At 46.5% G+C, this 57,671-nt stretch carries 50 protein-coding genes (2 of these 50 only partly in view); 23 read left to right on the plus strand and 27 right to left on the minus strand.

Features of this window, described 5'->3' with window-relative positions; translation table 11 throughout:
• The 3 genes in view from asnB to K2Y22_03325 are tightly spaced (at most 14 nt apart) and all read left to right on the plus strand, a layout consistent with a single transcriptional unit that may run on beyond the window.
• Positions 1 to 1,185: the 3' portion of an asparagine synthase (glutamine-hydrolyzing) gene (asnB, locus tag K2Y22_03315; protein ID MBX9877463.1), read on the plus strand. Its footprint begins 720 nt before the window's first position; 1,185 of the gene's 1,905 nt are visible here — the last part of the coding sequence; its start codon lies beyond the left edge, outside the window; it ends in the stop codon at positions 1,183 to 1,185.
• Positions 1,186 to 1,199: 14 nt separating this feature from the next.
• Positions 1,200 to 3,974 (plus strand): diguanylate cyclase, encoded by a 2,775-nt coding sequence (locus K2Y22_03320; GenBank protein ID MBX9877464.1) that lies wholly within the window; start codon positions 1,200 to 1,202, stop codon positions 3,972 to 3,974.
• Positions 3,974 to 5,071, plus strand: coding sequence for a tetratricopeptide repeat protein (locus tag K2Y22_03325; GenBank protein ID MBX9877465.1), 1,098 nt, complete (start codon positions 3,974 to 3,976; stop codon positions 5,069 to 5,071). Before K2Y22_03320 ends, K2Y22_03325 begins: the two co-directional genes overlap by 1 nt.
• A gap of 4 nt (positions 5,072 to 5,075) precedes the next feature.
• Here the strand turns inward: K2Y22_03325 and K2Y22_03330 are convergent, their stop codons facing one another.
• Positions 5,076 to 5,579, minus strand: coding sequence for a BrnA antitoxin family protein (locus tag K2Y22_03330; GenBank protein MBX9877466.1), 504 nt, complete (start codon positions 5,577 to 5,579; stop codon positions 5,076 to 5,078).
• On the minus strand, positions 5,500 to 5,811 hold the full coding sequence (locus tag K2Y22_03335) for a BrnT family toxin (protein ID MBX9877467.1): 312 nt from the start codon (positions 5,809 to 5,811) through the stop codon (positions 5,500 to 5,502). The genes K2Y22_03330 and K2Y22_03335 overlap by 80 nt, the downstream gene beginning before the upstream one ends.
• 213 nt (positions 5,812 to 6,024) lie before the next feature.
• Here K2Y22_03335 and K2Y22_03340 point away from each other — a divergent pair, with 213 nt between their 5' ends.
• Positions 6,025 to 7,488: an aldehyde dehydrogenase family protein gene (locus K2Y22_03340; protein ID MBX9877468.1), complete on the plus strand. Its 1,464-nt coding sequence runs from the start codon at positions 6,025 to 6,027 to the stop codon at positions 7,486 to 7,488.
• A gap of 6 nt (positions 7,489 to 7,494) precedes the next feature.
• On the opposite strand, the gene K2Y22_03345 is transcribed toward K2Y22_03340, so the two are convergent.
• From K2Y22_03345 to K2Y22_03370, 6 genes are all read right to left on the minus strand, one after another.
• The gene (locus tag K2Y22_03345) at positions 7,495 to 8,082 is read right to left on the minus strand and encodes a hypothetical protein (GenBank protein MBX9877469.1); all 588 of its coding nucleotides are present in this window, start codon (positions 8,080 to 8,082) and stop codon (positions 7,495 to 7,497) included.
• Positions 8,083 to 8,108: 26 nt separating this feature from the next.
• Entirely contained in the window at positions 8,109 to 9,593 is a 1,485-nt protein-coding gene (gene gatA, locus K2Y22_03350) for an Asp-tRNA(Asn)/Glu-tRNA(Gln) amidotransferase subunit GatA (GenBank protein MBX9877470.1), read from the minus strand.
• 29 nt (positions 9,594 to 9,622) lie between these two features.
• Positions 9,623 to 10,876 carry a beta-ketoacyl-ACP synthase II gene (gene fabF / locus K2Y22_03355; protein MBX9877471.1) on the minus strand — a complete coding sequence of 418 codons (1,254 nt, stop codon included), beginning with the start codon at positions 10,874 to 10,876 and terminating at the stop codon, positions 9,623 to 9,625.
• Between the two features lie 150 nt (positions 10,877 to 11,026).
• A complete protein-coding gene (gene acpP, locus K2Y22_03360; GenBank protein ID MBX9877472.1) occupies positions 11,027 to 11,266 on the minus strand; it encodes an acyl carrier protein in 240 nt (79 codons plus the stop codon).
• 163 nt (positions 11,267 to 11,429) lie between these two features.
• The gene (gene fabG, locus K2Y22_03365) at positions 11,430 to 12,209 is read right to left on the minus strand and encodes a 3-oxoacyl-ACP reductase FabG (protein ID MBX9877473.1); all 780 of its coding nucleotides are present in this window, start codon (positions 12,207 to 12,209) and stop codon (positions 11,430 to 11,432) included.
• 100 nt (positions 12,210 to 12,309) lie between these two features.
• Complete coding sequence (locus K2Y22_03370; GenBank protein MBX9877474.1) at positions 12,310 to 13,293, minus strand: ADP-ribosylglycohydrolase family protein; 984 nt, start codon at positions 13,291 to 13,293, stop codon at positions 12,310 to 12,312.
• A gap of 197 nt (positions 13,294 to 13,490) precedes the next feature.
• Between K2Y22_03370 and K2Y22_03375 the strand changes: the two genes are divergently transcribed.
• The 3 genes from K2Y22_03375 (at position 13,491) to K2Y22_03385 (ending at position 18,084) form a co-directional block, all read left to right on the plus strand.
• Positions 13,491 to 16,112: a hypothetical protein gene (locus K2Y22_03375; GenBank protein MBX9877475.1), complete on the plus strand. Its 2,622-nt coding sequence runs from the start codon at positions 13,491 to 13,493 to the stop codon at positions 16,110 to 16,112.
• Positions 16,113 to 16,195: 83 nt separating this feature from the next.
• Positions 16,196 to 17,665 carry a tetratricopeptide repeat protein gene (locus tag K2Y22_03380; GenBank protein ID MBX9877476.1) on the plus strand — a complete coding sequence of 490 codons (1,470 nt, stop codon included), beginning with the start codon at positions 16,196 to 16,198 and terminating at the stop codon, positions 17,663 to 17,665.
• A 50-nt stretch (positions 17,666 to 17,715) separates the two neighbouring features.
• Positions 17,716 to 18,084, plus strand: coding sequence for a DUF962 domain-containing protein (locus tag K2Y22_03385; protein ID MBX9877477.1), 369 nt, complete (start codon positions 17,716 to 17,718; stop codon positions 18,082 to 18,084).
• Here K2Y22_03385 and K2Y22_03390 read toward each other — a convergent pair.
• A complete protein-coding gene (locus K2Y22_03390) occupies positions 18,081 to 19,343 on the minus strand; it encodes a site-2 protease family protein (GenBank protein MBX9877478.1) in 1,263 nt (420 codons plus the stop codon). The genes K2Y22_03385 and K2Y22_03390 overlap by 4 nt on opposite strands.
• A 17-nt stretch (positions 19,344 to 19,360) precedes the next feature.
• Positions 19,361 to 20,812 carry a SpoIID/LytB domain-containing protein gene (locus K2Y22_03395; protein ID MBX9877479.1) on the minus strand — a complete coding sequence of 484 codons (1,452 nt, stop codon included), beginning with the start codon at positions 20,810 to 20,812 and terminating at the stop codon, positions 19,361 to 19,363.
• Between the two features lie 256 nt (positions 20,813 to 21,068).
• On the opposite strand from K2Y22_03395, the gene K2Y22_03400 reads away from it, so the two are divergent.
• Both K2Y22_03400 and K2Y22_03405 read left to right on the plus strand, forming a co-directional pair.
• On the plus strand, positions 21,069 to 27,671 hold the full coding sequence (locus tag K2Y22_03400) for a hypothetical protein (GenBank protein ID MBX9877480.1): 6,603 nt from the start codon (positions 21,069 to 21,071) through the stop codon (positions 27,669 to 27,671).
• A 1-nt stretch (position 27,672) separates the two neighbouring features.
• Positions 27,673 to 28,197 carry a hypothetical protein gene (locus K2Y22_03405; GenBank protein MBX9877481.1) on the plus strand — a complete coding sequence of 175 codons (525 nt, stop codon included), beginning with the start codon at positions 27,673 to 27,675 and terminating at the stop codon, positions 28,195 to 28,197.
• Positions 28,198 to 28,284: 87 nt separating this feature from the next.
• Here K2Y22_03405 and atpG read toward each other — a convergent pair whose 3' ends face one another.
• From atpG to K2Y22_03450, 9 genes are all read right to left on the minus strand, one after another.
• The gene (gene atpG, locus K2Y22_03410; GenBank protein ID MBX9877482.1) at positions 28,285 to 29,166 is read right to left on the minus strand and encodes an ATP synthase F1 subunit gamma; all 882 of its coding nucleotides are present in this window, start codon (positions 29,164 to 29,166) and stop codon (positions 28,285 to 28,287) included.
• 17 nt (positions 29,167 to 29,183) lie between these two features.
• A complete protein-coding gene (atpA, locus tag K2Y22_03415) occupies positions 29,184 to 30,707 on the minus strand; it encodes a F0F1 ATP synthase subunit alpha (GenBank protein ID MBX9877483.1) in 1,524 nt (507 codons plus the stop codon).
• Between the two features lie 37 nt (positions 30,708 to 30,744).
• Positions 30,745 to 31,296 carry an ATP synthase F1 subunit delta gene (atpH, locus tag K2Y22_03420; GenBank protein MBX9877484.1) on the minus strand — a complete coding sequence of 184 codons (552 nt, stop codon included), beginning with the start codon at positions 31,294 to 31,296 and terminating at the stop codon, positions 30,745 to 30,747.
• Positions 31,297 to 31,416: 120 nt separating this feature from the next.
• Entirely contained in the window at positions 31,417 to 31,953 is a 537-nt protein-coding gene (locus K2Y22_03425) for a hypothetical protein (GenBank protein ID MBX9877485.1), read from the minus strand.
• Positions 31,954 to 32,430 carry a hypothetical protein gene (locus K2Y22_03430; protein MBX9877486.1) on the minus strand — a complete coding sequence of 159 codons (477 nt, stop codon included), beginning with the start codon at positions 32,428 to 32,430 and terminating at the stop codon, positions 31,954 to 31,956.
• Between the two features lie 76 nt (positions 32,431 to 32,506).
• On the minus strand, positions 32,507 to 32,755 hold the full coding sequence (gene atpE, locus K2Y22_03435) for an ATP synthase F0 subunit C (protein ID MBX9877487.1): 249 nt from the start codon (positions 32,753 to 32,755) through the stop codon (positions 32,507 to 32,509).
• Between the two features lie 306 nt (positions 32,756 to 33,061).
• Positions 33,062 to 33,838: a F0F1 ATP synthase subunit A gene (locus tag K2Y22_03440; protein MBX9877488.1), complete on the minus strand. Its 777-nt coding sequence runs from the start codon at positions 33,836 to 33,838 to the stop codon at positions 33,062 to 33,064.
• A gap of 238 nt (positions 33,839 to 34,076) precedes the next feature.
• Positions 34,077 to 34,583 (minus strand): fasciclin domain-containing protein, encoded by a 507-nt coding sequence (locus K2Y22_03445; protein ID MBX9877489.1) that lies wholly within the window; start codon positions 34,581 to 34,583, stop codon positions 34,077 to 34,079.
• Between the two features lie 44 nt (positions 34,584 to 34,627).
• Positions 34,628 to 34,897 (minus strand): AtpZ/AtpI family protein, encoded by a 270-nt coding sequence (locus K2Y22_03450; protein MBX9877490.1) that lies wholly within the window; start codon positions 34,895 to 34,897, stop codon positions 34,628 to 34,630.
• 147 nt (positions 34,898 to 35,044) lie between these two features.
• Between K2Y22_03450 and K2Y22_03455 the strand changes: the two genes are divergently transcribed.
• A complete protein-coding gene (locus K2Y22_03455; GenBank protein MBX9877491.1) occupies positions 35,045 to 35,800 on the plus strand; it encodes a PspA/IM30 family protein in 756 nt (251 codons plus the stop codon).
• On the opposite strand, the gene tgt is transcribed toward K2Y22_03455, so the two are convergent.
• From tgt to K2Y22_03475, 4 genes are all read right to left on the minus strand, one after another.
• Complete coding sequence (gene tgt / locus K2Y22_03460; protein ID MBX9877492.1) at positions 35,797 to 36,933, minus strand: tRNA guanosine(34) transglycosylase Tgt; 1,137 nt, start codon at positions 36,931 to 36,933, stop codon at positions 35,797 to 35,799. The two genes, K2Y22_03455 and tgt, sit on opposite strands and share 4 nt — an antisense overlap.
• Positions 36,934 to 36,977: 44 nt before the next feature.
• A complete protein-coding gene (locus K2Y22_03465) occupies positions 36,978 to 37,703 on the minus strand; it encodes a hypothetical protein (protein ID MBX9877493.1) in 726 nt (241 codons plus the stop codon).
• Between the two features lie 74 nt (positions 37,704 to 37,777).
• Positions 37,778 to 38,176: a type II toxin-antitoxin system VapC family toxin gene (locus tag K2Y22_03470; GenBank protein MBX9877494.1), complete on the minus strand. Its 399-nt coding sequence runs from the start codon at positions 38,174 to 38,176 to the stop codon at positions 37,778 to 37,780.
• A complete protein-coding gene (locus tag K2Y22_03475; GenBank protein MBX9877495.1) occupies positions 38,173 to 38,412 on the minus strand; it encodes an AbrB/MazE/SpoVT family DNA-binding domain-containing protein in 240 nt (79 codons plus the stop codon). Before K2Y22_03475 ends, K2Y22_03470 begins: the two co-directional genes overlap by 4 nt.
• A gap of 140 nt (positions 38,413 to 38,552) precedes the next feature.
• On the opposite strand from K2Y22_03475, the gene K2Y22_03480 reads away from it, so the two are divergent.
• The 13 genes from K2Y22_03480 to K2Y22_03540 all read left to right on the plus strand — a co-directional run bounded on the left by K2Y22_03480 (position 38,553) and on the right by K2Y22_03540 (position 52,717).
• Positions 38,553 to 39,233 carry an NUDIX hydrolase gene (locus tag K2Y22_03480; protein MBX9877496.1) on the plus strand — a complete coding sequence of 227 codons (681 nt, stop codon included), beginning with the start codon at positions 38,553 to 38,555 and terminating at the stop codon, positions 39,231 to 39,233.
• Positions 39,234 to 39,476: 243 nt separating this feature from the next.
• Positions 39,477 to 40,406, plus strand: a complete 930-nt coding sequence (nadC, locus tag K2Y22_03485; GenBank protein ID MBX9877497.1) for a carboxylating nicotinate-nucleotide diphosphorylase — start codon at positions 39,477 to 39,479, stop codon at positions 40,404 to 40,406.
• A 2-nt stretch (positions 40,407 to 40,408) separates the two neighbouring features.
• Positions 40,409 to 41,395 (plus strand): quinolinate synthase NadA, encoded by a 987-nt coding sequence (gene nadA / locus K2Y22_03490; GenBank protein MBX9877498.1) that lies wholly within the window; start codon positions 40,409 to 40,411, stop codon positions 41,393 to 41,395.
• A 23-nt stretch (positions 41,396 to 41,418) separates the two neighbouring features.
• Complete coding sequence (nadB, locus tag K2Y22_03495) at positions 41,419 to 43,128, plus strand: L-aspartate oxidase (protein ID MBX9877499.1); 1,710 nt, start codon at positions 41,419 to 41,421, stop codon at positions 43,126 to 43,128.
• Positions 43,129 to 43,398: 270 nt separating this feature from the next.
• Positions 43,399 to 43,641, plus strand: coding sequence for a DUF2892 domain-containing protein (locus K2Y22_03500; GenBank protein ID MBX9877500.1), 243 nt, complete (start codon positions 43,399 to 43,401; stop codon positions 43,639 to 43,641).
• 41 nt (positions 43,642 to 43,682) lie between these two features.
• Positions 43,683 to 44,402 carry a cytochrome c gene (locus K2Y22_03505; GenBank protein MBX9877501.1) on the plus strand — a complete coding sequence of 240 codons (720 nt, stop codon included), beginning with the start codon at positions 43,683 to 43,685 and terminating at the stop codon, positions 44,400 to 44,402.
• Between the two features lie 12 nt (positions 44,403 to 44,414).
• Positions 44,415 to 44,816 (plus strand): c-type cytochrome, encoded by a 402-nt coding sequence (locus K2Y22_03510; protein ID MBX9877502.1) that lies wholly within the window; start codon positions 44,415 to 44,417, stop codon positions 44,814 to 44,816.
• Complete coding sequence (locus K2Y22_03515; protein ID MBX9877503.1) at positions 44,816 to 45,580, plus strand: tetratricopeptide repeat protein; 765 nt, start codon at positions 44,816 to 44,818, stop codon at positions 45,578 to 45,580. The genes K2Y22_03510 and K2Y22_03515 overlap by 1 nt, the downstream gene beginning before the upstream one ends.
• A 238-nt stretch (positions 45,581 to 45,818) precedes the next feature.
• Positions 45,819 to 49,358 (plus strand): chromosome segregation protein SMC, encoded by a 3,540-nt coding sequence (gene smc / locus K2Y22_03520; GenBank protein ID MBX9877504.1) that lies wholly within the window; start codon positions 45,819 to 45,821, stop codon positions 49,356 to 49,358.
• A 2-nt stretch (positions 49,359 to 49,360) separates the two neighbouring features.
• Positions 49,361 to 50,266: a segregation/condensation protein A gene (locus K2Y22_03525; GenBank protein ID MBX9877505.1), complete on the plus strand. Its 906-nt coding sequence runs from the start codon at positions 49,361 to 49,363 to the stop codon at positions 50,264 to 50,266.
• Positions 50,267 to 50,276: 10 nt separating this feature from the next.
• Positions 50,277 to 51,413 (plus strand): SMC-Scp complex subunit ScpB, encoded by a 1,137-nt coding sequence (gene scpB / locus K2Y22_03530; GenBank protein ID MBX9877506.1) that lies wholly within the window; start codon positions 50,277 to 50,279, stop codon positions 51,411 to 51,413.
• Positions 51,413 to 52,114, plus strand: a complete 702-nt coding sequence (gene ispD, locus K2Y22_03535) for a 2-C-methyl-D-erythritol 4-phosphate cytidylyltransferase (protein ID MBX9877507.1) — start codon at positions 51,413 to 51,415, stop codon at positions 52,112 to 52,114. The genes scpB and ispD overlap by 1 nt, the downstream gene beginning before the upstream one ends.
• 132 nt (positions 52,115 to 52,246) lie before the next feature.
• Positions 52,247 to 52,717: a cell division protein SepF gene (locus K2Y22_03540; GenBank protein ID MBX9877508.1), complete on the plus strand. Its 471-nt coding sequence runs from the start codon at positions 52,247 to 52,249 to the stop codon at positions 52,715 to 52,717.
• Between the two features lie 701 nt (positions 52,718 to 53,418).
• Here the strand turns inward: K2Y22_03540 and mnmH are convergent.
• The 4 genes in view from mnmH to K2Y22_03560 are tightly spaced (at most 20 nt apart) and all read right to left on the minus strand, a layout consistent with a single transcriptional unit that may run on beyond the window.
• Positions 53,419 to 54,474, minus strand: coding sequence for a tRNA 2-selenouridine(34) synthase MnmH (gene mnmH / locus K2Y22_03545; protein ID MBX9877509.1), 1,056 nt, complete (start codon positions 54,472 to 54,474; stop codon positions 53,419 to 53,421).
• Positions 54,475 to 54,488: 14 nt separating this feature from the next.
• The gene (locus tag K2Y22_03550; GenBank protein MBX9877510.1) at positions 54,489 to 56,225 is read right to left on the minus strand and encodes a ribonuclease J; all 1,737 of its coding nucleotides are present in this window, start codon (positions 56,223 to 56,225) and stop codon (positions 54,489 to 54,491) included.
• The gene (gene dapA / locus K2Y22_03555; GenBank protein ID MBX9877511.1) at positions 56,212 to 57,162 is read right to left on the minus strand and encodes a 4-hydroxy-tetrahydrodipicolinate synthase; all 951 of its coding nucleotides are present in this window, start codon (positions 57,160 to 57,162) and stop codon (positions 56,212 to 56,214) included. Before dapA ends, K2Y22_03550 begins: the two co-directional genes overlap by 14 nt.
• Before the next feature lie 20 nt (positions 57,163 to 57,182).
• Positions 57,183 to 57,671 carry the 3' end of an aspartate-semialdehyde dehydrogenase gene (locus tag K2Y22_03560; protein ID MBX9877512.1) on the minus strand. 546 nt of this gene lie beyond the right edge of the window, so the window shows 489 of its 1,035 coding nt (coding positions 547-1,035); its start codon lies beyond the right edge, outside the window — the gene reads right to left on this strand; the stop codon is at positions 57,183 to 57,185.

Here is a 57,671-nt window from a genome sequence, read left to right on the forward strand (position 1 = left end):
AAACTTATTGAATTGCTGGATACTTCAGCAAAACTACGACTCATTTCCGATGTACCGCTAGGCATTTTCCTTTCAGGCGGTATCGATTCATCAGCAATTACTGCACTGGCTGCCCGCCATGTGGATCGTCTCAAAACATTTTCCATTGGCTTTGCCGATCAATCGTTTGATGAATCAAGCCATGCTGAACTTGTTGCCAAACACGTAGGCACAGATCACCACACGGCAATATTCTCCCCACAAATGGCGTTGGAGACTCTAACTGAACTCTGGCAAGTTTTAGATGAGCCGATGGCCGATGCTTCTATTTTGCCGACATTCTTCTTGTCAAAAATGACCAAGAAGTCAGTCACCGTAGCTCTGTCGGGCGAAGGCGGCGACGAATTATTCGGTGGTTACCCAACCTATCAGGCTCACCGCATGGCTGGATACTGGCAGGCAATTCCAGGCATCTTGCGCAAGGGAATTTTAGAGCCGGCAATTAACTCATTGCCTGTATCCCACAACAATCTAAGTCTCGACTTCAAAGCAAAACGCTTTATTTCCAGTGTGGACAACAAGGAAGATGTTCGTCACTATCGCTGGATGGGTTGCATGTCCATCGACAAACAACTAAACCTTCTCAAACCCGAATTTAGCCCACTGCAAACAATAGATCGCCTTTATGGCGGACTAACAGATACGCCACTTCTAAACGGCAATGGAAATAGAGATGTAGTAAGCAAGATAATGCTTATCGATCAAATCACTTATTTGCCGGATGATTTGCTTGTTAAATCAGATAGAGCATCCATGGCCGCTTCTTTGGAAGTGCGTTTGCCATTCTTGGCTTATCCGGTTGTGGAGTTTGCCCGTCAATTGCCGGTGTCATTTAAGCTAAAAGGCATGAAGACCAAATACTTGCTCAAGAAGGCACTCAAGTCCTATTTGCCGGAAAGTATTCTCAATCGCCCCAAGAAAGGTTTCGGCATTCCAACTGCCAAGTGGCTCAACAAAGAATTGGCTTCGGTTGTTGATGAGCTATTCAGTGAAAAGTTTGTCCGGCAGCAGGGCATTTTCCAATATGAACAGGTCAAGCAGCTGCTTGATGAACACCGCAGCTTGAAATTCGATCGACGTAAAGAACTGTGGACACTGATGATGTTCCAGTGGTGGTGGCAGAAGTATTTTGCCAATAAATTTTGATAAACTCAGAAGTAATGACGACGGAAACAAATACTGCAGAATTCTTTGAAGCTGTAAAGCGATATCTTTGCGGCAAGCTTCGTTTTGACTTTGGGCTCATCGATGTCGTGCGTGCGCATGAAGTAATAAACCTGACCAGTTTTATTACTGATGACAGCCACGAAGATGCCCAGACGATGGCAACAAGCCTATGTGATGAACACAAGCAGCCATTGCAGGTGTCCCATACGCTAATAGCCCAGAAGATTAAACAGACGAAGAAGCATTGGATAGGCAGAGCCTGGCGCCACGATAAACCGCCACAAGGCTATCTCTATGTAATTGTCCCAATTCTTCATGCCGACGCAAACGGCAAGAAAGCTGTTATTGGCATGTTGCGAATGGTCTCATTTGACGAAACCCGTCAAATGGACAACGAGCAGATAAATGAACTCAAACAATTTGCCGCTTCCCTTTCAGAACAAATGGTCCCCCTAGCTGCACAAGTCTCAAGTACTTCTACTGAAGTAGAAGAGAAGGAAGGTCCAACTGAAAGCGTTTTGATCATCGTATCCGATCGTCTAGCACGTAGACGCTTCGCTAGAGTACTGGAAAACAACTACAAAGTTTCAGATCTTGAAAATATTGAAAAAATTGGTCAAGCACTTGCTGAACACACATTTGATTTGGTTGTTCTGGAATCTAGATTTCTAGCCTCCAAGGAAAACCCTGTTGTTGAACTTCTACAAGAGTCGCGCGAAGGTGGTCAGCTTTCTGTGGTAGCTGTTATTCCAAGCACGGAACAACATACGTTAGCTGCGGCTTTAGAAAACGGTGCAAGCGACTGTATTTTTGACAATGCTCCGGAAGAAGAACTTCTAGCTCGTGTACGGGCAGCGTTGTCCAACATCAAATATCAAAGAGAGCTTGTCTACCACTCGGAGCTTTTGGAGAATTACGCCAAGCAACTCTCCAATACTCATGAAGAATTGGCACGCCTCAAACAAGCCAAACAACTTGAAGAGTCTTTCCTCAAGGAGACCAAAGAGAATCAAGAATTAGCACTACGTAAAGCCAATTCACAGATTGACTTACAAAGACGCGAAGCAGAAAAGCGTCATGGACAAGACCAACTGCTTCACCGCATAAGCAATTCCATTAGGAAGTCATTCGACATTAAGTCCACGAACATCGAAGAGATGCTCGACACATTAGCCGGCTACTTCAATTTGGATGCCTGCTTCTTGGTTCTTCCCTCAGATGAACATGAAGACGACACCATCCGCGCTCAGTATGTCTCTGACAAAGACTATGATGTCTTGTCTAAGAATTTGGATTTGCAAATTCTGCAGACTTTTAAAGAGCACTTTAATTGGGACACGGCTCTGTTTGTAAGCGACGTCGCTCGTGAGCGTAGACCCGAAGTTTTCATCAAGGGACCGCTGCACAATTACCCGCTTATCTCACTTTTCTATGTTCCAATCACCTATGAAGAAAAGCTTCTAGGGCTTCTCTGCGGACACCGTTGCGAAACACAAGCCCAGTGGAGCCAGGACAACGTCAGCTTCTTTAGACAAGTTGCCGACCAGATAGCTTCCGGCGTGGCCAATGCGCGTCTCTACGCCTTTGTACAACGACAAGCTACAACAGATGGTCTTACAGGTTTGTTCAATCACAGAACAGCCCAAGAGAAATTAACCGAGCAATTGCGTGTGGCAGAACGTTATCAACGCAAACTAAGCCTTATCATGCTTGACGTTGACCACTTCAAAGCAATTAACGACAATCATGGACACCAAGCAGGCGACGCTGTACTAAAATCAGTGGCAAAGCTTATTCGCACCGCATGCCGTGACGTAGACATTCCAGCGCGCTACGGCGGTGAAGAGTTTCTCCTAATCCTGCCTGAAGTAAATCAAGAAGGTGCGGCCGTACTTGCAGAGCGTATTAGAACACGCCTGGAAGATGAGCGTATCCGCTACGAAGATGTTGAAATTTCGGTAACAGCAAGCTTTGGTATTGCCAGCTTCCCGGACGATTCCAAAAACCAAGATCAACTTATTGAATTGGCCGACCGTGCACTTTATATGTCTAAGCGCATGGGACGCAATCAAGTTCATATAGCTCGCGATCTTCTATTCCAAAAATATATTCCCAAAGAAACCAAGACAACTAAAAAGCCGACGGTAGAATCTGTAGCCGAGGATATTGAGACTTCAGAAGAACATGCCTCAGAAGTTGTCGACATGATCAAGTCACTGGCGACATCACTTTATTCACGCTCTGAGTACAACAAAGTCCACCATCTTGAAACAACCCGTTTTGCCGAGCTTTTAGCAAAAGTCTACGGACTTGCAGAGCCGGAAATTGAACAAGTGCGCGTCGCCACGCTTCTGCACGATGTTGGCCTTCTGTCCGTATCAGACGAGATTATCAACAAGCAGCAACCTTTAACAGAAGAAGAATTTGCCATTCTGCGCAAACACCCGGAAATGGGAGCGGATCTTTTACGCCCCGTCAAGGCGCTCAAAGATGTCTGCGATATTCTGGAATACCACCATGAATTCTGGGACGGCACAGGTTATCCAAGAGGACTGAAAGGCGAAGAAATCCCACTTGCTGCAAGAATTGTGGCAATTGTCGATGCCTATCACGCGATGATCTCCGATCGTCCATACAGAAAAGCCTTATCGGAACAAGACGCAATAAGCGTTCTTCGCAATGGCGCCGGCAAACAATTTGATCCTTTCTTAGTCGATATGTTTGTCGCAGTACTGGAAAACCTCAGACTCGAAACACCGAGTCCCTAATGAGTTCTTTTAAGCAACTCCGAGGTAAAGTTGTCGCCTGGCAAGGCTGGTTCAAATCAACTGTCATTGAAAGCAAGTATTTCAAGATAGTCACGCGAACTACATGGATAATATCTGCCTGCTACGTCATTTACGCAGGCTATCAGAGCATTCCCTACTACACTCACATAAGCTTCGGCAAAAAGGCATTTGAAAACGGTAACTACGACATGGCCGCAAGCGAGTTTCAACTAGCCCTAGAAGAAGCCAAATCAAAGCATTTTTCCGACAACGATCCTCGTCTTGCAAACACCTATAACAATCTAGCTGAAGTCTATAGAGTCCAGGGCAGGTTCAAATTAGCTCTTTTAGCTGCGACCAAAGCTTATGAGTTATCCAGAACAAGTCTCAAGCAACAGCACCAAGGACGGGTATTTGTTACAACAAATCTCGCCAGCATCAATAAAGACATAGGTCACTACAGTGAATCCGAAAGACTCTATAACGAAGGCTTGCAAATTTGGCAGAAGGATATTCGTATAAACGAAGACTCTAACCTAGCCAGTATTTACAACGGCATGGCCAAACTAAAAATTGATCAGGGTGACTATAAAGACGCACAAGTTTGGCTTGATAAAGCATTCAATATGCGCAAGAAATTGCTTGGTGAAAACGATCACGCAATGGCTCCTTTATTTGATACACGCGGCACAATTGAAATGAAGCTGGGCAATTATGCACAAGCGGACAAAGATTTTCGCAAAGCCTGGACGCTTGATGAGGCTATCACAGGACGCAATAATGCCGAAGTTGCCGTTGACCTGGACAATATGGGTGCAATATCAACCAAATTAGGTAAGTACAGCGAAGCTGAAAAATTCCTTCTTGAAGCTGACCAAATTACAAAACCTATCAAGGGTGAAGGCAGCGTCTTTCGAGGTCGTATTCTAACGAACTTAGGTGAGACTTATATCGCCGCAGGAAGACCGGATTTGGCAATACCTGTACTCGAAAAAGCATTGACTCTTAGAGAACAATCTCTGGGCAAGTCTCATCCGTACTATGCAATTACTAAAGCTGACCTAGAAAAAGCATACTCCGATAAAGCCAAGAAATAGAATCTCACTTCCGTGGATTTTTCTTGCGTGTGGATTTCTTGCGCTTTGAGCGCGTCGGGACGAGAGTCTTGGTTTTTGCCGCAACTTTCGCTTTCTTTTTACGAGGTTTCAGCTTTACCGCGACTTTCTTACCACCAGGCATCAGCTTTCGGTCCTCTTCTGTAGGCTCGCCGAATTCCGCAATGTAAGCTTCTCGTCTCTTCAGTCGCATGTAATCGCGAAGAACCTTGTTCATCTTCGTCTGATAGCCCTTGCCTGCCATCTGAAAGAAGATCAGTACATCAACATCAACTCGAAAACTAATTTGATGTTTGACGGGGCGATAGTGCACTCTTTTCCAGTCACTAAAATCGAATACTTCCGGTATGTCGCTGTAATCAATTTCCTCGTCCGGCATTGCCTTAAGCGCCTCAAGCTCGGCAATTTCATCAGGGCTTAAGATCCATTCGCTCTCTTTCTCTTTTGTCTGCTTTCCTCGCTGAGATGAGGTGCGTGACTTCTTGACCATCTTCGTTTTTCCTCTCCGTGTACACCACAAATAGTATTAAGCCCCTTGCCAATCCAATTGTTTCCCAACGCTCCTCATCGTCGTAACTTCCGTTGAAGGCGATCGTCCTAAGTGTGTCGAAAAATACTAACGCTGCTTTCTCAAAATGGATATGGTGCTTGTTAAAATTTGACCGTCCTTTGTCGTAATCGTATTGGAAGCGCAACCCATTGAGCATGAACTGAATAATCACTACTTACATTCATTATACATGACAACCCAAAATTGTATATACAATTTTGTATACACAGCCTAAATTGCCACGCCACAATGCCTCCCTACTCTATAGACGGAATTACCCCCTAAAAAGTTCAAAGAAAGCCAATGCTGACAACCCAGGTTTAATCTAACGGTATAATTTGGGTTCTATATAGCTCGCCCATCTACTCTATTAAAGGGGTTTCAGATGTCTCTTCAGCAAACACAAGATCCGCAATTGGCACGTGGCAACAGCAAGTCTATTGCCGTTATAAACCCTGCTACAGAAGAGGTATTGGACGAGGTAGCCCGTCAGACCGCCGACGACGCTAATAAGCTTGTAGCGAAGGCTAAGGAGGCATTTAGCACTTGGCGCCGCACTCCGGCTAATGCGCGTTGCCACATGATGCACGAAGCTGCCGCCAAGATGCGTGAGCATAAGGACGAGATTATTCGGCTTTTGACTCTAGAGCAAGGCAAGCCTGTCCCGGAAAACGAAGAAGAGTTTGAGTGGCTGACAAACACATTTGACTATTACGCTGAATTGGGACGTCACGAGCGCGGGCGCGTATTGCCTTCAGGTGAATACTCCCAGCTCAACATGGTTATCAAAGAGCCATACGGTGTTGCCGCATGTATCATTCCTTGGAACTATCCTTTGCTTCTAATGGCATGGAAAGTTGCTCCTGCTCTTGCTGCAGGCAACACGGTCATTATCAAACCAAGTGAACTGACACCACTATCCAGTCTCTACATTCAAAAGCATTGCTTCGATCATTTCCCTGAAGGTGTAGTCAGCACCATAACCGGATACGGCAATGAAGTTGCTGAACCACTAGTCTTGAATCCGGATGTTCCAGTAATTGCCTTCACCGGCAGTTTACAAATTGGTCAACGCATCGCATCACTCGCTGCACCGATGATGAAGAAATTGCACTTAGAATTAGGCGGCAAAGACGCATTCATTATCGCCGAAGATGCAGATCCGGAATTGGCAGCTAAGGCACTTGCTTATGCAGCTCTTACAAACGCCGGACAAGTCTGCACATCTACTGAGCGTGTCTATCTACCAAAATCAAAAGCGCCGGCATTTACAGAAGCGCTTCTCACTCACGTAAAGAGCCTTAGACTCGGAGCCGGAATTGAATCAACAACTGATATGGGACCAATGATTGGCGCCTCTTATCGCGAAAAGGTAATGAAGCATGTTGATGAAGCTGTCGGCAAAGGCGCCAAAGTTTTGACTGGCGGCAATATTCCCAAGCACCTGTCCAAAGGCTACTTCTACGAGCCGACAGTAATTGCCAATGTCGATCATTCAATGCTCATCATGAAAGAAGAGACATTTGGACCAACTATTCCAATCATGGAATATAAAACATTCGATGAAGCTATCGCTTTAGCTAACGATTGTGTATTCGGTTTAGGCGCATGTCTATTGAGCAGCGACCCACTCAAAGCAAAACTCTTCCTCGAAGAAGTTAAAGCCGGCACAATCTGGATAAACGATCCGCTAACTGACAATTACGCCGGACCATTCGGCGGCATGAAGATGAGCGGCGGCGCTCGAGAACTTGGTCAAGAAGGGCTCGACGAATTCCGCGAGACAAAACATGTCCACTGGGAATTCAAAACCGAAGCCAAATCTTGGTGGTATCCCTACGGACAATAATGTTCGTTACTGATCGTTAGAAGTTTGAGACTCGGGCTCTGCAGGAGCTGGAGCTGATGCCTTCTTCTTGCCGAAGTGCGGCATTCCGAATCTGGATTTCTTCTCTTTCTTTTCAGCCTTTTGTTCTTTGGCTGGTTCAGGCTTGGCTGCTTCTGACGAAGTGGCATCTGCTACAGTCGCTTCTTGCGTAGTCTCCGACTTTAGCTGCTCACCTGGCAATGGGAACGGATTGTTGGCATTCAATTCACCAAATGTGCGCTCGCCAATTTGTTTAAATATCATGCCTTTCTTGAATTCTTTGTCGTTGCCTGTTTTCTTACCGTGGTCCATCATAGATGTACCCTTATCGATAAGCGCTTTGGCATGCTTGATGCTGTCGCGGTACTTATGTTGCATGCGCTTTTCGTCATCGGTAAAATCACCGGCTTTGAAATTACTGGGATCGGCTCCAGCTTGATTCAATGCGCTTTCAGCGGCACCTGTGCCTGGGATCATGCTTGGCTGACCGTTGAATATATCGCCGGGGGCTTGAGCAAATGCCGGGCTGCCGACGATAGCTGCTAACACTACAGCTGTAAGACTTACTTTGTTCATAGAACTATTTCCTCGCAAATACAAGTTCAGGATGCTGTTACTTTTGACAGCATCGGTGAAAGACGTTTGTGAAACTCAGTGGCATTTTCAAAAGCATGCGCAGCATTCAATAGCTTTGCATCGGATAGCGCCGGACCTAATAATTGAAGTCCAATCGGCAATCCGTTTTTGTCGAAACCACATGGTAAGGAAATTCCCGGAATCCCAGCCAAGTTGGCAGGAATTGTCGCAATGTCTGAAAGATACATGCTCAACGGGTCTGATGTTTTGGAACCAAATTCAAAAGCTGTAGATGGTGCAGTCGGACAAATGACAAGATCAAACTTGGCAAATGCTTTATCGAAATCTTCTTTGATGAGCCTGCGCACTTGCTGGGCTTTCTTGTAGTAGGCATCGTAATAGCCCGAGCTCAGTGCAAATGTGCCAAGCATGATGCGGCGTTTTACTTCAGCGCCTAGACCTTCTTGGCGCGTCTTGTAATACATAGAAAGAATGTCTTTTGCTTCCTTATTCCGGTGACCATATTTCACGCCATCGTAGCGAGCCAAGTTTGCTGAAGCTTCTGCTGTTGCAAGCAAGTAATAAACAGGAAGCGCATGTTTGAAATTCGGCATTGATACTTCTTCAACTTGGGCTCCGAGCTTTCTATAAGTTTCCGCAGCGGCAGCAATTGACTCTTTGACTTCAGCTTCAATTCCTTCGGCAAGAAATTCTTTGATAACGGCAATTTTCATGCCCGAAATATTGCCTGTCAGCGCAGCAACAAAATCAGGTGCTGCTTGCTGGATAGATGTCGAATCATTTGCGTCATGTCCTGCAATTGTTGAAAGAACGTGGGCAACATCTTCAACTGATCTACCAAACGGTCCTATTTGATCGAGACTGGAAGCGAATGCCACTAAACCAAATCTTGAAACCATGCCGTATGTCGGTTTCATACCGACTACGCCACAAAACGATGCCGGCTGTCTAATTGAGCCGCCGGTATCAGAACCAAGTGAGACAACTGAAAATCCAGCTGCCACTGCTGCTGCTGATCCACCTGAAGATCCACCAGGAACAGTCTTAGTATTCCATGGATTTCTCGTTAGTTTATTTGCAGAGTTTTCAGTCGATGAACCCATAGCAAATTCATCCATGTTGGTTTTGCCGACAGGCAATGCACCGGCTTGTAAAAGTTTGTTTGCGACAGTTGCATCATATGGTGGCACAAAGTCAGCCAATATTTTGCTTGAGCAAGTTGTCTTGTAGTCTTTGATGCAAATGTTGTCTTTGATAGCAATAGGAATGCCGGCCAAGGCAGGCAAACTTCCACCAGATGCCACCAGCTTATCAATTTCGTCTGCTTGCTTTTCAGCCAGCTTTTCAGTCAGGCAATTGAATGCATCAATCTCTTTTTCATGACGATCGATTTGCTCTTGGTGCGCCTTGAGAATTTCCCGAGCGGAAACCTCTTTGTTCACCAACATCTGCTTTAGCTTGCGGACCGAAGCCCCGATTAACTCAGTCATTTTTACTCTTAGCTAAACAAGTAAGTAGTTTACCCTACATACTTCTTGAATACCAGACTGGCATTGTGTCCGCCGAAGCCGAAGCTATTCGACATTGCCACATTTACAGGAGTATTCTTGCGCGCTTGGTTGGGCACGTAGTCAAGGTCACATTCAGGATCCGGATTATCCAGGTTGATAGTAGGAGGCAAAATGGAATCGTGGATAGCCATGATTGAAGCTATAGCCTCAATAGCTCCAGCGGCGCCAATTAAGTGCCCTGTCATTGACTTGGTTGAACTAACAGCCAGCTTACGGCTTGTAGCATGGTCTTCGAACACTCGCTTAATAGCAGTCGTCTCAGCACGGTCCCCAAGCGTTGTTGATGTGCCGTGCGCATTGACGTAGTTGACGTCTTGCGGCTTTAAATTGGCGTCCTTTAATGCCATTACCATGGCACGCGCTGCGCCTTCGCCATCAGCTGGCGGCTGCACAATGTCCCAGGCATCGCCCGACAGACCGAACCCAGCAATTTCCGCATAAATATGAGCACCACGCTTTTTAGCGTGACTGAGCGATTCCAGAATAATAATGGCACCACCTTCACCCATTACAAATCCATCGCGATCACGATCAAACGGACGGCTTGCTCGTGTTGGATCATCATTGCGGGTTGAAAGTGTTCTTGCTGCAGCAAATCCTGCCATACATAGAGTTGTAATCGGTGCTTCGCTGCCGCCTGCAAACATTACATCAGCTTCGCCGCGTTGAATGAATCTGACAGCATCTCCAATTGAGTTAGCTGATGTTGCACAAGCTGTGACGGTGCAAGAGTTCGGTCCTTTTGCTTTATGCAAAATAGAGATCCAACCAGCGGCCATATTCACGATAAGTGCAGGCACTGTGAATGGTGAACAGCGATCCGGTCCTTTTTGTAGCAAGACACGAAATTGATTTTCTAAAGTTTGAAAACCACCAGCACCAGAACCGACACAAACTCCAACGCGAGTAGGATCTTCTTGATCCATATCCAGCTTCGCATCAGCGACTGCAAGTTTACTTGCTGCAATAGCCATCTGAATAAAACGATCCATACGTTTCGCTTTTTTGGGATCAACCCACTGCGTTGGATCAAATTCTGTCATTTCAGCTGCAATTTTGCACGCTGATTGTTCCGCTTCCGGAACCAAGGTGACTTTCCTCACTCCGGATTTACCAGAGACAATTCCATTCCAGAATTCGTCTTTACCAACGCCTACTGCGCAGACTGGACCCAAACCTGTGACTACTACTCTTTCGTCCATAATTTTTATAACGCTCCGGTTCCGCTTCGCTACACCTTCGCTAAGCCTTCCGGCACTCCTTATTTGCTTCGCTTCTTGTGGTTCAACTACCAAACACACGGCCTCATTTTTGCGATGAGGCCGTGTGCGAATTATGGTGTCATTAACTGCCTAGATGTGGGCAGAGATGTACTTAACTGCTTCACCAACGGTGGTGATCTTTTCGGCATCTTCATCAGGAATTTCGCAACCGAATTCTTCCTCAAGAGCCATTACCAACTCTACTGTATCCAATGAGTCAGCACCCAGGTCTTGAGTGAAGCTAGCTTCCATGGTTACTTCGTCAGCATTGACGTTAAGTTGAGCAACTGTGACTTTCTTTACGCGCTCGAATGCTTCCTTCTCTTCCATTGGTTCTTAAAACCCCCTTATGTCCGTCCGAAAATTTGTTGCGGATTGCTCTATAGCAACCCTGGTTCGCTCTTTAACAGAGGCTCAATAGGATAGCATGCCCTAAGGCTCTGTAGTCACACTCTGAAACCATCGTTCACAAACCGATGAAATAGGCGCCAGCTTAGATATACAAGCCCCCATCGACCTTAATTACCTGACCTGTAACGTACTCTGCCGGTCCGGCAAAAAATGCCACGGCTCTGGCGATGTCCTCTGGAGTGCCCATTCTGCCTAGCGGAATGTGCTCTACAACTTTGCTTATTTTTTCCTCACCAAGTGCCTTAGTCATGTCAGTTGCAATAAATCCTGGAGCAACTGCATTGCAGGTTATGTTTCGTGAAGCGTATTCACGAGCAATGGTCTTGGTGAATCCGATTAAACCGGCTTTAGCTGCGGCATAGTTGGCTTGACCAGCATTGCCGTGAACACCAGTTGTTGAGGCAATATTGATGATGCGACCAAAACGCTGCTTGGACATAGCCTTGAGTACAGGCTTTGTGACTTTGAAAGCGGAGGTCAGGTTTGTATCGATGACTGCCTGCCAGTTTTCTTCGGTCATACGTATAAATAGATCGTCGCGGGTAATACCGGCGTTATTTACAAGGATGTCGATACGTCCCCAGGTGTTAAGAACCGTTTCAACCATCTTCTCAATGCTGTCCGCTTGAGTAACGTTACATGGCACGCCAATTACATCTCCGCCTTCTGCCTTAAGCTCTTGAGCAGTTGTTTTGGTTGTTTCTTCGTTAATATCGGTAATGACGATTTTGGCGCCTTGCTTCATCATCAAGGTAGCGATAGCTCTACCAATGCCGCGTCCTGAGCCGGTTACGATGGCAACCTTGTCATCCAGCATTCCCATTTTTGTGGTTCCTTCTTTTGTGGCCGTATTAGTCTGCATAAATATCCCTCTACCGCTTAAAAATGCGCGAATAGACGATTTAACTAGTTCTTGAGCGTTCTGTCTTTAAAGATTTATATAAGGACGTCAATTCGGGACGTTATTGCCACAGCGCAATTAGCCTATCTGCAGCCGCTTCCAGCTTGTTACGCTCCGGCAATTGCTTCAGCCAACGCTCGGGAATGGCAGAGGCTCCGTGATAGGCGCCCGATAATGCTCCGACAATTGCCGAGCCCGTGTCGGTGTCTCCACCGGCAGACGCGGCGGCGCATAAAGCTTCTTCCAAATTGTGACGAAATATGAGGAATATTCCGAAAGCGGTCGGTACCGCTTCCTGCACATCAGATTCAATGTTCAAGAGCGAATAAGGCAGTTCATGTGCCGGATGAATGTAGTCGAGATCTGGAGCAACGTCGTCCCAGTATTCTGCAAAGCGCGCATCAATTTTTTGCGCGGTGGCAAATTCTGCTTTTACAAAATCACGGACTTCTTGCTCATTGTCTAAACGCTTGCCACTGATAAATCCGGAAACACTTTCAGCCAATACTGCAGCAGCAGCCCAAACTCGACTGTCTGCGTGCGTCAATTTTGCTTGTTCAACAGCAATGTCCACGACCGACTTTGTATCGGGCAAACAGCCAATTAGATACGCACGCACTGCAGCAGAATCATGCAATGCTTCAGGCGAATTATCATTCACTGGTTCTTCGCCATCAGCCATGCGACGCAACGAAGCTAAACACGGAGCACCTGGTGCGCCTCTCAAAAAGGGCTCTGACTCAAGTAATCCGGTAAGACGTCCTTTGAGATCGCCGGAATCAAACTTGCCTTTGTTGGCAATTAGAGAATCTGCTATTGCCAGCGCTGAATATGTATCGGCCAAAATTGTGCCTGGCTCGTGCCCCGGCAGATGACTACGCAAAAGTCCTGGGCTCAGGTCTCTAATGCCTTGTGGTCCAAGACTAGCGACAATTTCCCTGCGAGTAAGCCCAATGCAGCTTCCTCCCATGGAATTAGCCACAGCCGAACCTAGAATTGTGCCTCTAATTCGGTCAGCTACCTTTTCATCAATCTTGTTAGGCACGAAATTTATCCTATCTCTGCAATTTCTAAATTCACACAATTTCTAAACAATTATGCCAGAGGAAGTACCCATTCCGACTAGCCAAGATAAAACCCGTTGGTCATAAGCCATGTCAGTGGGGTTTTCCCCGCGACAATAAAAGGAAAGTCGTTTAATCTTCTTGGCAACAACTTAATGCCTCTGGAGGGCTTTTCCAAATGGGTAATTCGATTGATGGAGCCAGTTTTCCTCAAGACCAATTAGAGAAGCGCAAAGCACCACACGCGACAGACTCCGGACCTGATTTATTACTCGACTATCTAACATCATCTAGCGACCAAGTCGGCAAATCCGTCAACAAAACAGTCGACAGTGCGTTGACTGACGATAGCCTAATGGGAACAGGCAGCCGTATTGCTTACGTGCTTGGATCAGGTGCAGCAAAATCAACTGTTGGTTTCGGTAAAGCAGTAGTTCACGATCTGACACCAGAACACTGGGGTGAAACAGGAGTCAAAGCGGGATCAGCTTTTTTAATTGGCGTCGGCATGCGTACCTTGCTACCAAAAGCTGGCGCAGTTAAAGCCATAGTAGGCACAGTAATGGGACTGTCATTCGTAAAAGATGCACTAACACCAGGAATTGAAGCTTGTAGCGCCGCACTAAACAAGCGTAGTCGCGCAGATCTCGATAAAGCCGCCGACAAAATGGGCGACGGTTACGGGATGTTTGCACTCGACAGTTTGGTCGGTATCAAGCTTGGCATGAAAGGCGAGCATGTTGCGGGCAAAGTAATTGACAAACATTTTCCTGGTTTAGATGTTGCTAAATCAAATTTATTGAATAGCACAAGAAATCCCCTCGGCAGAGCAGTGAAAGCATTTGCTGACCCAGTTTCTCAATCTGCAAAAAGCGTAGAGACCAAGCTCACCGAAAATCGTGATGCCATTCAAGTAAAAATCGATGAGCACAACGTCGCTAAGATCCATGAATTTAAAATGCTCCGCCGGAAAGAGCAAGAGATCAAAGACTTGTTTGCAGCAGAAAAAACAGAAACTGAGGCAGCTAAAAAGTCGGCGAAGCCCGATGCTCCAGAGCTGCCAGTCTCGGGACAAGACAAATTCACATACGACGCAGACAATTTGGCAAAGATTGGCCAAATTCGTGCCGAGGTTCAAAACGCCCGCTCACTAGAAGCAGAGGAATTTGATCACCTGCAGAACGGAATCATTATGCCCACAGAGGTATCACAGAATCCAGCGCTTAATGAAAAGGTCAATCCTGTTTATCGTCAAACAACCGATCAAATAATTGCTTTAGCCAAACGAATGACCAACAAACAAAACGCAGAAGAACTGATGGATTTTGTGAACACACACAAAATCGCTCGAGAGCAATTCATGTTTGGACTTCCCAAAGCACTAGACCACAACAACTTCTTCATCGACTTTTGGAAGATAAAGATGGGTGGACTCATCAACAAAGCAGGCGTGCCACCAGAAACAATCAAACAACACAAGCCGCCTCTTACTGCGGTATTGCCGACCAATGAAGGCCCTTACATTCAACCTTCAATTCCAAAAGTCATGGACACAGCTGTAGCCGTCGTCGAAGCTGACTCGCGTGTTCACAGAGACGGTCCAGCACAATGTCACGAAGCGGATCACGAATTTACTTTCAATCAATTCTTGCGCTTCGACGCCAAGACTCGCGAAAAGTGGTTGGGTGACATTGCCAAAGAAACACTAAAAGAACACAACATCGAAAACAAAGCGATGACCCTAAGCAACGGCAAGCCATTCCTAGATCAAAATGGCAAACCTGTAACTTACGAAGAGGCGATCAAGAACATATTGAAAGCACAGCCTAACGAAAACTCTTCCGATTGGGCCGGCACCGGCGTGAGCGGACATGCACTAGCAGTTCAGTACGGAGCGCTCGAAATGTCCTGGCAGGGACAACTGGGTAAGAATAGCTACATCTCGAAAGCCTTTGCGGACGCTGAAAATCCATTAGGATTTGAAGTTCACAATTTGGGACGTAGTCGTATTCTAGCTATGGCTGAAGTTATGAGAATGCGCGCCAACGGGCACGAAAGATCGCTCAACATAGCCAATGCTCTAACCAACTGGGCTAATAGAGCAAGCGAAGCAGGCGACACCTATCGCTGGGAAATGCTTAACTACAACGAACAAACAGGTAGACATTCAAGAACAGGCAATTTCTTAGAAATACCTCTGGCAGTTTGGGATACGGCAATCAAGAAAACAGCACAGAAACAATTGTTCCAGCCATTGGAAAGACTGAACGGAAAAACTCTGCACGAGTGCTTGCCTGACCAGGGAAAAGTAGTCGACAGATGTTTGGATCTCGCGCAGACAATATCTGATGCCGCCATAAAGAATCTGGACAAGGTTGAAGGCTTCGACAAGTACGTCGAAGAGTTCAACGCTAAATATCCGGATCCGCAACTTGGCAAAATGAATATGGTCGACGTCTTTAACTCAGGGCCAATTGCAGAAGCATTAGCATTTGCAGCAGGTCTTTCCGGCAAAGAAGTTGATGCACGAGTCGATAAAGTACACAGCTGGGTTCGTTCGCAATTCCGCGACCACCAATACGAACCGTTGCCTGTCGCTAACTCTCCAGCGGCAATAGACCCAATTCCTGTAGCCTTAAAAATGGCCAACGAAGCAATTAATTCCTGGAACCGCGCTCGCCGAATGCCGGAAGCTGCCGTAACCAACAATTTGGCTTCGGCAACAGGAGCTTTCAACCTAGATACCCTAATGCGCCAGCACAGGCTCGACAAAGACCAGGAAAGTCAACAAAAGCAATAGTCATTGGGATTCCATGACAAATTATTTGGCGGAGGCTATTATGGTTAGTAGCCTGAAGCCCCAATTTGCAGTGGAGATTAGTAATGGTGAAATTGCAGGCAGCTAAATTTGCCCTCCTGCTCGTCTTATCCATTGGTTTCATAATCTGTGACTCAAGCAACATCTGCCTTGCAGAACGTGACTCACCGTACGCTCGACAGCATTATCAGCAAGCCATGTCCCTCATTCAAAATGGTGACTATCTCGGTGCCATCGAACAGTTAAAGCGTTCTATTGGCTACGATCCGGACAACAAAAATGCCCAACAATATTTGGGACTTTGTTATATGGAAACAGGCAATAACCCGGAAGCCGAGAGATACTTTCGCACCGCCTTGAATATAGACAGCAACTTCGTTGAATGCACTTATAACTACGGAGTTTTATTGCGCAGGATGAACAGGACTCACGAAGCGCAAAATCAATTTCTTAGATCCATTGAAATCAATCCTAAGTATCCGCCTCCTTACTATCAATTGGGACAAATTCTAAAAGAGAAGGGTGATCTTGATGGCGCCATTGATAGGTTTGAAACGGCAACACGTTTGAAGCCTGATTTTTATGATGCCCAAAGAGATTTGGGGCTAGCCATATTTGAACGTGCAGGCATTGGTGATAACAACGCCGCGTTGGATAAACTCCTTACATGCGCTCGTTTAGTTCCGGACAATCCAATGGTGCATTATTACTTAGGCACCATCTACTGTGCCGACGGCAGACTGGATGATGCGGAAAAAGAATATCGCACTGTTTTGGCAATTGACCCACGCCATGCAGCAGCACATTTTGAACTTGGCAAACTACGATACTACAGAGGTGACCTTGATCGTTGCATGCTTGAAGTAAAAGAAGCTGAGAAGATAAGTCCCTCTTACGGCGATACAAAGAACTACCCAAAAATTGATCCTGTGGCAATCAAACGCATCATTGCCCGCTGCATGGAATTCAAAGGCAAGCGAATAGAATCAGTGGATGCTTGGAAGGAGGCAGCTTCTGTTACTAAGGACAATCAAGCAATTCTCAAACACATTGCCGAATTGGAAATGCAATTGCGCAAGGAAGCAAAACAGAAAAAGAGAAGCAAGAAAGATCAAATTGTTGTGTTTGATCCCGCTGAAGTTGACGCGCTAGTTGCACGAGGACTTGGACAATTCGAAGATAATAATTTGCAGGGTGCTCGCCAGAGTTTCAACAAAGCCCTTGAGTTGAACCCCGCCAGCTTTGAAGCGATGCAGAATCTAGGATTTACGCTTGAAGCAACAGGCGACCTCAATGGGGCTCTTTCGCAATACCAGACGGCAGTTACATTAAATCCACAGTTTGACGGAGCCTATTACAACATCGCTTATGTGCTGGAAAAGGTGGGTTTGCCTGCCGAAGCCGGCATGATGTATCAGCAATTTCATGAATTAGCCGGCAAATATCCTTACGATCCAAAGCACATTGTGGCGCTACAGCAGGCGGATGCTCGCGAAAGAGCGAAACAGCAGCAGACCCTCAAGCGTGGTTACTAGAAACCTGATAGGGTATATAAAATATAGGCACTCCGAAAATAGGTACCCTTATGCTCGATCACATCTTGAAGATAGATGAATTTCAAAGTCAGCTGGCTGAATATAGACGACAGCACAGCACAAAAGGGTGCCGAATTACGCATATGATAGGGGTCCCTCTCATCGCATTATCGATCCCGGTGTCATTCTTTAACAAGAGACTTGCCACAGGCATGTTTGTAATCGGTTGGATATTTCAATTCATTGGACATATTGTTTATCAACATAACCGTCCAATGTTTATGACAGAAATGCGCAGTCCCGCAACTATTTTAGCGGCGCTGACATTCGTCACCGAAGAGTGGATACAATTTCTCGACGAAGCATCCCGCAAGAGTGTTGAGCCGCTTAACGAACCAAATACTTACGACCTTGGTTAAGGTGTAGCCGGTGCCGGCACTGCCGAATCCTTGGTGGTTTCTTCTTTTGAAGCTTCTTCTGCAGGCGGAGTTTGAAGCGATGGCTTCTCATCCTTAGGAGCTTCAATTTGAGTCTTGTCTTTCTTCTTCAGGTCCAACTTGCCTGTGAGTAATGCAGTTACGTCGTTGACCATAACAACTGCCATTAAGACAAGCAGGCTGATAAAGCCCCACTTCACTATCTCTCCATGAGTAGTATCGTGCATCGGCTTTCCACGTACCGCTTCAATGAGCATGGCAAACACGTGCCAACCATCAAGTGCCGGCCACGGCAAGACGTTAATAATTGCCAGGTCGACAGAGATCATAATGGTGAACAAGAACAGTTGACTCCAGTCTTGCTGGGCAATATCTGCACCAATTTTGATAACGGCAAGAACACCGTGCAAATCCTGCACGCTAAAAGCAGGCTGCCCGTTAACACCACCGGCATGACCACCGGAGGCAACTCCAACTATCATCTGCCCCATTGCATCGAGCATACTTGCTGTTAAGACCCAAAGTCTTTCACCGGCAAGCATCATTACATTGAGAAATCCACCATCAACTTTGTGATAGCTAATGGGACCTTTTGAAACAAGCGCCATACCAACTTTGCCATCTTTGTTTGTCGTCATCGGTACAAGCATGTCTTTACCGTCACGAATAACCTTGACGCTGACTTCTTGCATTTTGCGCGCAACCAAAAGGTGCACGGCTTCATCGGTAGTGGTTACCGTATAGCCGTCGATTTCAAGTATCTGGTCACCAATTTGAATTCCGGCTTCTTTGGCAATTGGATTGCTGGCAATAAGTGAATGAACAATTGTCGGTTGCGCCGGCTCACCAAAAGAGAAAAGCATTGCAGCCATCACAAAGTAAGCAAAGATAACGTTGAATGTCACACCGGCAAGCGCCACACAAATGCGTTGCCAAATTGGGAATTTTCGGAATGGTTTTAGTTGCAGCCCGAATGTTTCTTCATGAGTACTTGATTCATCACCTAATTCAGGGATAGCAACAAAGCCACCAAGCAAGCACGCGTAAACGCGGAATTCTGTTCCCCATTTCTTTCCAAGAACTGCATATGGACCGAATGGCAATCCAAATCCAAATACAGGCGTTTGAAAACCAAAAAATCTTGCAACTGAAAAATGTCCAAATTCATGGACAAGAATAAGTATGCTGAGAATTGCCAGCATTACGAAGACTGCAAAAGTTTGCGCTAACAGATGTTCCACAATTTAATTCCTAAAGGCTAGATGTAGTCCAGCATGACATCCTTATAATAGTACTTAAGTATTTGGGGAGCATTATAACCATTTTCCGCCAACGCCTTGGCTCCCCACTGTGAAAGCCCAAGTCCATGTCCAAAGCCGCGCCCGGCAAAAACGTACCTGCCTGCCTCGACACCGACGTTAAATTTGGTACTTGGCAGAGCGAGAAATCGTCTGAATTGCTCACCAGAGACCACTCGAGCCGCTTTACTACCGGATATGAGCATCTTTTGCACTCTCATGGCATCACTGCGCGAGAGAATTTCTATGTTTAACAGTGAGCCAACATCGACTTTGTTCTTTCGCAATGTTTCTTCAAGAGCGTCAGTTGATGAGTCCTGTAGCCAGGAAAACTTCGGTGATGCGTCATCAAAGTCAGGCACAGATTGAAGATAACTTCTGGCCCCTCCCCACACTGATTCTGGCGCTTCCGTGTGTCCACCGCCGCCGCTATGAAAATATGCCGTGATTATTTTGCCGAATTGTTTGAGAACAATTCCTTGCGTTTGTGCCACTGCTAAATTTCCGGCTTCTGTTTCTTGTGCAACGCCTGTGTAAACTTGATCTTCCGTATTGGCTTTCACATCATAGCCATCTGTTGCATGCTTGCCTAAATTGGCCATCGCGTATGAGCGCGCAGCAATAGCTTGTGCTTTAAGTGCTTCCGGATGCCACTGTGACGGCATCTCCGACGGCAAAACAGAAAGAAGGTAATCTTCCAAATCAACCAAGTTGATCACGTTGAGTTTGTCGTTGCTTGAGCGATTAGGCGTAAGTAACAGTTGCCCGCGATAAAGCTTGCCGTTGACGCCAACTAAGCCATCCGGATTTTTTGGTGTCACTACATAACCATTTTGTCCGGCTAGTCCTAGCAAAACACCATGCCAGCCTTTATCTATATCTTGAGGCGCATTTGGTGTGTAACTTACCGGCTTCAGAGCGCTCGTAGTGGTGGCATCAGCTACTGAAACGGAAAGAGTTCCTCTCTTCGATGCCACAATAAACTTCTGAGATGGACCTGAACTGCCGACAATTTCGCCAGTTGCCTGATCAATAATGTCAGCTCCATCAGGCGTGTTTAGATCCAACTTGTCTGAACCTAACGACAAACCAACTTTGAGCATTTGGGAAAAACTATTTCCTTGAGCTTCCGGTATTGCTGGTCGCAACTCTTGCGAAGACACGGCGCTTACACTAAACCCAAAAATCAAAGCAATCGGCAGCAAACGGGAAGCGACATTCCAAAGACTGCCTTTGAACTTTGTCGGACGCGCACTAAGTCGAAAAGAACCTGCAGTTGACTCCAAGTAGCTAGCTTGTTTCCAATTGCTAGTAGTCGTTTTTTCAGCTTCCCGGGTCTCCATAAAAGCAAAAACCGCCGCCATACCTGCGGCTAGTTCTTCCTCAGTCGGTTGTCCTGGCTGATAATCCACCGTAGTCCTTCGAACTTTCTAGTAAGACGCTGTCTTAGGGCAACATTATAGTCCCCCTTGAACACTTAGATGTTCCATAAAACTATTTGCCTAGAGGCTTAACTTTGGCTGAAAAGGCACCCAGGGCGATTATTTCGGGTTCTGCCGGGTAAGTAGAAAGAGCACAAGTCAATTTCTAATTAAGTTAATAGGACACTTCCAGTCCAATTAACTTGCGACTCCGGCTACATAAAGCCAGAGGGTTAAGACACAGCGAATGCCCGAAAAACCAGAAGGGACCAACAATCCAGAGAAAAAGCCTCTGCCTAATCATGGGCAGGAAGCCTCTGCCGTCAAACCTCAGGACACAGACAATATAGACAAAGGCGAAAAAGCACCGCAATTCCAGGCTTCCCAGAAGTTATCGGAGACCGCCTGGGCACCTGAAAATCAGACTGTAACCGCCTTTGCGCCAACCTTGCCGGCTGGGTTTCCTCAGCCTGAACTTGTAGGCGACAGTATTGTCGAGGGCCGGGTGCTTAAGTCAGACGAAGTTAGAAAATCCTGGGACCTCGACGACCAGCAAATTGAAAGCCTGGCAAAACAAATTAGGGAGTGTATTGATAGACGATCTTTTGCCGGTATGGGCGCGCCGGATCCGGACACCAAACAAATAGCTCGACTGCTTGAAGGTCTCAAATTGAGCGACCGGCGGGCAGTGGAAATGGTGCTCAACAAGAAGCAAGATTTCCGCCAAGAACTCCAAACACTTCTTAGCCAGAGACCGGGAGACTTAAATAGTCTAATTGCCATATTGGACAGACCTGATAGACAAGACAATCTTCCTCTCGAAAATACTCAAGCAGTTCATTACGCGCACAAGATAGTTGAATCATTGCAAGGGTTCTCTAAAGAAGGCGCTGACACAACTGTAAATTTACTTGCTCCACTAAACAAAGCCGAGCGCCAACAGATTGAGGCTGAGCTGAGCAACGAATTAAAAATGCCGTTTAGAAATTGGCTACATCAAGGGGCACTCAATAACGAATCTATCGCGCAGATAGAAGCAACACTTGATCATCCGGACAGCGGCACCGACTATAAAGGCAGTATCAAAGTTTTAATGGGTGGGCTCAAAGATAATTGGTCCTCCAGCAAGGAAAATGCGATTCTGCACATAGTCTCCGGAATGGACGGCAAAGAGATACGAGACTCAGGATTATTCCAGGAACTTCGGTCTTCGCAATATCTCTCCACGACTGCTCAACAAGTGTTGGACGTGACACTTACAGGAAGAGATAAATGGACTGCTGACAAACAACAATCGCGCGAACTTGGGGAAGTTGCCTTAAAAGCAAAAAATCTAGAAGTCTTCAAAGATGCCATGCAATCTCCAGCGGCTCGTGAATACTTTAGAACGTCCGAAGGTTCGAAGAAAATCGACGATACCTATTCCGGTCCATTTGATAGTCGAGACAAACAGATTGCTCATGATTATGCAGAGCTAAATGACACCAAGTTGCTCACTGATTTGCAAATGTATCAATTTTCACTTTCACCGAGCCGTGAAGCAATCACACAACGGCTAATGTCGGCAACGGAAGATGAGAAGAAACTCTTTCAACAAGGGCGTGGTCTTGCCGATCTAAGACCAAAAGAAACCGAAGAAGAAAAAGCCGCCAACAGATATTACCTTGATGTTTTTGAAGCCTTGCGCAGCGCTTCGAAGTACGACTCAAAACAATTAAAAGAATGGACTGGCATGTTGCTGGATACTAAGTCCGCAACAAAAGAAGAAAAAACGGATCCTCGCCAACAAATTCTGGAGATGAACAAAAGTGGCGTCTCCGGATTGGATGCCGTCAGGCAACTTGAAGACATTTTGAAAACCAATCCGGAACTGGTAACCAAGTTGAACGGTGAGGACAAGGAATTACAAGCAGCCTTTTCCTCCGCGCTAAAACGAGTATCCGAAGATGCTCGCAATGCAGCTATCGCCGGCAACATGTGGAAAGACATGACGGATCCAAGTAATCTCAATCCGATTTCAGCGATGCTAAATGCGCCGGAGCGCATGCGACGACAAGGCGAGCTCGCACAAGACATCACTTCATCAGCTGAAGACAAATTATCTAAACAGCTGTTGACACAAGGACAACTATCCCTAGAGCAAAAACTCTTTGTCGCCGGCGACAAGAAATTGTCGGCAAATGATCTTCTATCCCTAAGTGCTGACGAGAAACAGCATCTTCTCAAAGGACAACTAGCACCAAAACTTCAAGAAGTCGTTTTCGGCAAGGGCAAAGAAAGCGAATTCATTCACTCCATCCTGTCCAAGCAAGACACAAAGCTAACGACACTAGATCAGATACGTGCATTTTCACTTGGGCGCGGAGCCAGCGCAGAGCAGATTGAAGCACTAATGGATCAAATGTCAGTCATCCAGCGCAAAGAACTCTCTGATCAATACTTTGCTAAGTACCAGAGTGTAATGCACGCAGATATTTTGCAACAGATCAAAGATCCGGTCGATAAGGCAAGAATATTACAAAGCTTGCGTCATGCCGATGACACCGCCGAGCAAAAGATCATCAATACACAGATTGAACAAACCAAACATTCAGGACCATTGGACAGTCTGTCAGAGGCATATTCACCCGATCAGCGCATGTCTAGTAGATATTCACGAGCAGCTGAATCATTCTATCGACAAGTAAAAGATGGTCTAACAGACAAACAAAAAGATTCATTAGAGAATCTGTCCCCGGAAAAGAAACAAGAAATTGCTACAGCCTTGATGAAGTACCAATCTTCTCTAAAGAAATATTGGTCTGCGCAAAAGGACTATACTCGCAATAAAGAAGAGATGTCAGAACAACTAGCTGACGCGACGCTAACAGCAGGTGCTGTTATTGCCTCTATCGCACAGCCGGAACTCACGCCGGCACTGCTAGCTCGAACTGCAGCATTAAGCGCGGCAGGTAGACTCGGCATCAAACAAGCTGTGATGAGCGGGGACTTTGACACATCACAAGAAAGTTTCCAAAAAGAATTGTACAAAGGAACCATGACAGGCGTACTGAATTCCCTTGGCGGTCAAGCATTCAGCTCCGGAAGATTTGTTTCACTTGGAAAATTCAGCAAGGTTGCCTCAACTGCCGGAGAAAAGACAGTTAGCGAACTAGCATCCAACAACGCACTTAAATCAGTTCTAAAAGATGACGCGGCACAAATTCTTGAAGGCAAACTTGAGCAAACGACAATGGATAAAGTCTTCGGGTCACCGAAGACTTGTATGAATGACGCAAAGGCAATTGCCAAATCAATTGCTCCGAAAGCCAATGATGAACAGATTGATTTAATCGCCAAGTCGATTCAACAGCATCGCAAACAAGAAGTACTAAACTCCTTCAAAGGAAAACTATGGCACGAAGGCGATCAACTAGCTACCAGTATTACGGCGTCAGTAGCAGGTGCAACTTTCGCTGAAATTGCCTCCACTGCCGTCGGCTACGAGAGTCCGACAACACTACTAAAACGCCTCGAGCTTTCAGGACAGGCGGCAGCTGTTGGTGGAACCCTCTTTCACTTCGGCTTTAAAGCTGTCGGAAAAGGCGTACAGGGTCTAACCAACGTCATTATCGGCAAGGACGCACAGGGACATCTATATGCCGGCCCCGGCACACGAGTAATTTCCGACGGCAAACAAATTATCGTTGGCAAGGAGCCATATTATTTCAAGAAGGACGACGTCGTTGTCGAAACTGCTCCACGCCGCAGAGATTGTATAGACGCTCCACCATTTCTAGAAGCTGCCTCCTTGCCACCAAAATCAGAATGGATTGAACCTCCAGACACAACACTCGAAAAACAAAGACCAAAGACAGAAATTGCTACGCCCACACCTTTGGAAAAGTCGAGCAGAGCCTTCGACAAAGTGCCGGAAGATTTCAGGCAACAGCTACGCGCTCTAAATGATGAGCAACTTTCGCTGTACGAAAAACAGTTCGAACAAACACTGCCCTCCACTACAGACCCTGTACTCAAAGAAACAGTTAGCCAAATGCTTGCCTATACAAGGCTACTAAAAAATGTCCGAGCACGTGTCGACGGTTACATCACAACCAAACCTAAAGTCGAGTCACAGCCGGAAATTATCGAGAAACCACCAGAACCCAAACCAGAAGCATCATTTTTGGGCAAACTTAGCGAAATTGTTGATACAAGCGACAGCGAGCTGGCTGCTCGACGAACAATTTCCGGCAGAACACCGGCAGAAATCCGTCAACTTGCCGAAGCCTGCCAACTCACTGAAGAAGACGTGAGGTTTGCTTACGCAAGCACCAGCAGCGATCTGGCTGCTTCAATCGAACGATATCATAATTTAGCGCAGAAAAGTCCATCAGAACGCCTGCAACAGGCGGCAAAGCGGCTCGAATTGTTCACGTCGATGGTTCAAGAAGAACGCATACAAAGATTCCAGCACCGTTATCCGTCTATTCTCAAAACGCAAATACGATCTGTAGCAGCCAAAGACTTCGACGAGCTTTCCAAACATAGAAAAATGCTTGATGAAATAATCAAGGATAATAGATATGACAGGGCTGTCGCCTATTGCAAGCAAGAAATTGGACTGGTCAGCGAATTACAAGCGGAACATCTTTCCAAGACTCTTGATCAAAATCTATCTAAGCGTATCTCATCAGATCAAATTCCTCCTGTAGGAGAAGAAATACGATTACTTTGGCAATATGATCTCGGCAGTAATCGAGATGGCGTTAATGCAATAATTGGGAAACCCAGAGCTGAAGCGATGACTGCGTCCCGCATCGGCATCACAATGTCCAGGCTTTCCCGCGCAGATGGCGTGCCAAAAGCAACCGGAGAGCCTGTATTAATTAGCGACAATTTGGCAGCAATCCCCTGGCGAGATGGAGAAATCCTGTACAGCCACAATAATGAAATCACAGTAAATGACCGTATTGCAAAAACCAGCAGAACGATAAACTCATCTGGACAATTAATTGAATGCCTGCACAACAATGGTGAATTGCGACAATATACGTACGATCCGACGACCAATGAAGTAGCGACGATTAAGTACAAGCAGGGTACTGACGTTGTTACTTACGAAAAACATGCCGGTTCATTTCAGATGCGCACGCGTCACGCAGATGGCAGCGAATCCATCGAGCCATTGCCAACACTAAAGAAAATTGAGACGAATCCAGATGGCAGTTACACATTCGATAGAGATGCTGTCCGCACCGTCACATTTCCAGATGGTTCTCAACAATTTCATTACGGAGAGGGACGAGCCGTTCACCACGCCAATATAGAAGTGGAAGCAGCGCGATTAGACAAAAATAGTTCCGATGCATTTCATGAAATAGGCGATACTAAGTTAGCTGAAAAAACACCCAATATTGTCAACAAACGTATCTTCCGATTTTCAAGACTTCTTACCAGCTTCGATGCCATGGCAGCAGAAACAAAGATGTCCTTGGATGATAAAGCAGTATTCTACAAACATCTCAATCGCTTGATGGATGATAGCAAGGACCAAGCCATTGGTTCCAGAGCAGCACGCAGGGAACTGGCTGAACAAGTGCTCTACAATGCAGTGCATGCACGCGACATCGACCAAGGACAAAATAATACTTGTAATGTCACAACAATCGAGAAGAGATGTTGGGCTAGACATCCTGTAGCTATGGCCCAATTTGCCGCTGATATCGCCGAGCATGGAAAATTTATCACCACATCGGGCAAAGTGATTGATATGTCACAAGTAGTTGACGGACTAAGACCGGATGCTGAAGCTAGAAAAAACCTAAGGCTCCAGCGCGATGGACATCACAACGTCTTAGTTATGGACGGTCAGAGGAGTTGGCTAAGCCAGATGACACAAATTGCTATGGTGAATACAGGATGGAAGGAGATGTCTGCGATCGTCTCTGCTGAAGGCATTATGAATCCACCGAATATCGCCTTTGACCGTTACGGCAAAGTACTCGGCAAAATTGATCCGAATGACGCAACGAAAATTTATGACGGAAACAACAAGGTAAAACGCACTTGGTCATCAGGAGACGAGGTTTTCGATGAACACAAGCAACCCCTAAATCTAAAGCAGGAAGATCTAGTATTCGACTCCAAGCACCAAGTCATTGGTATTCTGGGACGCTCCAAAATAGAAAAACTCTTTGATGCCAATAACCAGGTTGCAAATTCCAGCTTAAATCCTGGCGATATTCTCTATGATGCTCCCGGTGGTAATCCGGTAGTGCGAGCTACGCAATTCGGAGAGATTGAGTACGGCAAAAAATTCGGCAAGCTGGACAGGCAACCCGGGAAACCAGAAAGACAACTAGACAAAAAGACACCACTCACGGAGCAAGAAGTGTTATTGATCAAGAAGCCAAAGGCTCGTGAATATTGCAAGAGCGAACGAGGAAACTATATTAACCAGCCGAAAATGTCACTGGATCACTTCAAACGTATAAGCGAGGAAGTCACCGGCATTGCAGAAGACCAACCTTTCGTAGTCATGCGCACTCGCACAAAAGCAGAAAGTGATATCCGTATCGACATAACATCGAAAGAAGAATTATCCGAACAGTTAATAAAATGGAAAAGGGACAATAAATTGCCGGCTATCATTTATGTAAATGCAGCACAACCACCCTTCGGTCAGCATATGGACGCTAGTGACGCCACCGGCATAAAGCACGATTGGCATGTAATTAATGCATGGGACTTCGATGGGACCAATGTGGATATCACAAACCAATGGGGCAAAAAGCACAATATAAAAATTCCTCTTGAGCAGCTTTTTGACGCAATGCAAGATCCAAATGGTAGATTAGGCACCGAATAATATGACGAGCACCAATAGCATAGCTTTAGTTGACGAGGGACAGATCAAATTCATGTCCATTCCCTCAGGCTTTGTCCAGCAATTCATGGACCCTTCCGAGTGGCATCACTCTCGGTATGTGAAAAACTTTCATCGCACGGATAACCCAAACGTGCGTCTTGTCTTTTACTTCCGAGGCAACCCACTAGGAGAAGACGAAGGAGATAACTTTGGTCGTTTATTGAGTAATCCTACGCACGTCTTGAGCAATGAGGAGATTGAATCGCTGGAGCTTATGCTATTTGAAGATTGTGACTCGGAAGACTTCAAATTGACTGTCGCACAGACTGAGGAAATTAACGGACGTACGGTCCTGCGTTTTGAGGGTACTTGGATTGAGCCGGATTTGCACGATGTGGGCATTTTCATCCATGCTAATCCAAAGACACACCTAGTTCAGGAAGTACACTTCCTAGCGCCGGCAAAAGACTATGAGGCGTTTAAGCACTACTTCAACGAGGCTTTGAAGACGATAGCGTGGAGGTGATTCCACATTGTCATCTGAGCCCTTCGGCTTCCTGAAACGGGCGCATGCAATGCGCCCCTACAATTGAATGACGATGTCTTAGTCTGTCTAGCCCTTGAGAGCTTCAGCGCCGCCGACGATTTCAAGAAGTTCCTGAGTGATGCTTGCTTGACGTGCCTTGTTGTAGACGAGCGTCAGCGAGTTGATCAGGTCTTGAGCGTTGGTTGAGGCGTTGCTCATGGCGGTCATACGGGCAGCCAGCTCGGAAGCAGATGCTTCAAGCAATGCTTGGTAGATGACGTTTTCAATGTATTTCGGCAGTAGTTGCAATTCCAGTACTTCTTGAACTGTTGGCTCAAAAAGCATTTCCGGTTGCAGAGCAATATGCTCTTCTGCCGGTGGCATCTCAACTGGCAAGAACTTTGTATTTATAACTTCGGAACGAAGCATTGAAATAAAGTCGGTACCAATTATTTCTACCGCATCAATAGTGCCTTTAACGAACATCTCGCCGGCTTGGTCAGCAATAAGCTTTGCTTCTTCAACTGTTGGGATTGCCGGAAGCAATGTGTAGGTTTTTAGTTTTTCGACTTTGATATTACGGAAGAAGAGAACTGCCTTCATACCAACAAGGATAAGTTTGACTTCCTTGCCTTCTTTTTGCAGAGTCTGAATTCTATCCAGTGTCTTTCTGAAAATGGTTGTGTTGTACGAACCACACAGACCACGATCAGATGTGATTACCAAGAGTCCAACAGACTTTACTTCGCGACGGTGCAAAAGCGGCAAGTCCTGCACATCAAAGGCAGCGGTGTCACGCACCACTTCTCTGAGCATCTTCACTACACGCTGCGTAAATGGACGGGCAGCCAGCACTCTTGCTTGTGCACGACGTACTTTGGCCGCGGCCACCATTTTCATGGCTTTCGTGATTTTTTGTGTGGACTGAACGCTTTTAATGCGCCGGCGAATTGCCTTTAGGTTTGCCATGGTTTACGACGTTCCTTTTATGCCTTGAAGAAATTGTCCTTGAACTTCACGAGTTGATCGTGAAGGGCTTTTTCTTCTTGCTCGGTCGGCTTGCTGCCAGAGTTCAACTTGGTTTCAACTTCCTTGCCTTGAGCAGCGAGATACTTGAACCATTCAGTCTTGAACTTGCCGATGTCTTTGCTATCTACATCGTCCAAGACGCCTTTGTTGGCGGCGAAGATGATGGAGACCTGTTGAGCCAAGGACAATGGTTGGTATTGAGGTTGCTTCAATACTTCGATCAACTTCTGACCGCGGCGGATTTGGTCTTGTGTTGCTTTGTCCAAATCAGATGCGAATTGAGCAAATGCTTCCAATTCACGGAATTGGGCTAGGTCGAGACGCAACTTACCAGCCACTGTTTTCATGGCTTTTGTTTGAGCGGCGCCACCTACACGGGATACGGAGATACCAGCGTTAATAGCTGGGCGTACGCCTGCGTAGAACAAGTCTGTTTCCAGGAATATCTGACCGTCGGTGATTGAAATCACGTTTGTCGGAATGTATGCGGAAACGTCGCCTGCTTGTGTTTCGATAATCGGCAAAGCTGTCAGTGATCCACCACCCAGCTTTTCGCTCAACTTGGAAGCACGCTCAAGTAGGCGGCTATGCAAGTAGAATACGTCTCCTGGATAAGCTTCACGACCTGGCGGACGACGCAAGAGCAAGCTCATTGCGCGGTAGGCTTGAGCGTGTCTAGATAAGTCATCGTATACGTTCAAGGCGTGTTGACCTTTGAACATGAAGTACTCACCCATAGCAGCTCCGGCATATGGTGCCAAGAATTGCATGGCTGCTGATGCTGTAGCTGGAGCGTTAACGATGATGGAGTATTCCATCGCGCCGTGCTCTTCAAGAATCTTTTGCAGACGAGCTACGTTGGATTCTTTTTGTCCGATAGCTACATAAATACAGATTGGGCGATTCGGCTGATTCTTTTGGTTGATGATTGTGTCGATAGCGATAGCTGTCTTACCAGTTTGGCGATCCCCGATGATAAGTTCACGCTGACCACGACCGATTGGAATCATACCGTCGATAGCGGAGATACCAGTCATCAATGGTTCGCATACCGATTGACGGCTGACGATACCAGGAGCTTTGAATTCGATTGGACGGAATTCTGTTGCTTGAATTGGTCCTTTGCCATCGAGTGGAACACCCAATGGGTCAACCACACGACCGAGGAGTGCTTCACCGACTGGGCAAGAAGCGATACGTCCGGTTGTCTTAACCGTCATTCCCTCTTGAATCTTTTTGCCTTCGTCGAGAATTACAACACCGACGTTGTCTTCTTCAAGGTTCAAAACCATACCCATGGTTTTGTCTTCGTCGGCAAACTCAACTAGTTCACCGGCCATGGCCTTTTCCATCCCGAAAATACGGGCGATACCATCACCTACCTGGATAACGCTTCCTACGTTGGTGACGTTCAAAGAAGCACGGTATTGCTCCAATTGTGTCTTTAATACGGAAGTGATTTCGTCCGGTCTGATTGCCATTTGTTTGATCCTCTACTTCGTTCCTAAACTTTGTGTATTAAACGGAAACTAAAACCTTTTCCAACGATTGCAGTTTGCCTAGCAAACTACCATCGATTACTTGATCGCCAATGCGGAGCACAGCGCCTCCAATGAGGGACTGATCCACTTGGACATCAAGCTCAAGCTTCTTGCCGAGCTTGTCGGCAATTTTCTTCTTGATGCCTTGAACTGTTGCATCATCAAGCTGTTCAGCACTGGTCAAAGTGGCTGAAACAATATTCTTGCGAGCAAACAGAAGTCTCTTATATTCGCTCTCGATAAGCGGCAAGAGTTCAAAACGACGCTTATCAATGAGAAGCTCAAGAAGACGCAATGTGCTTTCCTGCACATGCTTCTTGAACATGTCTACAACCATTTTCTTCTTCTCAGCACCAGGAATTCCTGGGTGAGCAAGAACGGTTGCAAAATCATTTGCTTCACCAATAACTTTATTGACGGCTGTTATATCGGCGAGAACTTTCTCGTCGAGATCACCACCGGCGGACTGCGCCAATTCCAGCACAGCTTCGGCGTATCTTTCAGCAACGTTAGTCTGTTCGGACTTCATTTAAATAACCCTTTTTATCGCTCCGGCTCGCAGAGCCTCTCCTTCGCTTAGCTATCCAGCTACCCAGCTTGGCTCCGCTGCGACCGGCTCATCGCCGCTCTTGCTTCGCCTACTCTTCTCTCATTTTTCAACCAATTGCTTTGGGCGGGCGCCACCCATGGACTCAATCTGATCAACGAAATCGTTGAGCAACTTGCCCTTGGTGTTGATGCTAATTGCCTTTGGCAATGCTTCCTTAGTCAAATCAATGGCTGCCTTGGCTGCCACTGCTCTCAATTCAGTAATTGCCAACTGACGCTCTTTGGCAATTTCTTGCTCGATGCGCACTGACAAATCAGCAAGTTCTTTCTTGGTGGATTCTTCGATTTCTTTCTTCATCTCGATGGCAACTTGCTTTGCTTCATCGATGATGCGTGATGCTTCTTTCTCAGCTTCAGCAATTTTCTTTTGCTGTTCTGCCAAGAATGCTTCGCCTTCGGCACGGGCTGCAGCAGCTTCTTTCAAAGCCGCATCAATGCCGTCTTTACGCGAGGCAAAAACTGCCGGCATCTTGGTTGACCACATCCAGACAATAAGCCCAACCAGCACCAGCCAGTTGAGTAAATTGTTTTCGAATATCCCAAAAATTGAAAAACCTTCGTGCATAACTGCCACCATTTAACTGGCTACCTCAAGAGCGCTTTTTACACGCTCGCGATCCACGGACAACGACACACGCTCACCCAGAAGCTTGTGTGCAATATCCTCGATAAGCTCAATTTCTTGATTTACCAGAGGATCAACAAGCGCTTTGCGCTCGTTTACGATTTGAGCTTTTGCAGCTTCGAGCTTTTTAGCGCCTTCAGCTTTTATTTTGCCCAACTCGTCATTGCGACCTTGATTAGCTTTCTGTGTAGCTTCGTTGATGACGGACTGCGCTTCAGAACGAATCTTATGCAGATGCTCCTGATAGTGCGTGACCAAGTCACCAGCTTGTCCGTGCGCGTCTTTGCCGGCTTTCAGATCGCCTGAAATTTTGGCGGCGCGCGCTTCCAAGACTCTGCCTACTGGCTTCAACATTATCTGGTTTAGCAGATACATGAAAGCCAAAAAGCTGAGAACGAAAATGATAAGCGTTGGATTTATATCGAACATTGTTTATCGACTTCCCTTCAGAGACTCAATACGACGGGAGACCTTCAACTTCGTTGAGGTCTCCCGCGAATGAATCTTAGACTTTGGTTCCGAATGTGAAGAGCATAATGGCGATAACGAAAGCGAGAAGTCCGAGAGCTTCCATCAAAGCGGCGATGATGATGGCGTTTGCCAACAACTTGCCGGCCATTTCTGGTTGACGAGCCATGCCTTCTAGAGCACGGGAACCGGCAACACCGATACCAATACCAGGTCCGAATACGCCAACGACGGCAATTCCGGAGCCTATGAGTGAAGCGGCTTTAATAATGGTTGCGCTATCCATACCAGCAACAGCAGTACCTGCTTGGGCGATGATTTGAGGTTCCACTAACCTTCTCCTAGCAAAATGAAGTGTCTGACTACATCAGGCGACGAATTCGAAAATTCGCAGACCTGCGCTTCCTCTTAGTGAGAAGCGCCATCGATTATAGCAAGCGTGACGAAAATCTTGCCTTTATATAGATGATCTTTTGTATTCATGCTTCATCATCTGTAACGAGCCTGTGATGAGGCTTTTACCGAGATGCCAATTGTTGGCGCAGCAATATGCGACAGCCGCGGGCTTTAATTTTCGCTTAGAGATTGAAACCTAGTGATGCTCAGCGACCGTCAGTCCGATGTAGATCGACGTCAACAAAGCAAATACAAATGCCTGAATAAGACCAATGAAAAGTTCAAACGCCATGATGCCTGTCGGTAAAAGTACCGGCATCATCATCAAGAATGCGGCGCGTAGCAATTCGTCAGCTGTGATAACGACCATAAGTCGCAAAGCCAGTGTTGATGGACGAACTACCAAGTCGAGAATTTCAATTGGGTTCGCAAGATGCTTACCGTAACTGACTCCATGCTTCCAGAAGCCGGAGCCCAAGTAAACAAGCAAGGCGACCATAGCAAGTCCAAACGTCACGTTTAGATCTGTTGTTGGTGAAGCAATTTCAAATGGCTCACCGTCTTTGAGATGGAACCAACCCGGCATGTGCTCAAACGCACGCCATGGTCCAACACCGATAAAGTTGCCTAATAAGACAAATATAAAGATCGCTGCAATTAGCGGGAAGAATTTTTTGTAGTGGTGACCAATTTGACCATGCGCTAGATCATCTACGAACTTGTAAACCATCTCCAGCATTGCCTGACCCTTGCCGCCGGCACCTTCGACAACCAGTCCGCGGACGATAAGAGCCGCTGCTAACAGAATGCCGCCCATACAGAGCCAAGCCAACAAGAGAGTGTCTACGTGAATGCTTCCCAGGCTTCCGTCGATATTGATCGGTCCTACCGAGGTGCTTCCACCGAAGATATTGATTTTGTTGATAGCTGGGTCGTTTACAAACTGTGAAAGTTCAAGATTTTTGCCTAGCATGAGTCCTTGCTTTCCTACGCGCTAACTTCAAGAGCCGCGTCGAATGAGTCCCAAAATCCCCGAAAAAGGGGAACAGTCCCGCATCATAGCAGATGCTGGGACTGTCCTTCATTACAAGGGATTATAAATAACGCTCCGGTTACGCTATCGCTTCACCTTCGCTTGCCTTCCGGCAACCCTTAGCGCTTCGCAGCGACCTGCTTATCGCAGCTCTTGCTACGCTAGCAAGGCTAAGGAATTACTTGCCTCTTTCCGGAACGAGAACTTCGTCGATTTCGTAAATCGTGGCGTTCTTGTAGTTCTTGCCTTCGCCCTGGATGATGGCGCCGTCGATTGAGATTGAGCCATCTTTGTTATTGATCATTACAAACTCGCCTTCTTCGGTTTTAGCCGAGCGCATGTTTGCCAGATCGTCCTTGGACAGTTTGCGAGGCACGATGTGATAAGCGAGCACTTTGTGCAATTGCCCGTGGTTCTTCATCAAAGCTTCGCGCTTTGCCTTCGGCATTTTTTCCCAGGCAGCATCCGTAGGAGCAAAAACGGTCACAGCCTTTTTGTTCTTAAGGGAGTAGCACATGCCGGCCTTCTTCATAATGCAGCAGGTCTTCATGTGGTTGCCGACGCTCGGGCACTTTTTGCTGTTCTTGGAGCAGCTAGCACCTGTTCCAGCAGAAGCGCCTTGAGCGGAAAGGGTTCCGATCAAAAGAGCAGCTGCTGCGAAAGTCATCAAATTCTTAGTAAGCATCTGTTTCGATTTCCTCAATTTAGGTCTAAACCTAGCCGATCATTTTATATGGTTTGGTCTTTGTTGCCGCTCTTTTCTTCCTTGGCAGACTCTTTTTCGGCTTGTAAAGCTTTCACGACCATACGCGCCAAACCCGCCGCCATTCCTGAAAGAGCAAGTAAAACGGCGAATAATGGCTGCGTATGAAATTTCTCGTCCAACCAATTGCCACCCCAGACACCAAACGCTACCAGCACCGCAATTGCCAAGACCGCTTCGCCTGCAGAAGCCAGAGCCTTGGAGAGATCGTCGTTGCCGCCAAACTTAAATGCCATTTGTTGCGCCTTAATCTTGTCAACCAGACTATTCGGCTCAAGCGTACCACTTATTAAAATGCTAGCCAGGCTTGAATAGATGCCAATAGACCTCAATAAAAAACGTTTTGATAGACTTAATAAGGAATATCTTCAAGGAGCGCTCAAATGTTTAGTCGCCTGGTCACTCTAATAAAGGCATTCTTTAACAGCATCATGGGTAAGATGGAAGACCCGACAATGATGCTTGAGCAAACCTATGAAGATTTGCAATCAAATCTCATTCAGGTAAGACAAGCAGTCGCGCAAGCAATTGCTACCGAGAAGCAACTCGAACAGCAATTGAAAAAGAATCAGGAGCAAGCAGCTACCTGGCAAAATCGCGCAACGCTTGCTGTTCAACAAAAGAATGATGATCTTGCTCGCCAAGCTCTACAGAGAAAGCAACAATACACACAAGCTATTCATGATCTCGAAACACAGCTAAAACAACAAAGAGAACTCACAACCAATCTGCGCAATAAGTTGCAAGATTTGGAAAACGAAGTTCAAAAAGCTTACACCAAGAAACAAGTACTCATCGCTCGCGACAAAGCTGCACAAGCCACAGTCAAAGCCGGTGAAATTCTCTCGAAGACAACAGCATCCGGTGCGATGTCCGTGATGGAAAAGATGGAAGCAAAAGTTTCCGAGCGCGAAGCCAAAGCTGCTGCTCTCCACGAAATGGGCTCCGACAATCTTGACACCAAATTCAAGACCTGGGAAGGTCAAGCCGACATCGAAGCCGAACTCGCCGCCCTCAAAGGCGAACCAGCTCCTTCAACAAAATTGATCGTCGAAGAAAAAGAGCCGGTGCTTATCGAAGTGCAAGATGCTGAAACAGTAGAAGCACCGAAACAGGCTCAAGCTGAAAACGAAGGCTAAGCGTCATTTGCTCTTAGGTGGGCTTCGCCTTCAAAGTATTCCTTGAAGTTTCCGTTGAGAATTGCTTCGCGACATTCACGTGTTTTTTTGTGTAGGTAAACGATGTTGTGAATGGAAAGCAAAGTTGCTGCGGCCATTTCTTTCATGCGGACTAAATGCGAAAGATAAGCTCGTGTGTGGTTTGTGCACGTATAACATTCACATCCCTGCTCCAATGGTTGAAAGTCTTCGATAAAACAAGCATTGCGCAACGACACGCGACCATTGCTTGTAAATGCGGCACCATGTCGTGCCAGACGAGTGGGAAGCACGCAATCAAACATGTCTATGCCACATCTAATAGCGTATGCAATATCCCACGGCGTACCAACGCCCATTAGATAACGCGGTTTATGTTCTGGTAGAAGCGGAGCCGTGTACAAAACGACACGCTCAATTGCTTCGCGCTCTTCACCGACCGCAACACCACCAATTGCAAACCCCGGCAAATCATAACTTGTAACTACGCGGGCTGATTCCGTACGCAACTCTTCGTAAATGCTTCCCTGAACAATTCCAAACAATGCTTGGTCATGTGCACGCTGATGAGAGATAACGCACTTTTCTAACCAGTTGTGTGTTCGAATCATCGCTGCTTTTGCTTCGTCATAAGTGGCAGGATTTTTCACACACTCGTCAAACGCCATGATAATGTCTGGTCCAAGAGCATTTTGTATCTCCATTGATTTTTCCGGGCCGATGAAGTGCTCTTGTCCAGTGCGATGATCTTTGAACATCACACCGTTATCACCAATTTTTCTCAGCTCATCCAAACTGAAAACTTGAAAGCCGCCTGAGTCTGTGAGTATTGGTCCGTCCCATCCGGAAAACTTGTGCAGTCCGCCTGCTTTCTTAACCAACTCATGACCGGGTCTCAGGTAGAGGTGATATGAATTGGCGAGAACTATTTGCGATCTAGTCTGCTTTATCTGGTCCCAGCTAACAGCTTTTACGGTTGCATTTGTACCCACCGGCATAAACACCGGCGTTTCGACAACACCATGAGGCGTAGTTAGCTTTCCTACGCGCGCGCCGGACCACGGACACGTGGCTTCGACTTCGAAGCTTATTGCTTGCTGAAGGGTCTGACTCATGCGAGTCATAATAGTCCATTAGCTTAGAAACTTGCCTTAATTACTTAAAAACCAAACTGGGATCTAAGCAAGCTGAGCCCTTGCTGCATCAAGCCGTTGCCGGTTGAACCCTGGAGCAGTCCACCCAATCCTGATGATTGGTTGTACGGAGTCAGGTACGGATCAGCATATGGGCTTCCGTATGCTGAAGTTCCGTAAGCATCGTAAGGTGAGCCGTACGAATTGTAAGGTGAACCATAACCGTACGGGTTACTTGCCTGTAGGCTGCTTGGGAAATAGCTGGGCACACCACCTGGGAAAAGTTGAGAGAGAGCAGGGAAATTTGTAGTTTGATTTGGGTTCATAGCGCCATACTGAGCACTATTTTTCTGAGCTTTCAGCATGTTGATTTCATAATCCAAGTTCTGCCAGGCAGCTTTCGGCTCGCCGTGCTCTTTCATTGTGTCTCTCATATCTTTTAGTTGTTTTATTCTATTGTCGATCACGTTTTTATAGTACGCATATTGCTGCGGGTCTAAAAGAGCGCCGTCCATGTCACGGTACTTGGTGCCCGATATGACTTGCTGCCCACCGTCCATTCTTCCACCATATAAATAAAGGTCTTGTGCAGCGACTGTGCCTTTGATTACACCCGTCGCGTCATAGTAACCACCGTCACGGCTTTGTTGCCAGACAGGCTGGTGTCCGGGAACGCCCAAAAATGTCGCCTGAGAAAACGCCGGCGGCATCGCCAGTAGCGCAAGGCTCAACATCAACATAAGACGACTCATAACCGGGACCTCCAAAAGGGTAGTAAGGGAATGGACGAAGCCGTCCATCCTAAGTTCCCTAAGATTCTTGTGAACTATACCTTGAGCAGTGTCATGCCAGCCTTGGCAGCAGTCTTATCAAAAGTTACTACTGACTCGCACCCATGCGCATGGGCAATGCGCTCAATAAGGTAATCACTGAAATCAGCTGGTCCACCGTCAAATAACTTGAGAGCCTGCCAAACAATGTCCGCGTCTTGCACTGCGAGTTGCTTGGTGCTGAGAATTTGGCGAAGCAAACGGATCACATCCTCTCGAGATGCATCGTAACAGCTTTCGCATACCCAAACCAGCTCAACGAGCGTAACAAGTCCTATGAAGCCAGGATTATCTGGAGAACATTCGGACTCAATAAACTGTTCGGCCCTTGCAGATTGAGTTGAATCGTCTTGTGCTACGTATCGAACCAATACATTGGTATCAAGTGCGATCACTTGCCTGCTCCGCGACGCCGTATTGCCGCGCGCATATCTTCAATAGAGACATGCTTAGCCGGTTTTTTGAGTAGTCCTTTAAGAGAACTCACATCCTCAATTAGCGGCTTGATCGAAAACTCACCATCACTAACTTCTACAAATTCTATGCGGTGACCAGCATCAATCCCTAGTCTCTGCCTAACCGATTGAGGTATGGTTATTTGTCCTTTGCTGGTAACCGTGGCTGTCGTCATTACTCCTTACCAATTGCAGTAAATCTTACCTGTTTGCTCCTTCCTTACTATAGCGTAAGGGAACACACTTTGTCAAGGAGCTCATCCAGTCAGCTAGAATAGGTAACGTAGATTCGACGCTTACTTGACAGGGGTACCCGATGCCGACAGCAGACGTGCGAGTAACTGTAGACTCCGTCGTTTTGACTGTGCAGGAAGACACCCTGGAAGTACTACTTATTAAGCGCAAGTACGAGCCTTTCAAAACTAAGTGGGCGCTGCCGGGTGGATTTCTTGAGACTTCGGACAAAAGCCTGGAAGATGCAGTTGCCCGCGAATTATATGAAGAGACCAATGTCTCAAACGTCTATCTCGAACAGTTATATACGTTCGGCGACAAAGGTCGTGATCCCAGAGGTCGTGTCGTTACTGTTGCCTATCTTGCCCTCATTCGTCAGGAGGGTTTTGAACTGCGCACTAGCTCTGAGGCATCAGGGGTTGCCTGGTGGCCGGTCAACGCACTTCCAGATTTAGCTTTTGACCACGAACGCATCATTAGCTATGCGCATCAGCGATTGAAAAACAAAATCGAATACTCACCGGCAGCATTTAAACTGCTGCCCGACAAATTTACTTTGCGCGATCTACAAATGATCTATGAGGGCGTACTGGGTAAAGCGATAGATAACCGCAACTTCCGAAAGAAGTTTCTCAATACAGGCGTTCTCCAAGAGCTGGAAGAAACGACCCAAGAATCATCCTTCAGACCGGCTCGACTGTATTCATTCTCGGAGGAAGACTTCGAGAAACTACCTGATCGCCCAGTTTTCGTATTCAGCTAAAAGCAACCGTTAACCTTACACTCGCACGCAGACCTATCGTCTGTATATATTACATTCTCAAGATGTCGGTCTCCTCACAGACATTATCCGACAAGGCTCATCCAGTGAGGCTTCTGAGCATCAGCCGGCTGGTCAACCGCGTTTAATAGACGCTCTAGTCAAGTTATGGTATAACGTAATTAGTACGTTTGCTTGGTTCCGACTTCACCGTCGAGAAGTAGATTAATTTAAGGAATCCACACCATGACCAACACGACAAACCTTTTAGCAACAGCCAAATTGCCGACCAGCGAGCAAATCCCAGCTACTGTCAATCGACCACTATTTAGCGACTGGGAAGAGCAGCTAATAGACAGGTCAATCAAATTCGCCTTCGAAGAAGACCTTGGCATTAATAACGAAGACATCACATCTTTGGCGACTGTGTCACCCGACACAGTCGTTTCTGCTTCTTTGGTTATAAAGCAGAAAGGCACGATTGCCGGACTCTACCTCTTAGAGAAGGTCTTCGGCAAACTGGACAAAGACATCTCCATCAAATTGCTAGGACGAGATGGCGACACGATTACTCAAATCCCGCACACGATTGCCACGATAACAGGCAAAGCCAGAGCGATACTTGCCGGCGAAAGATTAGCCCTCAACTACATCCAGAGACTATCGGGCATTGCTACGAAAACAAAGCAATTTGTTGAGCTGGCAAAACCGGAAGGCGTTCAAATCCTCAACACAAGAAAAACCACACCGGGACTAAGGACTCTTGAGAGAGAAGCCACTTATGTCGCCGGCGCCTTGAACCATCGCTTTGGACTGAGCGAAGGCATTCTCATCAAAGACAACCACATCAGACTAGCCGGCGGCATTCCGCAGGCAATCGCCAAAGTACGCGAGATGCATCCGGATCGCATCGTCGAAGTTGAGACCACAACTCTCAATGAAGTTCGCCAAGCCGAAGAAGCTGGAGCGGAAATCGTCATGCTCGACAATATGACGCCGCAAATGGTGACTGAAGCCGTAGCAATACTTGACGGCAAGGCTTTCATTGAAGTCTCCGGCGGAATTAATTTAGACAACATTTCTCACTACCTAATAAAGGGTGTCAACGGCATATCAATCGGCGGGCTGACACATTCAGCACCGGCGATAGATATTAGTCTTGAGGTTGAAATATAACCATGCTGCAAACAAAAATAATTCCGTCAGCGCTCACCGACCAGTTAAGACAAGACCAACTGGTTAAAGAAATCCGAGCACTGGCGAAAAAGCGCAACGCCGTTATTCTGGCGCACAACTATCAAATCCCCGAGATACAAGATGTTGCCGATTTCGTTGGCGACTCCCTGGGGCTTTCACAGCAAGCGCACAAAACATCTGCTGATGTTATTGCTTTCTGCGGCGTACACTTCATGGCTGAAACAGCAGCTATTCTATGCCCAGACAAACGCGTTCTCATTCCAGATCTAAAGGCAGGCTGCTCTCTAGCGGAGTCAATTAATATTGATCAACTGCGCGCCTGGAAAGCAGAGCATCCAAATGCCGTCGTTGTTTCATATGTAAATACAACTGCCGAAATTAAAGCTGAGACGGATTATTGCTGCACATCCGGCAATGCATTAAAGATCGTCCAATCTATTCCAGAGGACCAGGAAATTTTATTTCTGCCAGATCAATTTTTAGGATCTTGGGTGCAGAAAATGACTGGCCGCAAAAATATGCACATATGGATGGGTGAGTGTCACGTTCACTCGGCTGTTCCACCAAGCAAAATCGACGAGAAGTTAAAAGAGTATCCGAAAGCTGAACTTCTAATTCACCCTGAATGTGGTTGTTTAACTCCATATTTGGATCGCGTGATTAGACAAAACGGCACATGTCCATTAAAAGTTGCATCGACCGAAGGCATGATGAAACAAGCCAATACTTCATCATCCAAACAGTTTGTCGTTGCAACTGAAATTGGCATTCTACACAGACTCAAGAAAGAAAATCCCGAAAAGGAATTTCTACCCATCGACAATGAGATGTCCTGCAAATACATGAAGATGATTACACTCGAAAATTTGCATAACGCACTTAAAAATGACGAATTCCACGTAACAGTCCCTGAAGAGATTGCAAAGAAAGCAAGACTTTCAATAGACAGAATGATTTCTATTGTTTAAATCGGCGTTGCCAGAGGTTAAAAATGACATCAACAACAGATTCATTAAAATTTGACAGCCTGGTAGTTGGCTCAGGACTAGCTGGACTGCTCTCAGCCCTGGAGCTTGCCAATCAAGGTCAATCAGTCGCCCTTGTCTCAAAAGGTGCGCTTGTTGAATCTAATACTTCTTGGGCACAAGGTGGACTCGCTGCGGTAACACCTGCAAGTTTTCTCGATTCACCGGAAAAACACTTCCAAGACACAATTAAATCCGGCGCCGGATTAACCGATCAATTAACAGCGTGGCTCATAATTCGCGACGGCGCAAAATTAGTCGAAAAGTTAGGTCAACTCGGAGTCAATTTTGACATCAGAGAAAATAAAACTTTCGATTTAGCACTAGAAGGCGGTCACCGCCAACCTCGTGTCTTGCACTGCAAAGATACAACCGGCAGATCAATTACAACTGCATTAGCAGAACACGTGCGGTCACACGCAAATATCACAGTACTCGAACATTGCGCGGCACTAGATTTAATTGTTCAAGAAAATAATTGTCTGGGCGCTTATTTCATTAATGGCAAATCCACAATCACAATTCTTGCCAACAATACACTCCTTGCCTCCGGTGGAATTGGTCAAGTCTTCTCGCGTACAACAAATCCACTTGTCGCAACAGGCGACGGCATTGCAATGGCATACAGAGCAGGCGCGGCGCTTGCCGATATGGAATTTGTGCAATTCCATCCGACAGCTCTTTTCGTTAAGGATGCACCAGCATTTTTAATTTCAGAAGCAGTACGCGGCGCAGGCGCAATTCTCACTGACGACAATGAAGAGCCATTCATGCACCGCTTTCATGAAAACGGTGAGTTAGCAACGCGTGACATTGTCGCTCGCGCAATTCACACTACAATTCGCAGACAAGCTAAACCATATGTGTATTTAGATATGAGACCAATTGGTATAGAAAAGCTTGCCGAAAGATTTCCACACATCATCAATAATTGCCGCCATTGGGGAATTGATCCACTAATACAGCCCGTGCCTGTTGCACCTGCAGCACACTATTTCATGGGTGGAATTTTGACAAATGTTGATGGTCAGACATCGGTAGATAATTTGTACGCAATTGGCGAATGCGCCGCAAATGGCTTGCATGGCGCAAATAGACTCGCTAGCAATTCACTGTTAGAGGCAGGCGTAATGGCAATTCGCGTCACTCAGTGTATTGCTAAAAATGTAAGTCGGACAACAAAAACACATACCATTGGACCAGCGCGAAAATTAATGGCCGCTCCGCTAGATGCCGAAAAATTGAAAGAATCTCTCTACAAAAACGCCGGTATTGTGCGTAATGCTGAATCATTAACTGAGCTTGCATCATCATTATTCCAAGAATCGATGCTTGCACCACGCAACACTGTTGCGCAAGCAGAATCAGCAAATATGTTGATCATGGGCAAATTAATTGCTCGCGCAGCACTTTTGCGTACCGAATCAAGAGGCGCTCATTACCGCGCAGATCATCCACAGGATGATGAGCGCATGAAGCAGCGCCTAATTGTTATGAATGGAAAATGGTCCTGGCTTGAGCCGAAAGCAATTAGCCTCGACGACGACTGCGCTTCTCCTCAAATCCAGCCTGTTGCTCAGCCTTTAGCTGGAGACGTCTTTGCAATTGCGCAGGCGAAAAAGGAAAAGAACACCAACCGGCACCGCCCACAGGGCACGTCCCCAAAACATTCGTAATAGGTTTTGTTGAAGTACGTTTACGAACAGTGCGCACCAAGAGCTTTGTTGAATGAGCCATCATTGAGCCTCCTGTCTATATTTGTTTTACCACCAATAGCCCTAAATGGCCAAATTTTTGCATTTACTTATGCCTGGAAAGGCGCAACCAGCCTTGAATTGAAGGATTCTCATCCAAATGACGGTAAAAATCATCATTTAGATGGAAGGAAAATTGCAACGTAAAATCTACCTTTGTAGTGTTAACTACAATAGGTGGCCACAAGAACTATGAATTCAACAACTAATATATGGTCCCTAGACCGTCAGGTTCGCTTCACGTCCGCTGTACTAATTCTACTTGGTATCAGCTTGGCGTACACGATATCGCCATTTTGGATCTATCTTTCTGCATTTATTGCATTGGGCATGCTTTTGTCTGCTTTAACCGATAGCTGCGGCATGGGTCTTGTCTTAAGCAAATTGCCCTGGAATAGAACTGTTAAATCTTGTGCCAAGGATTGCCAAAATTGATTTCTGCGTTAACAATTGATGCAGTCAATAAGGCATAAAAAGTGAAAAGAATTATCTTCCTCGTAGCTTTAGTACAGCTGTCCTTCTTAGTCGAAACTGTTTCAGCCAATCCGCAAAATAAATTATCAAAATCGGCAATTGAAGGCAAAGCTCTATTTGCAACAATGAATTGCGCCAGTTGCCATACCGTAGGGCAAGAAGGTGGGTGCTTGGGCCCACCATTGGCAGGCGTCGGTTCCCGCCGCACGAAAGGATTTCTCGAAGCACGTCTTACAAATACAAAAGAAGCCGAACTGAAATTCCAATCGGAATATAGCTATCACGCCGAATTAATGCCGCATCCAAGGTTTGCTCCTGAGACGGCCAATAAGTTGATTGCCTACTTGCAAACATTGCCCAGTCCTAAAGGTGGCTTTCAAATAGAGCCTCATAAACCATTAGAGGCAAAGTCAAGAAATGCGAATGAAATCAAAGAAGCAACAGCAGCTGATATCGCTGAAGGCGCACGCAACTTTTACAAATTCGGTTGCGCCGCCTGTCATTCAATCGGCAATATTGGAGGATCATTAGGACCTGCTCTTGATGGAGTGGGCGGGTTTAGAGATCTTGATTTCATAACCGATCACATCACGGACGCGCAAATTCATACAAGAATGTTGAAGGGTGATGAAGGCACAAGCAAGATGCCTCACTTCAAAGCAACCGAAAAAGAAATTGACCAAATCGCGGCTTTTCTGTATACATTGAAGTCTAAGAAGTAGTTGGAGGGAATTGTGTCTGTAATTAGTGGAATACGTCTTGTTGTCTTTACCTTACTAGCATTATCTGTAACTTTGTCCTTTCAAATAACTGATGCAGCCGCAAAAGATCAGGCAAAAAAGAATCGCGCAACAAAGGTCGAAGGACAAACGATCTTCAATCAGTACTGTGCCAGCTGCCACCAGGATGGTGGCAATGTGACAGTACCCAGCAAAACAGTAGCCGGCTCCAACAAGTTAGCTACGGTTGCAGTTTTTAAAGATTATTTGAATAACCCTGTTGGGCACATGCCTTTCTACAAAAATGTTATAGATGACAAGGCTACCCTCGATGCACTCTATAGATATTGCAAGTCTTTGAAAAAGGAAAGTATCAAACAAGTGTCTCAAGAGCCTATGCCCAGCAATAAGCTCTAATGATTCGATTTCTTGTTTTTTGTATATCAATGCTTGTTTGCAGCTCAAGCGCGCAAGCATTGGATTTGCCCAGTGCAATACAACCCTATAGGCTGGAGCACTTCCCGACTCAAGAACAACTCTTAATTCGCCTCAAAGACCTAAAGGCAAAAGCTCTAAGCAAACCGGACAACAGCCAAATTCTCGTAAACCTTGCTGAGGTCGAAGGTCAGCTGGGAGATCTAGACCAAGCCATAAAACACGGCAGATCAGCTGCAAACTATGCTCCTGAAGACTTCAGAGTTCATCTGGTTTTGGCAAGACTTTTCCTTCTTGACCGCAACGCATTGGCAGCCAGGCTCCAGGCAGAAAGAGCCCTTGAGCTGATGGGCAAGACTGGCGATAGAACTGCTGCCCGGTGCTTGCAGATAACCGCTCTAATTGACCTGAAAGAGCTTTCAAAAGCAGACAAGCTATCAGCCTCGGAGTTCAAAAAGAGCCCTAAGGATGCCCGTTTAGCCTTCCTTAGAGGGTGGGTTTTGGCTGCTAACCAAGAGAAAGCGGCTCAGGAAGCAGCATTGAGCGCCTACAGGCAGTCTCTAATCCTCGATCCAAGCATGAACGAGTCCCATTACAACCTGGGGCTTCTACTGGCTCAACAAGGGCAAAATAAGGCGGCAATTGCCGAGCTAACCACCTATTTGTCTTCTTCGTCAGGGACATCCAGTAGTTCAACTGCCAAGTTAGCAGAAGATTTAATCTCCAAATTAGCCCATCAGGACTGAATTTCCGATCTCCTGGCAATCGACCTCGAAAAACCGCTTGATCTCCCAAATACAAGCGTCTAATAATTGTGGTGCCTCGCTTTCAGGGGTTCCAAGGATGAACAGGTGGAAATGCCTTTTCACCCACTCGTATATCTACTGGCCAGGCTCGTATTTATCCCATCGCAATCCTTGACAGTGAATACCGTAATGTAGTCTAATGCGAACTGTGGATTGGTATGGGTTTCAAGCGATTTAGATGCGCATAAAAGAGATCGAACTCGACAACTTTAAGTCGTTCGGAAAGCGCACTGTTGTACCGCTTTTACCAGGCTTTACGACAATTTCCGGACCAAACGGCTCCGGCAAGTCGAATATCATCGATAGTTTGTTATTTGCATTAGGACTGTCTTCTACGCGCTCGATGCGTGCTGAGAGACTGCCCGACTTGCTCAACAACTTGAGCGGCAAGAACGAAGCCCGAGTAACCGTACGCTTTACGGATGACAAAGGCAATGAGCTCGAGGTAGTCCGCCGTATTCGCGTCAAGGAAAACAGCTATACCTCGACGTATATGCTTAACGGCAGAAATACAACTCTCACTGAAATCCACGACGAGCTGATGAAATACAACGTCAGCCCGACAGGTTTTAACGTCATCATGCAGGGCGACGTCACGGGAATTGTGACCATGAGCGCCAGCGAACGCCGTAAAATCATAGATGAATTGGCCGGCGTTGCCGAATTCGACAGACGTATTGATCAAGCAACAGATGAACTTTCATCCGTAGGCGAAAAAATTGATCACCAGAAAATTATTCTGACTGAAATTGCCGCTCGCATTTTGACTCTGCAATCAGATAGAGACCAAGCTCTCAAATATCTTGATTTGAAAAAGCAGAAAGAAAGCATTGAACGTGACTTGGTATTCGTCCGGGTAAAAGAAGGCGAAGCCAAATTAGCTGCTGAATTAGCCAGACTAACAAGCCTCAACGAGCGTGAAGAGCATTTACTTGCCGTCCGCGAAAAGGCTGAAATGGATCTTTTCCAATTGCGCTCCGAAATGGGTCGCATTGACGAAGAGATTCGTGACAAGGGTGGCAACGAGCAGATATTACTCCGCCAGGAACAAGAAAACCTGCGCGGTGAATTGACTCGTGAAGAAAACAGACTTGCATCCGTCACAACCGCTGCTGAAGAAAAAGGCAAATTGCAAAAGAGCTTACAAGCTCAAATTAAGACCATTGATAAACACATCAATGACTTGAACAAGCACAGAAAGCAAAGCGAAATTGATATCAAGGCTGTAAAAGAAATTTACGCCGAGAAGGAAGCTGCACTTGCTGTAATTCAAAGTCAGATTGATGAATTGCGCCAAGCTAAAGATCGTTCGTCAGACAAAGTAACTTCCACTTATTCAACTTTGCAGAAGTTGAGAGAAGAAAAGCACGAACTAGAAGTTAAGTGCACCAAGCACAGCAGCCGTAAGGAAGAGCTCGAAAGAGGTCTTGAGTCCTTACGCTCTTTTGTCACAACAAATATCAGTAAGTCAGCTGAATCCAAAGGCTTAGTTCTCTCGTTAGAGCGTAAATACACAGATGTCCAAGCGTTGGCACTGGGTATGGAGCGCAACGTTCGTCAGCTGGAAGACGAAATGGCTTCAACCAATGAAGACATTGAGATGAAGCGCAAGGAATTGGAAGCAATCAACAGACGCATCATCGAGTTGGAAACCCACCGTGATGTTGCTGGTGAAAGCGGTTATGGCAGAGCTGTCGAAGCCATCTTAAAAGCTAATATCCCCGGTGTGCACGGCACAATTGGTCAATTGGGTAATGTTGACCAGCGTTACACAACAGCTTTGGAAATTTGTATTGGACCAAGACTGGCTCACATTGTTGTAGATGACGACCAAGTAGCTCAAGAATGTATTGAATACTTAAAGTCACACAAAGCCGGTCGCGCGACATTCGTTCCTCTAAATAAGATAGTCACGCAACCACCAGGCTTATTGCCTGATCGTCCAGGCGTAATTGACTATGCCTATAACTTAATTGACTTCGATCCTCGTTATTCCAAAGCCTTCCAATATGCTTGCGGACAGACAATTGTCGTCGAAGACATGGAAGTTGGACGTAAGCTTCTCGGTCAAGCTCGCATGGTCACACTGCCAGGCGAACTGTTTGAAAAAGCAGGAAGTATCACTGGTGGTACAGACAGTAAAGCCAAACTGCACTTTACAGGCGGCAAGGGTGAAAACGACCTCAATACTCTGCAATTAAAGAGCAAGAGCCTACTTGGCTATATCCAAGGATTGCAGGACGCTCTCAAAGAATTGACAGCAACCATCGCTGAAGATCGTGAAAAGCTCAAAGATGTTCACACGCAGCTGGCCAAAGAACATGCTGAACTTGAAGGCAAGCGCAAAGAGTCGGAAAACATCGACAAAGAAATTGAAGAAGCTAAGCCTAAGCTGAGAGCTAATGGTGACGAGATTGAACAGATTGATAAAGATCTGGATCAATACTCCAAGACTTTGGCTGACTTGGACAAGCAGATCGGAAAACTCCACGAAGAAGTTGCCGATATCACAAGCTCCGGTCAAAGAAGCGAAATTGATAAGCTCATTGGTCAAGCTGAAGAATTACAGATTGAACTTGAGCACATTGGTCAAAACGTAAACGAAAACCAGCGCGAAATAGACCGCCTGGAAGCCGAAGAAAGAGTCGAGCAAAATACTCGCGCCGGCTTTGACGCACAGCTAGTCGAAGTGACTAAGGAAATCGACGAGCTCAAAGTAGAATTCCCGGGACATACTGCACGTATTGAAGAGCTGAAGAAGCAAATAGACGAGATTGAAGTTAAGGTCAACTCTCTATCTAATGAATTGACTCAGCTACGCGAACTCAAAGACCAGATCTATGAAAAGGTCACTGGCTGCGAGATTGAAAAGACCAAAATAGAGCAAGACTTACTCCACTTGGAAGAAGAGCGCCAGAAGTGCAAACTATCGCACGGTGCTTTGACCGAGCAATTAACTGTTCTGAAAGTCGAACTCGAGCAATTGCTTGCCGAACAACCTGATTACGAGCCACCATCTGCCGGTACTGTTGAACAACTGAAGATGCAGTCCGACAGGTTGGAAAAGCGCATGCGCGCCCTCGAGCCTGTAAACATGAAGGCTTTGGAAGAGTACGACTTAACCAGACAGCGCCAGCAGGAAATGGAAGAGAACCTGCTTACGTTGACCACCGAGAAAGACGAAATTCTCCAGCGCATTGCCGGCTACGACGAATTGAAGAAGCGCACATTTATGGAATCATTCGATGCCATTAACGCCAACTTCCAAGAAATCTTCCACGAACTCTCTCACGGTAGCGGTCGCCTCGAGCTGGAAAATCCGGAAAGACCATTCGAAGGCGGTCTCATTATCCGTGCTCAACCACGTGAGAAGAAGATGCAACGCATCGAGGCTCTATCCGGTGGTGAGAAGTCACTGACAGCTTTGTCATTTGTGTTTGCCTTCCAGCGTTATGCTCCGGCTCCGTTCTACGCATTTGATGAAGTCGACATGATGCTTGATGGTTCCAACGCTGAGCGCCTTGCCCGCATGGTCAAGCGTCAATCAGAACAAGCTCAGTTTGTTGTAGTAAGTTTGCGCCGTCCAATGATTGAAAATTCCAACCACGCTGTTGGCGTATCCTTGAGAGCCGATGGCTTCTCACGCGTGGTCGGTATCCAAGAAATTCAACTGCCTGATGAAGAACAAGCGGAAGAAGTGGTTGGGGCAGGTGTTTAATTATGGTCGAAGCATATCCAACAGGGTTTCCCGAGGAAGGTCTTCCACCAATCGGTCCTGAGATAACTCAAGGCGAATTTCAAACTCCAACTGTAGAAGCACCGAGCAAAGGCTATGCAGCCGTAGGCGGTATTGAGCTTCTAGTTGAGATGGCTGCCAAAGGTGAAATTGATCCAAAGAACATCGATATTATTGATGTCACCGACAAGTTTTTGCGCGCCATTGCTGCCGCACCGAAAGAAAACTTGCGCCAAAGCGGCAAGACCCTTTTCCATGCTTCAGTTCTTTTGAGAATGAAAGCAGAGGCTTTGCTAGTCGACAATCTCGATGATTTGTCCGGCGGCGATGACTTCCTTGATTTCGACGAAGAAGGCGGCATAATCTACGACGCAAACAACCAACCGGTTGCCCGTCAGATTACCCTGGCAGACCTCGAAAAAGCGCTTGTGAGACGTGCCAACAACAAGCAAATGCGCCAGAGAAAGGTCACACTCGAACAACTTATTGAAGCACTGCGTGAAGCTGAACATATCGAAAAAGCGCGTGCCACCAAAGAACGCAAACCTGCCATTGATCTAGAAGGACAGCACGAGGTCAATGACTTTGACGATATCTTGGAGCTCGCTCACGATGAAGATATCGAGGTTGTCATTGCTCGTATTGAGCAAATCTTGGTCAAGCATTTCATTTCGGAAGATACCTTGCCCTTAGTTCACTTGATAAGAGCAATGGGAGAGAGAGGCGATTGGGTAGATGCGTTTTTAGCTGTGCTATTTCTCTCAAACGCAGGTAAAATTACCCTTGAGCAAGAACAGTTTTACGGACCGCTATTTTTGGTTCGTCCCGGCGAACGTCAATCGTCCGCTGACAATGATGGAGAGGCCCAACCAGAGGCATTAGAGGCATAGGCATAAATAAATGAGTTTAAAGGCTAGAGTTGAAGCAGTGCTATTCCTGACGGACAAACCGATCAGGGCAGCCGCAATTGCCAAAATCGTCAATGTCGACGTACAACTTGTACGTCAGGCATTAATCGAATTGGTTCAAGACTATGAAGCCCGCTCAAGCGGACTTGAGATTGCCGCAGATGACGGCTACATCATTCAAGTGAAGGACGAGTTTGCTTCCATCATCGATGAATTCTTACCAGTAGAAATGTCGGCTGCGCACATAAGAACGCTTTCGGCAATCGCCATCAAGCAACCCATCCCACAATCAGACATCATCAAGATTCGTGGTGCCGGTGCTTACGATCACATCAAAGAATTGCTCGAGAAAGAACTCATCAACAAAGATGAGAACCAAGGCGGTCGCTCACCAATATTGACGACAACCAAGAAATTCCAAGAGTATTTCCGCCTCACTAAAGATGCAAAATCATTGCGTCAAATGCTGCGCAAGCAAGATAAGCCGGAAACACCGGAAGGTGAGTCAGGTGAGGGTGAAGCTGAAGGCTTTAGCGAAGAAGAAGCACAACAACTGCTTCTCTTGGCTCAAAGCATTGCTGGTGAAGGTGCCTCTGCTCCTGTTGAAGGTGAAGTAGCTCAGACAGAAACTATCGCACAGACTGAAACATCTGAAAGCGTAGACTTTGCACCTGAAGCATCATCTGAATCAATGGAAGCTACTACAGAAGTTGCAGCCGAGACTTCAGAGGAAGTAACAGCAGCAGCCACAACAGAAGCAATTGCAGTCGCTGAAGAAGTCGAAGCTAGTGAAGATTCGGATGATGATGAATCTGACGACGAAGATGAAGACGAATCAGAAGATGACGACGATGAAGATGATGATGAGTCTGATGAAGACGAGGAAGAAGAAGACGTCGTTAGCGAAGTAGCTGCAAAAGACGAGTCAGACTCCGAAGATGACGATGACGATTCGGATGATGACGACGAAGATTACGATGATGAGGACGAGGAAGAGGAAACTGAAGAGGTAGCTGAAGACAGCGAGAAAACCTTTTCCCACCAACCGGTAGAAATGGATGAGCCATTCAGCCCTCACTCAGCAGCTCCCGATAGCGTCTCACATTCAACAGGCGACTTCATCGTCTAATGCCCGCGGCAATTCTATTAGCTGCCGGAATTGGTGCCCGTTGCGCAAGACCTGGGGATAAGTCGCCCAAGCAATTTCTCTCTATAGGAAAGTATCCTGTATGGGCGTGGCCGTTTTTGGCATTTGCTAACCACACAGAAATTGACCAGATAGTAGTAGCTACCTTACCCGAAATGGTTGATACCATTCGCGAAGCTATCGCTAATCTTCCTTGCAGCAAAGACGTCACAGTCATCGCCGGAGGAGCGACAAGGCAAGAATCAGTTCGTCTGAGCTTAACTGCTCTTTCAAAGAGCAATCCGGACTTTGTATTGATTCACGATGCAGCGCGCCCATTTTTGACAGCGCAAATTATATCCGACACTTTAGATAGCGTACGGAAGTATGGTGCCTGCACAATTGGTGTCACCGCCAGTGATACCGTCAAAAAGGTTGTCGATGGTGTCATTGTGGAAACGCTAGACCGGAATTCATTAGTACTGGTGCAAACTCCCCAAGCAGCTCGCTTTGACTGGATAATGAAAGCCCACGAGAAAGCTCGACAAGAGGGGCTTTCCGTAACAGACGATGCGGCCATTCTGGAGCAAGCCGGACATAAAGTAGTCATAGTCCAAGGCTCACCACACAATTTTAAAATCACGCAACCCGAAGATTTGGCACTGGCAGACGCTCTTGCTTCCATCATATTTGAGCGCGTCTGATATTGAGGCACCATATCGAAAAGATATGCTAGCCTGTATAGCCTTGTGATACCACTTACTACTTGCGCATTGACAAAAAGTATATAGAATTGGGGGTACTCGGTGAATCTCTTTGGATGGCAGACGAAAACTATGACTCAAGAATATAAAGAACCAACGCCAGGAGCCCGCACTACAAAGAAAGAAGTAGATCTCTTTCCAGTGCTACAGGAACGCAGAGTACCGCAAATGTCCATGGTGGCACATCAAGCGACGCCGGATAGGCTCGGTGCTCAGATTTCCATGTTCAGTCCCGTAACCTTCGAAGAAGCCCTCAATATAGTAGATTGCCTACGCGCACGGGCATCTGCCACCATTTCGCTGGAAAACATGCGAAAGGCTGACGCAGATCGCTTGGTGGACTTCGTCTCCGGCGCTTCGGCTGCTATTGATGGCGACTTCCACAAATTAAACGACAACGTTTACCTCTTCTGCCCAAGCAATATGCGGATAATCGGACCGGCTGAGCCAGTCGAAACCGCTGGAAGGGGCGGACCGCTCGACTACCTCTTCCCAGAAGGCTCGGTATTCGACAAGTCCAAATTCAACGGCTTCAACTCCTAACAAATTCAACCAACTCAAAAGGGCGCCCTCACAAATGTAGGGGCGTCTTTTTATTTGCCCCTTTTCCCAATTTTCCGCATTGCATGCCTATTTTTTGGTCTTTCGTAGGGGCTCATTGCATGCCTATTTTTTGGTCTTTCGTAGGGGCTCATTGCATGCCTATTTTTTGGTCTTTCGTAGGGGCGCATTGCATGCGCCCGGGAAGCCAGTAGCTTAAGGATATTTCATCTGACGATCTTTGGCGCTTTGCGGTCAGGCACTTCAAGTTTTTTAACTCCCACGAAGTTGTCGCGCTGCTATCATTTAAATACAAGGCATGAGGCGGGTTTTCCCTGCCTGGTGCGTTGTTTCCTCCTTACCTAATCCACCACAATAAGTGCTTCCTCCGTGTCTTTCGGGGGAAGTTCTTTTTTGTACACCACCCTTAGTTGGTCACTTCCGATAGTGTTTTTCGAGCCACCATTGCTTGACGATTGGCAGAGATTGAGCTGATAAAACATAGCCCGCCACGGGAATTAGGGCATCAATCCAACACTTCGGATCCCCAATAGCGGCAAACATGAACCCTGTTATCAAGTAGGTCAGCATGCTGATGACGACTCGCCTATACAGGCAAACTTCCCAGGCTTTGTCCGCCTCAACCCGCAGGTTTCGCTCCCGAATCTGCCCGAGTTCTTGCTCTAAGACCGCTAGCCTGTCCTCTAACATCCGGAAACTCCTAGTTCGCTTGCAACGGACTGGCATATTTGACTGGCAGCTGCCGCTGGATCATCCCCCGAAATAGTAACAGCGTATGGAGCCATTTCCGCAATTTGCCTACTATAGAGAGGATCGTAATACGCAACGAGCAGACGCTCGGCAACTTGGTTCAATTTACCTTCCTCGGCCAATTCGCGAAGTTCTGCTATTGTCTGTCCCCCTAGACGTTCTCTAAGCCTATTCAACGAATTGAGTGCATGTTGTCGTGCTACGTCCGTTTGCTGCGCATATTCTTGCACCAGACGCGCCGTTCTGGTTTCTATCGAACCGGTTATCAAAACTTTTGGCTGAGAACTAATACAGTCAAGCAAGCGTTTAGGTAGATTGAGATTACCAATCTTACGCCCTTCTGCTTCCAGGAAAACAACCCCACCTTTAACTGCTTTCAGTCGGTCGTAAATTGCCGCTTCGAAATTTTTCTGAGTTGGTTGCTTACCCAGACCAATGCCACCAAAAGCAGAACCACGATGATTAGCAAGTCCTTCCAAATCCAGCACTTGCATTCCCAGTTCTTCCAGCTCATTGAGAATTTCCGTCTTGCCAGTACCTGTAAGCCCTTGCAGAACAACAGCATTAAAAGTCCAGTCGCCAGATTCTAGAAATTCAATGACTTCCTTACGCCAGGCTTTGTAGCCACCTGTCAGGCGAAAGCAGTCTAGACCGACAACACTGAGAAAACTTGCCACCGCTTCGCTACGCAATCCACCACGCCAGCAATGAACAACCAATGGCTGTCCATGCTTGCGCATCCCAAAAATCCTATCGACAATCTCAGGAATTTTGGGCGATATAAACTTCAGCGCCAGTCTTTTAGCAGGTAGCTCACCCTCAGCCTTATACAGCATGCCAACTTGCGCGCGCTCCATATCAGACAGAAGAGGAACATTCACTGCACTGAGAATACGCTCTTCCTCATATTCGCAAGGCGAGCGGACGTCAATTACTAGCGCATCTTTCAGCTCATTGAATTGCTTGGGCGATAGTTCCCGCCATGTCATAGAAAATACCTAGTCTACTTAGATAAAGACTTTGCTTTAGCAGCAGCGACTTCCTGTAATACCACTTGTACTAGCGGATTGGATTTAACTTTATCGGCAAAATGCCCTTGCAATACTTCCTTGATGTAAGTCTTGAGCTCACCATCAGCCAAGGATCCAACTACGGCTTTATCCTTGAGACTGTTCAATATTTCATGCTTGACTCGCTCGACCAAGTCATCTGGCGTAACACCGCCAGGCAAATTTAGTCCGCGCATGGCTACATCTGGTCCAGCAAGCACATTCTTCTTGTGATCAAGAGTGAGTGCAACTACAACCATACCGTCTTCAGCCAAGTGGCGTCTTTCTTCAAGGATAGTCTCATCAATTTCCCAGGCGCGCGACGAGTCAACCAGAATCACACCCGCTTTAACTGGCGGCAGTATCTGTCCTTTATCTTTGGTGAGTTCTACAACGTCGCCGTTATCGATAATGAAGACATTTTCTGGCTTAACACCACACTCAACAGCGAGCTCTCCGTGTTTGACTAGCATTCTGTATTCGCCGTGCACAGGAATGAAATACTTCGGCTTGCACAAATTAATCATCAATTTCTGCTCTTCACGGCAGGCGTGTCCAGAAACGTGAATGCCCGCATCTCGTCCGTAAATTACATTAGCTCCGCGCACTGACAAAGCATTAATAGTGTTAGCGATTGATCTTTCATTACCCGGAATCGGCGTAGCAGAAATAATTACTGTATCGCCAGAAACAATTTGTATTTGCTTGTGCGCATTATTGGCGATGCGTGTCAGCGCCGACATCGGCTCACCCTGACTGCCTGTGGTGAGAATCACCACTTTGTCCGGCGGCATCTTATTTACTTCTTCCACTGGGACTAGTAGTCCATCCGGGAAAGTCATATATCCAAGTTCTCTCGATATCGCAGCAAGATTGAGCATTGAACGTCCCAATACCGCTACTTTACGATCGTATTTGACAGCTGCCTGCAATATCTGTTTTACACGATGCACGTTGCTGGCAAAAGTAGTGACGATGATTCGCTTTTGTGCATTGGCAAATACTTCGTCTAATTTTCTCCAAACAGTGCGCTCTGATGGTGTATATCCTTCGCGTTCGGTGTTGGTGCTATCTGATAACAGAGCAAGAATTCCATCCTCACTAGCAGCCGTCAAACTGGCAATGTCATAGAGCTCACCATCTACTGGGGTGAAGTCAAACTTGAAGTCACCTGTATGCACTACTGTCCCAACAGGTGTCTCAATAATTAGGCTAAATGAATCAGCAATTGAGTGAGTGCAACGAATGAACTTAACTCTGAAACATCCTATTTGAACTACCTGACGCGGATGTACTTTCGTAAGCGTTGTGCGATCCTGTAGACCAATTTCACTTAATTTGCCTTCCAGCAACCCAAGCGCCAACGCCGGTCCATAAATAACAGGCACAGTTATGTCCCTGAGCATAAACGGAACACCACCTATGTGGTCTTCATGTCCGTGTGTGATAGCCAGCCCTTTTATCTTGTGCTGATTTTCTCTTAAATAATCCAGCCCAGGCAAAACAAGATCAACACCCAACATATCATCAGAAGGAAACGCCAGTCCAGCATCGGCAAGCATAATGTCATCGCCATATTCAATGACCATTGTGTTTTTGCCGATTTCGCCGAGTCCACCCAAAGGAATGATTTTCAGTCCACCTAAGGGCTTATTTCCTTCGGTCTTTTGGCGTGACTTATCTACTGACACCAAACACCTCATTTTGTACAACACCGGCAACCGATGTCGTTTCAAGCTTCAATTCTGCCATAAGCTTATCGAGAATTTCCATGTGGCTCTTCTCCGGACCGACCAATGGCAGTCTCAAGTGTGGCTGACAGAGTCCCATCTTCGAGAGAACATACTTAACGCAAGCCGGATTAGGCGACAAGAAAAGCGCTTTGAACAGCGGCAGGTAATCGTAATGGAAAAGCCTTGCCTTTGCGTGATCGCCTGTGAAGAAGGCATCGATCATTTTTGCAATCGGCTTGCCCACAACATGACTCGCAACACTTACTACACCACAAGCACCAGCTGAAAGAAACGGCAACGTCAAATAGTCATCACCAGAGTAGATGCGAAAATCTTCGCGAATCTTACCAGCAATTTCAGCTGCTTGATCAACACTTCCTGTTGAATCCTTCAGCGCATGAACATGCGGGCAACGACTAGCAATTTCAACTACTGTATCGACATTGATGTTGACGCCCGTTCTGCCCGGAATGTTGTATAGCATTGTCGGCACTTCTACTGATTTCATTACAGTCTCAAAGTGAGCCAAGAGTCCCTGTTGGCTAGGCTTATTGTAATAAGGAGCCACAAGCAATAATCCATCAGCACCAATATCCTGAGCCCACTTACAATTCTCAATAGTCTGCGTCGTAGAATTTGATCCGGCCCCGGCAATGACTTTAGCCTTGCGAGCAGCGGCAGCGACAACTACACGCAACAAATTGCGCTTCTCTTCATGCTCCAAGGTTGGGCTTTCGCCGGTTGTCCCGGCAACCACAATGGATGTCGTGCCATTCTTGATCAAGTGTTCGACAATGGCTGTGACTGCCTTATAGTCGATCGACATATCGTCCTTGAAAGGCGTGACCATTGCTGTCACTACTTTTCCAAACACAGGCGAATTAACTCCAATCATGGTTGCTTCTTCCTCCAGACTTATGTGGTCACTTGCTGTTTAAGCAAGTTATGTTTAACTAGATACTCAGCAATACGGACGGCATTAAGTGCAGCACCGATACGCAAATTGTCGGCAACCACCCAAAGATTTATGCCATTGGGCGACGAGGTGTCATGGCGAATACGTCCGACATAAACAGGATCAGCACCAGCTGCTTCCACTGGTGTTGGATAAATTCCTTCACTTGGACTATCCCACACTTCAACTGCCGGGCTAGAAGCAAGAATTTGTCTAGCCTCGACAGGTGACAATGGCTTTTCAAAATCAATTGTTACTGATTCGCTATGTCCAATCACGACAGGCACACGCACCGCAGTAGCTGTAATCGGCAGCTCCGGCAAATCAAGCATTTTGCGGCTTTCATTTACCAACTTCATCTCTTCTTTGGTATAGCCGTTATCGAGAAACTTATCGATCTGCGGAATTAAGTTGAAGGCAATCTGATGTTGGAATACAGAAGGCGTGTA

Source organism: Candidatus Obscuribacterales bacterium, from assembly GCA_019744775.1.
In the GTDB taxonomy this organism is placed as follows: domain Bacteria; phylum Cyanobacteriota; class Vampirovibrionia; order Obscuribacterales; family Obscuribacteraceae; genus SBAT01.

Bases quoted from the DNA above. Each gene is read 5' to 3' on its own strand.
- K2Y22_03320 (MBX9877464.1), top strand. From the start codon at position 1,200: ATGACGACGGAAACAAATACTGCAGAATTCTTTGAAGCTGTAAAGCGA.
- K2Y22_03325 (MBX9877465.1), top strand. From the start codon at position 3,974: ATGAGTTCTTTTAAGCAACTCCGAGGTAAAGTTGTCGCCTGGCAAGGC.
- K2Y22_03330 (MBX9877466.1), bottom strand. From the start codon at position 5,579: ATGGTCAAGAAGTCACGCACCTCATCTCAGCGAGGAAAGCAGACAAAA.
- K2Y22_03340 (MBX9877468.1), top strand. From the start codon at position 6,025: ATGTCTCTTCAGCAAACACAAGATCCGCAATTGGCACGTGGCAACAGC.
- K2Y22_03345 (MBX9877469.1), bottom strand. From the start codon at position 8,082: ATGAACAAAGTAAGTCTTACAGCTGTAGTGTTAGCAGCTATCGTCGGC.
- gatA (MBX9877470.1), bottom strand. From the start codon at position 9,593: ATGACTGAGTTAATCGGGGCTTCGGTCCGCAAGCTAAAGCAGATGTTG.
- fabF (MBX9877471.1), bottom strand. From the start codon at position 10,876: ATGGACGAAAGAGTAGTAGTCACAGGTTTGGGTCCAGTCTGCGCAGTA.
- acpP (MBX9877472.1), bottom strand. From the start codon at position 11,266: ATGGAAGAGAAGGAAGCATTCGAGCGCGTAAAGAAAGTCACAGTTGCT.
- fabG (MBX9877473.1), bottom strand. From the start codon at position 12,209: ATGCAGACTAATACGGCCACAAAAGAAGGAACCACAAAAATGGGAATG.
- K2Y22_03375 (MBX9877475.1), top strand. From the start codon at position 13,491: ATGGGTAATTCGATTGATGGAGCCAGTTTTCCTCAAGACCAATTAGAG.
- K2Y22_03380 (MBX9877476.1), top strand. From the start codon at position 16,196: ATGGTGAAATTGCAGGCAGCTAAATTTGCCCTCCTGCTCGTCTTATCC.
- K2Y22_03385 (MBX9877477.1), top strand. From the start codon at position 17,716: ATGCTCGATCACATCTTGAAGATAGATGAATTTCAAAGTCAGCTGGCT.
- K2Y22_03400 (MBX9877480.1), top strand. From the start codon at position 21,069: ATGCCCGAAAAACCAGAAGGGACCAACAATCCAGAGAAAAAGCCTCTG.
- K2Y22_03405 (MBX9877481.1), top strand. From the start codon at position 27,673: ATGACGAGCACCAATAGCATAGCTTTAGTTGACGAGGGACAGATCAAA.
- atpG (MBX9877482.1), bottom strand. From the start codon at position 29,166: ATGGCAAACCTAAAGGCAATTCGCCGGCGCATTAAAAGCGTTCAGTCC.
- atpA (MBX9877483.1), bottom strand. From the start codon at position 30,707: ATGGCAATCAGACCGGACGAAATCACTTCCGTATTAAAGACACAATTG.
- atpH (MBX9877484.1), bottom strand. From the start codon at position 31,296: ATGAAGTCCGAACAGACTAACGTTGCTGAAAGATACGCCGAAGCTGTG.
- K2Y22_03425 (MBX9877485.1), bottom strand. From the start codon at position 31,953: ATGGTGGCAGTTATGCACGAAGGTTTTTCAATTTTTGGGATATTCGAA.
- K2Y22_03430 (MBX9877486.1), bottom strand. From the start codon at position 32,430: ATGTTCGATATAAATCCAACGCTTATCATTTTCGTTCTCAGCTTTTTG.
- atpE (MBX9877487.1), bottom strand. From the start codon at position 32,755: ATGGATAGCGCAACCATTATTAAAGCCGCTTCACTCATAGGCTCCGGA.
- K2Y22_03440 (MBX9877488.1), bottom strand. From the start codon at position 33,838: ATGCTAGGCAAAAATCTTGAACTTTCACAGTTTGTAAACGACCCAGCT.
- K2Y22_03445 (MBX9877489.1), bottom strand. From the start codon at position 34,583: ATGCTTACTAAGAATTTGATGACTTTCGCAGCAGCTGCTCTTTTGATC.
- K2Y22_03450 (MBX9877490.1), bottom strand. From the start codon at position 34,897: ATGGCATTTAAGTTTGGCGGCAACGACGATCTCTCCAAGGCTCTGGCT.
- K2Y22_03455 (MBX9877491.1), top strand. From the start codon at position 35,045: ATGTTTAGTCGCCTGGTCACTCTAATAAAGGCATTCTTTAACAGCATC.
- tgt (MBX9877492.1), bottom strand. From the start codon at position 36,933: ATGAGTCAGACCCTTCAGCAAGCAATAAGCTTCGAAGTCGAAGCCACG.
- K2Y22_03465 (MBX9877493.1), bottom strand. From the start codon at position 37,703: ATGAGTCGTCTTATGTTGATGTTGAGCCTTGCGCTACTGGCGATGCCG.
- K2Y22_03475 (MBX9877495.1), bottom strand. From the start codon at position 38,412: ATGACGACAGCCACGGTTACCAGCAAAGGACAAATAACCATACCTCAA.
- K2Y22_03480 (MBX9877496.1), top strand. From the start codon at position 38,553: ATGCCGACAGCAGACGTGCGAGTAACTGTAGACTCCGTCGTTTTGACT.
- nadC (MBX9877497.1), top strand. From the start codon at position 39,477: ATGACCAACACGACAAACCTTTTAGCAACAGCCAAATTGCCGACCAGC.
- nadA (MBX9877498.1), top strand. From the start codon at position 40,409: ATGCTGCAAACAAAAATAATTCCGTCAGCGCTCACCGACCAGTTAAGA.
- nadB (MBX9877499.1), top strand. From the start codon at position 41,419: ATGACATCAACAACAGATTCATTAAAATTTGACAGCCTGGTAGTTGGC.
- K2Y22_03500 (MBX9877500.1), top strand. From the start codon at position 43,399: ATGAATTCAACAACTAATATATGGTCCCTAGACCGTCAGGTTCGCTTC.
- K2Y22_03515 (MBX9877503.1), top strand. From the start codon at position 44,816: ATGATTCGATTTCTTGTTTTTTGTATATCAATGCTTGTTTGCAGCTCA.
- smc (MBX9877504.1), top strand. From the start codon at position 45,819: ATGCGCATAAAAGAGATCGAACTCGACAACTTTAAGTCGTTCGGAAAG.
- K2Y22_03525 (MBX9877505.1), top strand. From the start codon at position 49,361: ATGGTCGAAGCATATCCAACAGGGTTTCCCGAGGAAGGTCTTCCACCA.
- scpB (MBX9877506.1), top strand. From the start codon at position 50,277: ATGAGTTTAAAGGCTAGAGTTGAAGCAGTGCTATTCCTGACGGACAAA.
- ispD (MBX9877507.1), top strand. From the start codon at position 51,413: ATGCCCGCGGCAATTCTATTAGCTGCCGGAATTGGTGCCCGTTGCGCA.
- K2Y22_03540 (MBX9877508.1), top strand. From the start codon at position 52,247: ATGACTCAAGAATATAAAGAACCAACGCCAGGAGCCCGCACTACAAAG.
- mnmH (MBX9877509.1), bottom strand. From the start codon at position 54,474: ATGACATGGCGGGAACTATCGCCCAAGCAATTCAATGAGCTGAAAGAT.
- dapA (MBX9877511.1), bottom strand. From the start codon at position 57,162: ATGATTGGAGTTAATTCGCCTGTGTTTGGAAAAGTAGTGACAGCAATG.